We start from the raw sequence: 57671 nt of genomic DNA, 5'->3' as shown, positions 1-57671 counted from the left end.
GGTGAGTTCGTTTCGATTATGGGACCGTCTGGTTCTGGTAAGTCGACGCTTATGAATATTATCGGTTGTTTAGATCGTCCAACAGAAGGCGAATATATGCTGAATGACGTGAATATCTTAACAGCAGACGAGTCAAAGCTTGCTTTAATTCGTAATGAATATATTGGCTTTGTATTCCAGCATTTTAATTTACTACCTCGTCTTTCCGCAGTGGAAAATGTTGAGCTTCCGCTCGTATATGGTGGCGTGAAGAAAGCGGAGCGTCGCAAGCGTGCTTTGGAGGCGCTAGGTAAAGTTGGATTAGCAGACCGCGTGCATCATTTACCAAATGAGTTATCCGGTGGACAGAAGCAGCGTGTAGCGATTGCAAGAGCGATTGCGAATAACCCAACGTTCATTATGGCCGATGAACCGACTGGTGCACTTGATACGAAGTCTGGTGAGCAAGTTATGGATATTTTCACGAAGCTTAATGCAGAAGGTACAACAATTGTTATGGTTACGCATGAAGAGGAAGTAGCAGCGTATTCTTCCCGCCGCATTGTACTGCGAGACGGGAAAGTTACAGAAGATAGAAGGTGTGCGGTATGAGTTTACTAGATAGTATAAAAATTGCCCTATCTTCTATTTTAGCTCATAAATTGCGTTCTGCTCTTACGATGCTCGGTATTATTATCGGGGTAGGTTCGATTATTACGGTCGTTGCAATCGGGCAAGGCGGGGAAGCTGCATTGAAATCGCAGTTTGTTGGGGCAGGTAATCAAACGGTTCCGATTCATTATAGTGCAGATATAAACGATCCTTTCGGTATGGGAATGGTAGAAGCACCGAAGATAACTGAAGAAGACATTTTTGAAATTAAAAAAATTCCAGAAATCGCACATGTGGTAACAACAAATTCAACCATGGAACCACTTGATATTGAAGATAAAAAAGAAATGGTGAGTATTACTGGATTAGATAGTGAGTACTTTGCAGTAAATAAAGTAAAGTTGTTAAAGGGACGTTCTTTACAAGAATCAGATGTGGATCAAGGTAATAACGTTGTCATGATTAGTAAACAAATGGAAGAAAAGGTGTTTAAGGATACCAATCCAGTCGGTAAAATTATTGAAATGAAAGGTCAACCGATGCAAATTATTGGTGTCTACAAATCAGATAATGAGTTTATGGGAATGGGACCATCAGAAGCACTAGTTCCCATTTCATTATGGCCGACACTGTATGGAAAAGATGAAATTCAAAATATTTCTGTTCAAGCAAAAAATGTAGATAATCTAGAAAAAGCAGGTAAAAAAGCTGCAGATGTTTTAAATAGTCGTAAACCGACTGATGCAACTGGTAAATATGAAGTTATGAATTTAAAAGAAATTCAAGAAGGTATTTCGAAGATGACCGGTATTATGACAATGATCATCGGTGGTATCGCTGGTATTTCATTAGTCGTTGGTGGAATTGGTGTTATGAACATCATGCTTGTATCTGTAACGGAGCGTACGCGTGAAATTGGTGTACGTAAAGCACTTGGAGCAACGCGTAGTAAAATTTTATTACAGTTTTTAATTGAAGCAGTTATGTTAACACTTCTAGGTGGTTTAATCGGAATTGGTCTTGGGTATGGCGGAGCATATATCGTTTCTACATTCGCAAAATGGCCACCACTCGTTTCATGGGAAGTTGTCGTTGGAGGCGTACTGTTCTCGATGACACTTGGTATTATTTTCGGATTAATTCCAGCGAACAAAGCTGCGAAATTAGATCCAATTGAAGCATTGCGTTATGAATAATTAATAGTGTAGTAGAACTACACATTACCGTTCTAGTGGGCGGTTCGTAGCCTCTTGCATGAGGAAGTGAACCGCCCGTTAGAACGGGTTATATAAATAGAAGGAGGCGTTATAATGGAAGCTAATATTAATACGCAAGATGTAGGTGCGAAGAAGCCATCATTATTAGGAATGATTACTTCTCCAGGTGAGCAATTTGAGAGAATGAAGAATAGTAATGCCGTTTGGGGTGCGTTTTGGATACTTTCTTTACTATCGGGGATTACTGGTGGAATTGGTGCTTATGTATATTCTTTAACACCTGAATCAATTAAGCTCAATCAAGAATTAGGGGTTAATGTTACACCTGTAATGACTTTCGGTGCTGGTTTTGTATTTGGTGTTATCGGTATGATAATAGGTTTCTTCATTAGTGCTGCTGTATATAAAGTGTTAATGATGTTAATGAGCAATGATACTTCTTACAAGAAATTATTAACAATTAATGTATATTCAAGCATTATTTCAGTACTTGGTTTATTAATAAATATAGTTTTAGCACTTATTCTAGGTGGTTCAGGAAAAGAACTTTACACTGGTTTAGGCCCAATTTTTGCTTCAAGTGGAGGCGCTGTAAAAGGTATTGCAAATAGCATTGAAGTATTTACAATTTGGGGATTTGTTATTACATGGTTAGGTCTTCAAATTACGGCCGGTTTAAGTAAAAAGAAGGCAACGATTCTTATGGTTATCTTCTTCATTTTAACGATCGGCTTTGGTGCACTAAGAGGATTGGTGCAATAATATTGATATTTCATGTAACTAGAAAGAAATGCAGCAATTATAAAAGTAATTGCTGCATTTTTGTTATAAGGAGAAGATACATATGTTTAAGAAACTTATAGCAAATTTTTTGTTCATGTTACAAGTTGTATTTTAGCTACTGGTCTATATGCGATCGATAGATTTTTCAAAAATATAACTACAGAATAGTATAACTTGAGAATTCATAAACAAAAGGTTCCTTCTAATGTATAGAAGGAGCCTTTTTTATTTATACCCCTACTTCAAATACCGCCAACAAAATTTCAAATACTACATAGTGTAATTTCAAATTCCGTCGGTAGTATTTGAAATTACTCACAGTGAAATCTTTTCTTTATTTTTATATTGTGAAGGTACCGCGGAATACTAGAAAGGTATACCTTTTAGAAACGGGTACTGTGTGAAGCCAGCGACTTTTAAAGAGGCAGTTGTTTTGTATGAAGGGATGATTGTAAATCAAATAAAGAAATTAGGTATTCGTAAAGATTATGAAGAGTATTATCAATGTGGTTTAATTGGTCTTTGGCATGCATATGAAAGATTTGATGCGGAGAAGGGGTGTTTCCCTGCATATGCAGTTGTAACGGTGCGAGGTTATATATTAGAGAGATTGAAGAAAGAGTTCACAGTGCAGGAGAGATGTGTATGTGTAGGAGAGTATGAGGATATCTTTCATTTTGAAGACGTTGAAATGAGAGTGAAGGAATTTATGAGTGTATTAGATGAGAAGGAGAAGTATATTGTTTTTGAACGTTTTTTTGTAGGGAAGACGATGGGAGAAATCGCGTTAGAGATGGAAATGACATATTATCAAGTAAGATGGATGTATCGGCAAGCACTCGAGAAAATGCGAGATAGTGTAAGAGGATAAAAATAGCAAATAGAATGGAAGGTAAGGAAATACTACCTTCCATTCTATTTGTTATTAAGGTGATGAATCTTGCATGTTCATTTGGGATAATACATATCCAGCTTTCCATAATTGCTGACTTAGCTTATGGGAACTAATTTGTATCGTTACGGTAGCTCCGTTTGAAAAATGAATTTTAGCTCGTTTAGCTTTTTTGAAAAACTCTATTGTATGAACATGTTTGAAGAAAAGCCAAATACAATTTGGAGAAGCAGGAGATTCTGTTGGGAAAGCACAAATATATTCTCTATGATTGATCGGAATTGGAACGTTTTGTTTAAATTTAAATTTTGTTTTTACGGCATTACGTCTCCCTTGATAGGTAGAATGAATATTTGTTAGACAAGATTTCTGTATAAGTTGGAGAGCAGTTTGACAGGAGTAAAGATGGTTTCCGCTACTGTCGATAATTTTTGTACGGTAATAAGGGTGTTTACATGGTTCAAGCATCATTGTAGAACTAGAAATAAAAATGTTGTTTTCATTATCCATAATTCTATATCCCCCCTTATAATTTTCATTCTGAATATAATTATATATAAATTAAGTAAATTGATTGTTAATATTCTATTTCATATTGTAAATTTTGGCTATTCGTTTACAATCAATAGGTGATAGTCTTTCTAATTTGCATCGCTTGTACATATATATGAAAATAGAAAAGAGTAGGCGGTGATATAGTATGAAGAAAAAGTATATTATTATGGCTTTAGTTGTCGTTCTCCTAGTATATTTAGCAAACAGTAATCCGAGTAAGGGCGAATATACAGAATGGGCAGCGAAGCAGTTTATGAAGCGTAATGATGTGAGTAAGAAGCTAGATGAAGTTCAAAAAGAGAATGAAGAGGGTCTCCTTGGCGACTTGGCATCGGCCGGTAAAAAGTTAGCGGAAAAGTATGTTGAGCCACAAGTTGGGTTATTAATCGATCATTATACGAAGCGAAATGATTATATATTCTTCTCAACATATACGACTGAGTTTGATATAGGGGAAGAACATTATAAGTATGTATGCGTCGGTTTTTCAAAGATTTTTATCCCGATTGAAATGCCGAAGAAAAAAGACGAATCTGCAAAATGATGCAGATTCGTCTTTTTCATTTTATAGAGTAATTGGAACTTCAGATACATTTTTTTCTACAAGGCGAGCTCCCTTTTTTCTTGTATTTTCATCAATGGATGAAAATACAGATGAGGCAAGGATTGTATCCATTACTTGATTTACGACTTGTGCATCGATTGGTGTGATGGGCGTATCGATAGAAAAAATGACTGTTTTTCCATCTTCTTTCGCGAAAATTAACTCTAGTACTTGCATGTGTTATTTCCTCCTTTGTATTTATCCCGCTATTTACGGGGGGTGGGTCTGCTGGTTAAATTGCGGCTAATAATCAGCGGGGATGAATAAAATCCCCACTGATCCGAGTTTTACTTTATAGTTTAGAAAGATCTGATGTGCTTACAAGTTGTACAGCGTGAAGTGGTGATGCTTGTAAGGAAGCGAGAGCATGAGCTACGTTGTGTACTTGATCTAAGCTCGCATTTGTTTTAACACGTTTAAATTGTTTGCTCTTGAAAACTGTTTTGCCGTTCTTATCTAATCCGTTGTTTAAGACAAGACGTAAAGTTAAATCCATTACGATTGTTTCAATTGCCATGTGTATCACCTCCTTTCACTTTATAAATAGGGTACAAATGTCATGTTTTGGCGTGAAATTTTTTCTTTTTTTTGGTACCCTTAAAAGATTAAGAGAGGAGAATTCTGGATAATGAATCGTAAATGGTTATTTTGGATTCCTGTATTACTATGGATGGGGCTGATTTTCTATTCTTCGGCACAACCATATAAAAAGCAGGATATGCGTTCAGATATTGAACAATATGTAAATGTTGAATTTGTGAAAGAGCATTTTTCATGGGTATCTATCGATTATGGTGGAGGAACCCCTGTTAGTATTGCGAATAAAGGTGTAGGCGGATTTATTGAGTTTTTCCTTCGTAAAGGTGCTCATTTTATGGTGTTCTTTATGCTAGGTTCATTGATTTATTACGCTTTTCATCGATCAGGTCATTCGAGGAAAAGATGTTTTATATATGCCCTTCTTTTCGTTGCAGGTTATGCAACATTTGATGAAATCCATCAATGGTATACGGGGGACCGTACACCAATGTGGCAAGATTCATTGCTTGATACGTGCGGCGGACTAACCGGGATTATAATAAGTAATTGGTTTTGGAATAGAAAAAAGAGCTAATCTGAACTGCACCCCAATTGTTAGACACAGTCTAACAATTGGGGGTGCAGTTTTTCTATGGCTAAATTTACAGCTAATGAAAAAATACAAATCGTTCTACGTTATTTGAACGGAAATGAAAGTTATCGAGAAATAGGTAGATCGCTCGGTATAAATGACACAATCATTTTGAATTGGGTAAACCAATATAAACAGAATGGTCTGGAAGCTTTTCTAAAACGATGTACAAATTACACACAACAATTTAAACTAGACGTACTAAACTTTATGATTGAAAACGGTATGTCCTTATTTGAGACGGCAGCTATCTTTAATATTCCTGCCCCTTCAACGATTTCTGTTTGGAAAAAACAGCTCGAAACACAAGGAATTGATGCCCTTCAATCTAAGAAAAAGGGGCGTCCATCCATGAAAAAAGATTCAAATAAACAATTAAAACAACCTTTAGCTGAAGGGTCAGTCGAAGCACTTGAAGCACGCATTAAACAGCTTGAGATGGAAAATGAGTACTTAAAAATGTTAAATGCCTTAGTTCAAAACAAGGAAAAATCACAAAACAAGACAAAGCGCAAGTAGTCTATGAATTAAGGCATAAATATTCGGTGAAGGCACTCGTGGAGCTAGCTACTATTCCTCGAAGCACGTATTATGATTTAGTAAAGAAAATGAATCGTCCAGATGTAGATGCCGATTTGAAAGTTGAGATTAAAGCGATTTATGAGGAAAATGAAGGTCGTTATGGTTACCGTCGCATTCGTGATGAATTAACGAATCGTGGCCAGAAAGTGAACCACAAGAAGGTTCAGCGCATTATGAAAGAGCTTGGGTTAAAGTGTGTTGTGCGTATGAAGAAATATAAATCCTATAAAGGAAAAGTCGGTAGAATTGCACCTAATATTTTAGAGCGTAATTTTCATACAGATGCACCGAATCAAAAGTGGGTAACAGACATCACAGAGTTTAAATTGTTTGGAGAAAAACTGTATGTATCACCTGTATTAGATTTGTATAATGGTGAAATTATTACCTATACAATTGGTTCTAGACCGACGTATTCGCTTGTTTCAGACATGTTAGAGAAAGCATTGGAACGTTTACCTGAAACCCACCAGCTACTGATGCATTCGGATCAAGGATGGCATTATCAAATGAGACAGTACGTCCGGACACTTGAATCAAGAGCTATCGTCCAGAGTATGTCTCGAAAAGGCAACTGTTACGACAACGCAGTAATAGAAAATTTCTTTGGGATTATGAAGTCGGAGTTCCTCTACATAAAAGAATTTGAAAATGTAGAGCACTTTAAAATAGAATTAGAAAAATATATAGATTATTATAATACGAAACGGATTAAGGCAAAATTAAAAATGAGCCCGGTACAATACCGGACTCACTTTTATCAAGCTGCCTAATGAAATAACCGTGTCTAACTTTTAGGGGTCACTTCAATCTCATTTTGAGATTAGCTCTTTTTGTTTTATGTTTATACACCAAGTAATTCTTTTAGTTCGTCTGTTGATAGTTCAGTCATCCAGCTATCGCTTGTGATGACCGCATTGTTTAGAGATTGTTTTCTTTCTAGCATTTCATCAATTTTTTCTTCTAATGTTCCTGTTGTAATGAGTTTGTGAACATGAACAAATCGTTTTTGACCAATGCGATATGCGCGGTCTGTTGCTTGATTTTCCACAGCTGGATTCCACCAACGATCGTAGTGAATGACATGGTTGGCAGCGGTTAAGTTTAATCCTGTTCCGCCAGCTTTTAAGGATAAGATAAAAATGTCATACGTTCCGTTTTGGAACTCCTCAATCATCTTGTCACGATCTTTTTTCGGTACACTACCGTTTAAGAAGAGGACACGCTGGCCGAATTTTTCTTCTAGCACACGTTTTAGCATGTTCCCCATGCCGATGTATTGAGTGAAGATGAGGCAACTTTCATTTTGGTCTTTTATATTTTCGATGAGCTCCATTAACGTTTTTGTTTTCATAGAGCGTTCAACGACATTTTGTGGCTCTTCTTCTTTTAAATAAAGAGCTGGATGATTACAAATTTGTTTTAGCTTGTTCAGCATAAGTAATATAAAACCGCGTCTTTCAATTCCGCTTAATCCTTCTACATTTTGCAGTGTATCTTGAACGAGTTGTTCATATAAGGAAGCTTGTTCACCAGTAAGAGGACAGTAAGCTTTTTGTTCTTGTTTATCTGGTAAATTTAATGCGACTGTTTGATCTTTCTTCGTTCGGCGCAGTAAAAATGGTGATATAAACCGTTGAACTTGCTGGATTTTTCCTTCATCACGATCTTTTTCAATCGGTGTGACGAAGCGGCGCTGGAATTGCCCTAAGCTTCCGAGATATCCATGATTAATAAAGTCGAAAATGGACCAAAGTTCAGCGAGGCGATTTTCCATCGGCGTACCAGTTAACGCGATTTTGTGATTTGCTTGCAAGTTTCGTACTGCTTTCGACTGTTTCGTATGTGGGTTCTTAATATTTTGTGCTTCATCCAAAATAACAGCATCCCAGCATAATGAAGTTAGTTCTTCCTCATCGAGTTGAGCCAATGCATAAGATGTTAATACAACATCTGCTGATTGAAGGAAATCTTCAAATGAATTGCCCTTATCTCTATTACTTCCGTAATGTAATTGAACACGTAAATTCGGTGCGAAACGCTCAAATTCTTTTTGCCAATTTCCAAGAACAGATGTCGGCGCTACGATTAATGCAGGGCCTTTTTTGAGATTGTTTTCTTTTATATATAGTAAGTAAGAGATTGTTTGAATACTTTTCCCGAGTCCCATATCGTCAGCTAGCAATGCTCCAAATCCAAGCTTTCGTAAATATAATAACCATTCAATGCCGTGTTGTTGATACGGACGAAGTGTTGCGTTTAGTGAAGTAGGGACATCTACTTTTGGAATATCTCCAATATGAAGCAGCTTTTGGAATAGTTCCTCATAATATCCATCTAGTTCGATTTCAATATCAGTAAACGGACTATCATCTTCTACAATTTCGGTTTCAGCCGTATTTGATAAATGTTGCTGCAGGACATCTTTCATCTCTAGTCCGTATTTATCGGCACGGTTCATGAGTTTCCTTACTTCTTCGATAAAGGCTGGATCTAGTCGCATCCATTGACCGTTTATATTAAATAGACGTTTGTTTTGTTCAACGAGTTCGAAAAATTCGCTTTCTGATAAATCAATGCCATTCGTCGAAATGCGCCAGTCAAAATTAACGAGCGTATTCATACCGAAGAACGATTGTGTTTGTACTGTATTTTGCTTCAGCTGGACACGTAATTTCGGTTTTGTTGCTTTTAAATTTTGCCACCATGATGGTAGTAAAATTGTAATGCCGGCTGCAAGTAATTCATTGCTTGCTTCTGTTAAGAAGTTCCACGCTTCTGTTTCAAAGAGCTCATTTCGGAACGTATCTTCTTCTTTTAACCACGGTATGAGCTTACTAAAACCTTCTTGTGTTTCTGTAATCCGTTCTTCGTAATCGTGCCATCTTTTCGGTAAGGAATCGATGTTTTCATATACATATATGCGATGCGCCCCGCGCTTTGGTGTCACAATTGTTTCAAGCTTCCACATTTCAAATTCTTCTTGTGGTTCTTGCAGTCTTAGTCCGATTGTAAACGGAAGATCATCTTCAATATAACCAATTTTTCGAAGCCAATCTTCTTCATGTAGTGCTGTTTCCAATTGTCTTTTCGTAAAGTCGTAATGTTCATATAGTCTTTTGGCATCTTCCCAGCCGTCATTTGAGCGATTATCTTGTAATATGCTTTCATTAACTGCTGCTGAGAAAAGAGATGCTAATGTGTCATCTTCAATTGGTGTATTTTGAACTTTCCAAGATGGTTGTTTGGACCAATGATTCATATCTGGTACGAAGCTACCACTCGTAAAGGCATCCCATAATTCATTTGCATCTTTCGTAAGGGCTGTAATAGGTCCGTTTATTTGCATATGTGCAAATGAATTCATCGGTTTGTTTGCAATGTATTCAAAGGCTTGTGCATTTGTTAGCAGCACACCTTGTTTTCCTTCGAAGGTTGCTTCTTTTAGAGAAGTACCGTAGAAAGAAGTGGAGTGCCATGTGAATGCATTTCGTTTCCAACTTGTTACGGATAATGGAGTACCGCTGTCATCTTCTCCCCAAAGGAACCAACCTTGACTAACATGCTGGAGCCTAATTGTTACTTCAGTTTGATTGATCATCGATTAATTTTCCTTTCCGTAATTCCTCTTGTAGTGCACGCAGACGTGAATGGAGATTGGCGATGTGAATAATGAAAGCATCCCATTCATCGGTGCGTTTTAATCGTTTATATAATGTGCGTAATTTCTTTAAGTAACGAACTGCGCGTTTATATGATTTACGATTTCGTTCTTCAATCGCCTCTACAGCAGCAAGATGGTAAAGAGGAAGTGCCGCTTCTGGCGCTTCTTTTTCAATATCTTTCAGTGGCTCTTTTAACAGTTCAATTGCTTCAAATCCATATAGGAGATGAAGCTCTGCCCATGTGCGATACTGTTTTTTCGCGAGTACGTACTGTTCATAGTTTGTAAAACTATACGGTAATAGTTCTTGTAAGATCATTTCGAAACCAGCTTGTTCATTTGTATGTGTTGCATATGTTTCATACATGATTACAAATAGCCGAACGACATCTTTTATAAAAATCGTATTTTCGTGATCTTGGATTGTTTTCTTTACTTGTTTATACGTAAAGGAAAGCCAATTTTTCGCACGATCCCACTGCATGGCACTTAATAGTTCTTCTAACCAATAGAAGTATAGACTCACAACAGAAGCAGGCTGTTTTTTTAGTAAGTCCATCGCTAGTAGATCTTCGTCATTCAAAAAGAGAAGATGGGAAGACGCTAACGCTTTGGATAGTGGATTGATTTTCGTATCGATTCGTTTTTCTTCTTCTTGTATTTTCTCTTTATTGTTTAAAAGTTCACTCCATATGTGACGATAAATGAAAAATCGCTCTTGCGTATAAGTGTCGGTAGAGAAGAATACTTCATGAACGAGACGAGCTGTTTCTTGTAAAATTATTTCAGACTCTGAAGGAATCGCTTCTGATTGTAAGTCCCGAACGATGGATTCCACTTTGTCTACAAATAGGCGAATGACATTAACAGGTTGGTGATAAGAATACGTTTTGTTTGCGTCGAATGCCTGAATTTCTTCTAATAACTTTTGAAAGCAGTAAAGTGCTGCGTGTAACCTGAATAATTCATGTATCGCAATGACACGCGGAGCTTTCCGCTCAAGTTTCGTATAGAAATCTGTAAAGATACTCATAAGAAAATACATTTGTTTATAAGTAAGCCGAGCTTGTTCTTTTTTAAATGAATCATATTCTTTTTCAAAATATGATTCCCAACTTTTATAGTCAGTTTCTTCAAAAGCTGATGATTGCAATACTTGTCTTGCAGTTCGAATAGGGGGAAGGGAAGGTTTCGTATTATTTTTAAATAAAGTTAATACATCTCCTACTTGCCCGAAACTAGACGCTGCAGATAGTAATACAGCAAGCATATGCTCACATTGTGTTGGTGCGAAGCAATCACAATAACTTTCAGCGACGTTACGAATCGGAATATGAACGCTATATACGTTGCCTTCCGCATCTACAGTTCCTGATAGTGTATAACCATCAAAGTCAACGTTGTAGACAACACCACTACGATATAGGTGCCGAGCTGTAGCGACATGTTCCTGATCAGCTGTTTGCTGTGGATCTAGTCCTTGAACGAACTCATTCGCAATCATCATAATTTCATCTTTCGTAATTGAGTGTTGCAGCATAATATTCCTCCGTACACATATTTCTTTCCTTTACCATTATAAACAAAAAATGCTCAAAACAGAAAAAATGAAATTTGGATTACATAACTTGAAAATCATGGTAATATATAAAATGTTAATTTCATATATTAATATATACTTATAGGAGGAGAAATAATTTGTCAGATTTACAGACGAAGTTAGGTAGTGGAATGAATAAGTTACAAGAAGGAATAGAACAAGGGAAAATGAAGTTGCAAGTTGCACAAGAAATTGCTCAATTGAAAAAGGGAATGCAAGTGCAAATGCAGAAAAAAGCAGAGGTTCTATTAGAGGTTGGACAGCAAGTGTACGTTCAATTAAGAGGAAATGGAGTAAATGAAGCGAGCTTAAAAGAAATGATTGCTCCAGTTCAAGAATTTGATGTAGCTATTTATCAAGCAAGAAAACGCATTGTTGAATTGCAAAAACAACAAGGTGAAAAAGCTACATGTGAATGTGGTGGATCTTTATCAATAAATGATAAGTTTTGTGGTTCGTGTGGAAAGCCTAACCCGATGTTAGCAGTAGAAAATGAAGGTGAAACGGTAAATTGTATTTCATGTAATGAGCATATCGATAAAAACTCTACTTACTGTCCAGTTTGTGGAATTAAGCAAAGTGGGGAGTGAATTAAATGTACTGTCGCACATGTGGAAAACAACATGGTGAAGAAGTAAATTATTGTCCAAATGAAGGTAGTATGGAGATTGCAGGAGCTATAGATGCAATAACATTAGAAAAAGATACTGCAAAATACTGCAAAGGTTGTGGCAATGAAAATGCTCAAAAAAATTTATATTGTCAAAAGTGTGGGTATTCTTTATTTGTTGCGAAGAAAAAAGAACAATCTGTAAAATTGCCTACAATGGATGGTGCTCCTAAAGTTGAATTTAAAGCAGATAAAGCCGTTTTACAAAAAGGTTTTATTGGTGGGGCTGTTGCAAGTATTCTCATGTTAATTGCTGGTTGGATTGGTAGTTTATTATTTGCTTCTATGTTAAGTGAGATGTTTAGCAAATTTGCGAAAGAATTAGAAATGTTGCCGAATTTTTATTCGAGTGCAACTTCTACGATGTTAAGTTATCATTTACTGGGTTTTACAGCTAACGACGATAGTGGATTGATATTTTCTTTATCTTGGCATACTCCATTTACATTACTATTAATCATTCCATTTATTATTTTCGCTGGTACAGGAATTTGGTTAGGGAAGCAGCATGTTGCGAAAACGATTAAAGATCAAATTTTTATGGCATCAACAGTTGGTATTATTTATGGCGTCTTTTTATTCATTATAAGTTTTATAGCATCACAATCTTTTGCAATTCCATTCTCAGATGCAGGTAAGATTACGGTTGGCTATTCAGCGATTAAGAGTTTATTGAGTGGTTTTGTATGTGGGACATTATTTACTTTATTAGGATTTATTGCTCATACAAGCAAAAACAATATGGCAGCAGCATTTCAAGAGTTAATGCCATATGGAGCGTCTGTTTATTACGGTGTTTCAGCTATGATAAAAGGACTTTTAGTAACAGCGGTAGCGGTTTGTATTATGGCGTTAGTAAGTAAGGAAGACGGTATTGAACCATTAAAAGAAATAACAACTTTAAAATCTGAAAGTACATTATTAGCATTAGAGTTAACACCTCAATTATGGAGTATGGCTCATTTTGCACCGTTAGAAGTATCAAGTCCAGCACTTAGTAAGGAATTTACTGGAATTGGTAAGAAATCAAAAGCATATGAGAGCACATTATCGTTTTCATTTATATCAGGCGTCTCTGTAAATGGCGTAGAGCTTAGAGAGATATTGATTTCAAAAGGAGCAAATGAGGAAAGCCTTGCAGAATTTGATAAAGTGAATAACGTATTCCATTATGGTTTATTACTGCTTATTATTCCATTGTTCTTTATGTTTAGAGCGGGAAGAAAGTTAGCTAAATTACCGACTGCCAATATATATATTACATTAGCGGTATGTAGTGGTTCTTACACAATTATGATGATTGTAATGAATATGATTTCTAAGTTCCAAATTAATGTTTCAGGAACGGTAACAGGTTTATTTGGAACAAGTGGAACGGTATTATCTATGCAAAATTCATTTATATATTTAACTTTGTTTAGCTTGATTGTGACATATGTAGCAGCATTTGCTGGAATGAAATTAGCTAAAAAATAGGAGGAGAGCACGTTGAAGTTTTGTGGAACATGTAAAAAGAACGTTGCAGACCACTTGAACTTTTGTCCTGAGTGTGGGAGTAAAGTAGAAGTAATCGTTGATAACACTGCTGCTTCATATACAGAATTACAAAGTGAGACAAAATCAGTGAAAAGTAAGAGAAATTTATTTTTAATCATTGGTTTAGCTATTATAGTTATTTTATTATTTGGGGCATATAAATTTGGAGCATATAAGTTTTCAAAAGAAAAGCAAGTAAATGTAATGATTGAAGCATTCCAAAAGAAAGATATTAACGCAATTGATGAGTTTGTGAAAGCAAATGATTCAAGCTTAAAGATTAAGACAGAGGATATTAAAGCGTACATGCGTTATTTAAAAGAGAATCCTTCTTACAACAAACAATTGTTGTCTTATTTACAGAAAGAGACAGTAGATCAAAAGTTAACAAAAGATAAACCTGCATTTAAAGACGGGGAAATAGTAGAAGAGGGAAAAGAGTGGTTCTTATATCCAAAGTATAAGTTCAGCATGAAATCTTATTATATGAATGTAAGTACAACTGCAAAGAATGCAGAAATATATGTGAATGACAAAAAAGAAACAGAGCTTTCTAGTGATAAAAATTCGAAAGAGTTGGGGCCATACTTCCCAGGTACATATGTTGTAAAGGCAACGGCGAAGACAGAACTTACTGAATTAGAAACAGAGAAAGAAGTAGATTTAGCGGATGAACAGAGCGAGAAAGTGAAAATTGATTTATCGCTTGAAGGCAATTATGTAAGCATTTCTTCTGATGAAAGTGATGCAACTGTATTTGTGAACGGGAAAAAACGTGGAAAATTAAATTATGGAAGTTATAAGCTTGGCCCTGTATCCACAGATGAAACAGTAGAAGTACATTTAGAGAAAACTACTGATTTTGGTGTGATGAAATCTGAAAGTGTTAAAATTGGAGACCAAAGCACGTATTACTTAAAATTCCCGAAAGAAACATCAAATTCAGCAGTGGGCGACTTTGTAAAAAATCATATTTATGATAATGTACGTGCAATTTCATTAAATGATTTTAGTTTAATTGAAAATAATTATGATAAGAGCGGGAAATCGTATAAGGAAGACCGTGATTATATACAGTATTTACACAAAAAAGGAATTACAGAAGATTTATTAACGATGGAAGTTCGTAATGTAGAGCGTCAAAGTGATACGAAATATAAAGTAACGACATATGAAGAGTACCATATTCGTTACGGTGATGGATCTGTGAAGTTCAAAAGTTTTAATAACGAACATATTGTAACTGTGAATGGAAATGGAAAGATGTTGTATCATTCTCTTGGTGCAAATAATACGTTGAAATCAGAAGATGTATCTGGTCCAACTCGTTAATATGAGAGAGGCTGTTCAATATTTGAACAGCCTCTTTATTTTGTAGCTAAATCAATATTTCGTGTCCAACCGTTGATATATCGTAAGTTATGATAGATATAATTGAAAAATCGTTGATATATTTTTCTTAAATTGTGTTCACGAAGGGAAAATAAAAAGGATATCACTTAGCCGAAAAATCCGGCGAGGTGATATCTTTTTTTACGATTATGAGTGCGTTTCTTTTAATATCGCTTGTACATACGGATCATGTAATATTTGCTCTATAATTGGCAACATATTTTGTTCAAATGGAATGTCGATAGGAAATGGTTTTTGAGAGCCTGGTTTTATTCCATATTGCACAATTTTGTAATGTGTATTGTTTTCAGACTTGAGCACAATTAACTTATAGCGATTATCATCGCCAGCGAGTGAGAAATCAATAGAAGTAGCGTTATATGTTACTTCATTTTTATATATGTACGGCTTTGGCGTACCAATCCAGTCTACTTTTGCTTGTACATTCATGGGCATAGCCTCCTTATATGTATTATAAATAAATAAAAGCCAGCTCTCAATAAAGAGAACCGGCTTGTAATTTAGCAGTCATTGGTTATTTTAAAATTTTCACTTTAACAGTTTTGCGTCCCCATTTTTGAGCAGCGCTATCTGATCCAAGTAAGATGTCGATACGGTTACCTTTAATTGCACCACCAGTATCTCCAGCGATAGCTTCTCCGTAACCTTCTACCCATACTTTAGATCCTAATGGGATTACTTTCGGGTCAACAGCGATCATTTTCATGTTTGGATTCGCAGTTAAATCATGACCCATTGCAGTTAATACACGGCCGCCATATGTGCCACCGTTTTCGCTCGGGTGAGCTGTATATGCTGTAGCTACAACTGTTAACTCACGACCACCAGATGGTGTGCTAGTTTCAGCAGCTTTCACAGCAGGCTTAGCAGCTGGTTTTGCTTGTGCTGCAGGTGCTTGAGCCTTAGCTGGTGCTTCAGCTTTAGCAGGAACAGTCGTTTCTTGTTTCTCAATTACAGGTGCTGTACCTGTTAAGAAAGGAACATGAACATAAGCTGTTTTCCCGTTATATTCAAATTGTAACCACTCATTTTGTACTTGGTTCGTTGTTTCGATTACATCGTCTTTCTTCAACTTTCCAAGAATTTCTGAGTTTGTGTTCGCTTCAGCACGTACGTTTAATACGTTAGCTGTTACGTAGTAGATGCTTTTTGTGAACTCTGCACTTACGAATGCGTCTTTACCGTCTAAAGTAACTTTTGACCATCCGTTCTCTGTATTTTGAACATCTATCTTATTACCGTTTAGTAATTTACCGACAACTTTTGATTCCGTAGTAGGGTTTTCGCGTACGTTTAGTACGTCTGTTGTTACAACAGTTTCTGCATTAGCAGATGATGTGAAAATCCCAAGACCAAAAACTGCTGCTGTTGCTATACCAATTAATTTTTTCATGATAGCCTCCATTGCGTTTGTTTTCGTGTCCTCATTATAGCAACAGATTTTTTCGGATTTGGGGAAAACACACAATTACAAACCATTCGTAATGAGTCGTTAACATCCTGTAATATAACAAAAAATATAGGAAAGCGTTTTTCATTCTATATGACTCATAGGTTTCTAGTTATATTCAAAATATTTAATACAACATGTTTTTTTCGACGTAAATAAGAATGTTACAGGAACGTTACATGATGTTTACTAAACGATTACATTCCTTGAGTATTTTACCGTTTTATGGGTAATATAGTTATATAAACATAAACATTTTGTTTGTGAAGCTATAAACACGTGCTATATACTAGCAAAAAAACCGCATAATTGTTACAAAACGAAAGGGTTGCAAGGAAGAACTTTGCCCTTTTTTACATATGTAACACATCCTTTTTTAGGAAAATACATTCCTATCCGCGTTTTTCTCACACAATTTGACAGCAGTATTTCTAACTTGTAGCTCTTGCAGAGTGAAAAGGTTATACGAAAGGTAAGGCTGTCCATAAGAATTCGAATTGGTGAAGGTGAAAGTAAGAAAATCACCGCAAAATTATAGTTTTCTATCCGATTTTACATATCGGAATTTATGTTATTTACAAAAACGAAACCTACGAAGGGGGATTTGATGAGGAAACTGACAAAAACATTCATCGTTTCATTAACATTATGTATTGCATTTACAATTTGGGGGATTATTCCCGAATCTATTATTGGAAAAGGTAGCTTAGGAAATGTAACAACCGCAATTCAAACTGCATTAGTTAGTAAGTTTGGATGGTTTTATATTATTTCCGTTTCTATTATTTTAGGTGTATCTATCTTTTTAATTGTTTCGAAATACGGTTCTATTCGTTTAGGTAAAGATGATGACGAACCTGATTATAGTTATATGACATGGTTTGCTATGTTATTTAGTGCTGGTATGGGTATTGGCTTAGTTTTCTGGGGCGTTGCCGAACCATTAAACCATTTATACGCACCTCCGTTTGGAGAAGGTGCAACTGAGGAAAGTGCGCGCCTTGCACTGCGTTTTTCATTTTTCCATTGGGGATTACATCCTTGGGGACTATATGCGTTTGTAGCGTTATGTATTGCTTACTTTACTTTTAGAAAAGGAAAAGCAAGTACGATTAGTGCGACAGTAGGTCCGTTATTTAAGGGCGGGGAACACGGGCGTATTGCTCATTCATTTGATGTGTTAGCTGTTTTCGCAACTGTGTTTGGTGTTGCAACATCATTAGGTCTCGGTGCAAAACAAATTGCAGGTGGTGTTAGTTATTTAACATCTATCCCGAACTCATTAACGACTCAGTTAGTTATTATTGCAATCGTAACAGTATTATTTATGTTATCTGCGCAAACAGGTCTTGATAAAGGAATTAAATATTTAAGTAATACGAATATTATTTTTGCGTTTGCACTTATGATTATTGTATTATTTGCGGGTCCAACAAACTTTATTATGAATTACTTTACTTCAACAATCGGTTCTTATATTCAGGAATTACCAAGCATGAGCTTCCGTTTAAGTCCATTAGACGAAGGTGGAAACCAATGGATTCAATCGTGGACAATTTTCTATTGGGCATGGTGGATTGCGTGGTCACCATTCGTAGGTACGTTTATTGCTCGTGTTTCACGAGGTCGTACAATTCGTGAGTTTGTTATCGGTGTGTTACTTGTACCGACCGTAATTGGTGCACTTTGGTTCTCTGTGTTCGGCGGTACGGGTATTCATATGGAGCTGTTTGGTGATGCACATATCTTCGACAAAGTGACAGAAATGGGAACAGAAGTAGGATTATTCGCTATGTTCGATCAGATGGGCAGCTTTGGATCAGCTTTATCAGTTTTAGGTATTTTACTTATTGCAACATTCTTTATTACATCTGCAGACTCTGCAACATTCGTTTTAGGGATGTTAACGACACATGGTAGTTTAAACCCACCAAATCGTATTAAAATGATTTGGGGTATCGTTCTAGCCGCGATAGCTTCTACGCTATTATATATTGGCGGATTAGAAGCCTTACAAACGGCAGCTATCATTGCAGCATTCCCGTTCGTCTTTGTTATTTTCTTTATGATGGCAGCATTATTTAAAGAGTTACAAAAAGAAGGACGTATGAAGCGTTATTAATAATAGAAGGAAAAGAGCTGATTTCATATCAGCTCTTTTTTTATCCCTCTATTTGCTGAGCAGTAAGAACCTCACCTCAAAATTCAGCAAAAGCAAATAAATCGAGCTGCTTGTAAAAGCCCGATTGGTGATGGCTAATGAAAGTTTCACTTTATATAGAAGGAATTTGAAATGCGGGTAGGGGAAATAAAATACTTTACCATATAAGTAGTATGCCTTTTATACGAAGAAAAAACGATAGGTTTCGACAATATTCGATACCTTACGAATTCTATTCGTATTTTTGTCAAAAATATGTCGGAAATGTGTTGTCACGTTTATATATATGTGCTATATTATTTCCTGTAAGCGATTTCAAATAGTTTTAAAGCGCATTCAAGGGGGACATCTAGAATAATGAAACGTTACGAAAGAAAGTGGAAGCATATTTGTTTGAAACGTGTGGCACATCGTAGTGTCCAAGAAAGCACGGAACCTAAGACTGAAACGCGCAAAGAACAGCAAGAGAAGCAATTGGTTCTACAAAAATAGCAATCACTTTTTCGTATATAAATGAAGGTCGATCGTTCGTTGGGGGATGGACGTGAAATTACTTTCAGCTAAGGGGTATTGTCTGATATATAATTTATACGGCAATAAATAAGCACAGAGCATACGGCGCTCTGTGCTTATTTTTATTTATCTTTTTTGAATCGAACTGTCTTATCCCAGCCAATGACTTGTTTCTTGCTCTTTGCACGTAAGTATAAGATTAAGCTACGAATAAATAAGTACGTAAAGAGCTGTGCGTACGTAAAGTACATAATAACGCTAATAAAAATATTAGTCGGTGTAAAGGTTCGTTCGACACTCTGGGCACTAAATAATTGAGAAACATATGTAATATATGCGACATACCACATAAATAGTAGCGGAATGCTATATTGAATTTGGAATATCCCGAGTAGCCCAATTACAAACCAAACGTTCGAAATGATTAGGAATAGCCAAAATACAACATACACTAGAACTTGTTGTAAGGAATGAACGAGCAGTTTTCCTTTAAAGAAGCTTAATGACGAGAACATTTTCTCTAAAATGTATAAATTCCCTTGGAGCCAACGTGTACGTTGTTTAATAAGAATTTTTAAATGCTCTGGTTCTTGTTCCCAAGTAACTGATTCTGGGACGATTGGTAAGAGATAACCTTTTTGTGTAATTCGTAATGTTAATTCGGCATCTTCTGCAATTGCATAAGGGTCATAGCCACCAAGCTCTTCTAGTGCAGAGCGACGAAGAAGCATGTTTGTTCCTGTCAGTGAGCCTGTTTGGAATAGTAACCAGCGTCCAGATTGCATAAGGAGCTGGAAGATTTGAAATTCTAGCGAAATCATTCGCGTCAGCCAGTTTCTTTTTTCGTTTACTGTACGAACATGTCCAACTGCTCCAACAGCATCTTCAGTTGTTTCAGCGTGCTCTACAAGCATTCGCAGTGCGTGTGGTTCAGGTTGGTTATCTGCATCGTAAACACAGAAGTATTCACCATCTGAAATACTAAGGCCGTAGTTTAGTACACGTGATTTACCCTTCGGTTCACCGGGTGGAACACGAATGTGACGAATGTGGGCATAAGCTTTGTCGAAATCATCGCCGATTTCAGGTGTTTCATCTTGAGAGTTATCATTTAATAAATAAATGGTTAGCTTTCCTGGATATTCAATCTTCGCCATCGCCTCTAAAGTATCTTTAATAACGACCCCTTCATTATGAGCAGGTATGAAAATATCAACGCTCGGATAATGTTCTAGCGTACGATCTTTTCGTTTACTATTTCGGTGAATTAAGCCCGCGATTGTTAAGAAAGAGTAGTAAACGAGTAAGCCAGAGAATAGAAAGGCTGTAAAAATAAGTACATATTTAATTGAAAATGTGATGCTGATCCAAAAAACGAGTACGCAAAACAGAAGAAATAAAAGAAGTATAACGAGAGTCATCATAACAATGTCTGTCCTTTGTTTCCAATTTGCTCGCGTGAAATTTTTATATCTCGGATTGCTTCAGCTGCAAGCCATTGCTCCATTTTTGGCTTTAGGCGGTTCATTACAATATCAGCACCAGCTTCATGTGTGTTTTGTAATAAAATAACTAGCGTATTATTATCATATTCAGCAGCAAGGTCAAAATCATTCCTTACCGTTTCAACTAATAAGGAAGCTACACGGTCCATAACACTTTCCTTCGTATATTTACTAAAGGAAGTGAAATCAAAGTAAACAATAATGCCTGTTTCGTTACGACGATTCATTGCAGTCGTTAATAACGCTTGGCGTCTCTCGAATTCTTGTCTCGTTAGTAATTTTGATTCTCCAATATATTGTTCCAACGTTCTCACACGCTCAGTTAAAGTTTTATTTTCATGAATCACTTTTTTCAATAGGTGAGTTGTTATGTATACAATGAAGAAGTTAGCTGCCATCAGGAAGTGGGTAATCATATATTGCCATTGAACTGATGTACTCCATAAATGAAGCCATGCTTCATAAAATAAATAAAATACGGAAATGATGGTTCCTAGCATGAAGAAAATAAATGCTGTTTTGTCAGCTAAAAATAAGAATAGTACATTTACGATTACGTATATTATTGTAAAAATGAGCGCATGCTCATAATTCGTCACATGTACAGTAGTAAAATAAAATACAATTTGTAGAATCCACATAGAGAGGATTTTATAGAACTTATCTTTCACAAAACTTTCCTCCTTAAAGCTATTTCATCCATAGATACTTGTAGTATGCGCAATTATTAAGAAATTGACTATGTCGTTAAATTCTTTTGAAGGGCAACAACAAGTAGTATTTCTATTTTCATCAGAAAAATAAAAAGATCTAAACATTATTGTATCATAATGTTCTTATATTTGGGATAAGGTGGTTGATAGATATATATAATACGCTTGGATTGCATGAAAAAAGTCTTCTCTTGGAGAAAGAGAAGACTCTATATAAGTTTATAGGAACATCATACCTGCAACTGCTGCGTTTAAGAAGTTCGCTAATGTACCAGCGATAACTGCTTTAATCCCTAATTGTGCAATTTGTTTACGGCGAGTAGGAGCTAGCGTTCCTGTTACACCTAACTGAATTGCGATAGAAGAGAAGTTTGCGAATCCACAGATTGCGAATGTTAAAATTAGATTTGTTTTGTCAGAGAACTCTGCCATGTGTGGTCCTAAGTTTGCGTATGCAACGAATTCGTTGATTGCAAGTTTTTGACCGATAAAGCTTGCTGCTTGTACAGCTTCACCTGGAGAAACACCGATTAAGATTGCAAATGGTGATAATAAGTAACCGAAGATTAAATCAAGGCTAAGTTTAATATCGAACCAAGAACCAACCCATCCTAATAATCCATTTAATAAAGCGATTAATGCGATGAAAGCCATTAACATTGCTGCTACGTTAATAACAAGTTGCATACCTTCAGATGCACCGCGTGCAGCTGCATCGATAACGTTTGCATCTTCACGTTCTGTAGAAAGTTCAACGTTATTATCTACTTTTTCTGTCTCTGGCATGATTAGTTTTGCAATTAATAAGCTTGATGGAGCTGCCATAATTGCAGCTGCTAATAAGTGCTCTAACGGAATACCCATTGCTGCATAGCCGACAAGAACGGATCCAGCAACAGCTGTCATACCGCTTACCATAATAGTGAAGAATTCACTATTTGTTAAGCGTGCTAAGTAAGGTTTAATTAAGATTGGAGCTTCAGTTTGTCCTAAAAATACAGTCGTTACTGAGTTTAAGCTTTCTGCTTTAGAAGTGCCAAGAAGTTTACTTAATGCACCACCAACGACGCTAACAAATTTCTGCATAATACCGAAATGATATAAGATTGCTACTAATGAACTAATAAATACGATTGGAAGTAGTGCTTGAATAAAGAATACAAATCCCCAAGGTCCTTTTGCGTTGACTAAATCCCCAGCAACGAACTTAATTCCCTCGTAAGAAAAATTAATTAATCCTTGAACACCGTCAGCAGCGTGTTTTAAACCTGCTTTACCAGCATCCCATCGTAATACGATAAATGAAAATGACATTTGTAATGCTAGCGCAATTAAAATTGTGCGCCAATTAATAGCTTTGCGGTTGGAAGATAGTAAGAAAGCAATTGCTAATACTCCAATCACGCCGCCAATTCCCCATAAAAGATTCATGCAGTGTATGCTCCTTCCTCATAGTAAAAAAAGTGTATAAACCAGTTGTCTATACTTTTGCGAATATACATCTTAAGTAACTTATCATAATGGACATCGGAGGTCAAACGTCTAACGAAAAGTTTAAATAAAAAGAAAATTCTTCAAAAAAACACATATGAAATGAATGGACATGAAATAGGTTATGTTTTTTATGAGAATATATACATTATGATAACGTTATGGATTATTTTTGCAGAATAAAGTGTATGAAATGGAAGAATGGATACATTATTTTTATAGAGAGAAGGTAGGAGAAAGGGAGTAATATGTTGAACTCATAGCAAAAAGCCTTCTAGTAAACTAGAAGGCTTGGAAACTATTAATTAAGGTGCTTTCGTGTATCCTAAGAAGTGGCTCTTCCAATAAGAGTTACTTAATGAAGCGATTGCTACACCTTTATCTCCAGCTTGGATAAATGATCCGCCCCCAAGGTAAATACCCATGTGAGAAGGACCTGATTTATAAGTGTTTTGGAAATAAATTAAGTCACCTGGTTGTGGATTTGAAGTTTGTGGTAGGCTACTCCAATATCCCGCAACACTTTGACGGCTAATGTTATGACCAAATTTCTTAAATACGTGGTAGATGTAGCCACTGCAGTCTACGCCGTTAGCAGAAGTTCCGCCCCAAACGTATGGTACACCTTGCATTGATTTTGCATATGCAAGTACGGAAGAACTGTCGCCACTATTATTGCCTGTATTATTATTGTTGTTATTGTTTTGATTGTTATTTTGGTTATTGTTAGGCTTATTATCTACTGCGCCTCCAACTGGTGTTTTAGATAGGTAACGTGTTCCGATATAACCATTTTGACCGTTGTAGTTAATTTTGCTCCATCCAGAGTTTTCAGAGATTACTTGAACCTTCTGACCTTGTGGAAGTGCGCCTATGATTCTATAATTTGTACCTTCGCCGCTACGTACATTTAGTGCAGAAGCATTAATGTAATAGTCGCCAATTGCACCTTGGTTAGGTTTTTCAGGTTGCTCAGGAGTAGTAGTGCCACCTTTAACGAATTTTACAAATTCGCTACTAACAAAGCCTGTTTTTCCTTGGTAATTTACTTTAAACCAACCGTTTTCAGATCCAACTACGTTTAATGTTGTACCGTTTAAAACGCCACCAATTACACTATGGTAAGCGGCAGGGCCTGTACGAACACGTAAAGATGTAGCGTTAACTACGTAAGAACCACCAGTTTGAATAGTTCCATTATTATTGTTTTGCTCTTGTTTGTTGCCTTCTGTAACGTTTTCGTTAGAACCGCCTTTTGTTACGTAGTCTTTGCTTATATAAGCAGTTTGTCCTGCGTAATTGATTTTGAACCAATCTTGAACTTCGCCGACAACTTGTACTACTTGTCCTTTTTTGACAGAACCTACAGTTGTGTGAGAAGTGCTAGGACCTGTACGAACGCGAAGGGAAGATACATTTACTGTATAGTTTCCGCTTGCTGGTTTTACTTCTTGGTTGTTATTATTCGTATTGTTGTTTGAAGAACCCCCATTAGAAGAAACGCCAGATACGAATTCGCCACTTACATAACCTACTTGTCCATTATGGTTAATTTTCACCCAACCATTTTCTTGTCCAATTACGTTTAATGTTTGTCCTGCATATACACGTCCAGAAACAGAACTAGAAGTGTTAGGAGCTGTACGTACACGTAATACATCAGCAGTAACTTTATTGTTTCCACCTGTGCTTACATTGTTGTTTGCTGCTCCACTTTTTGATACAAATTCGCCACTAACAAAGCCTGTTTTTCCGTTAATGTTAATTTTGAACCAACCATTTTCTTCGCCAATCACGTTTAATGATTGACCGTTATAAACACGTGAGATGATGTCGTGAGAAGTGCTTGATCCCGCACGAACATGTAAGACGCTCGCGTTTACCGTATAAGATGAGTTGTTTGACGCAGAAGCTTGGACAGTTGTAGCAGCTTTTTGTGTATTTTGTTCAGGTGCAGCTTGAACACTATCAAGTGTAGGTGCTGCTCCTCCTGCTACAGACACTGCCGCAAGACCGGCAAGATACTTTTTCATAATTTGTCGATTCCTTTCTGTCTGTAATGTAGTGAAGAAATATTTACCAACTGTTAAAAATTCTAAAGAGCATGTCGATTACTGTCAAGGCTTATGTGGGAATCTGAATATGACAAAAAGATTACAAGAAAAAATCAAGGCATAAATTTACACCTTGATTTCCATTTAAATGCATATATTGAATATGAAAGGACAGAAATTATTCGTGTTTAAGAAGATGACATATTGGATTGTAACAAGATTTTATTAAAAGATTTTTGCAGTTTTTTGGTGATAGGTCCAACTTGCCCATCTTGAATCGCGGTTCCATCAAGGTGGGTCATTGGTAAAATTTCAATCGTTGTGCCTGTGAAAAAGCATTCATCTGCTTGATAAACGTCACGAACGCTGAAAAGTTCTTCTTGTACAGGTATGTGAAGAGTATTCGCTAAAGAAAGGACATATTGACGAATAATGCCATTTAAAATAAGGTGATTGGCTGGATGTGTGTAAAGGGTTCCGTTTTTAATTAAAAAGAAGTTGGAATGACTTCCTTCCGTTACAATACCATTCCTTACGAGAAGTGCCTCTTTACAGCCTTTCCGTTCAGCTTTCGTAGCAGCTAGTACGTTTGGTAATAAATTTAATGATTTAATGTCACAGCGTAACCATCGAGTATCCGGTTCTGATATAGCGCGTATACCATATTCGATCCATAACGCTGGTCTTTCTTTTTTTGTAATATAGGCATAAATTGTCGGAGGGTTGTCATATGAAAATATATGTGTGCGAGCTTGTACACCGCGAGATACTTGCAAATAAATTGTGCCATCTTCGTGGAAATGGTTTCTTTCAATTAATTTGTAAAGTAAAGTGATGAGTTCAGCTTTTGAGAAAGGGAGCGATAATTCTATTTCTTCCATGGATCGATATAATCTCGTTATGTGCGGATCTAATAAGTGAAAGTTCCCTTTATATAGGCGAATAACCTCGTAGACACCATCTCCGAACTGCAAACCTCTTTCTTCAAGTTCTATGTACGTTTGTTGTTTTGTTGTATCAATAACTTCATCATTCCAAAGTACAAATTTTTCGTATGCCAATTTCCGTCCCATCCTTTCGTAAGTACGTAAGTAACGTGAAACTTTCATTCATGCGAGATAAGAATCACTATAGTAATTTTTATGTAAGTAATTCTCTACATATGCCCGTAAATGCCCGATTGGTGAGGGCTGATTAAAGTTTCACTTTACAGCATTTTGTATATACAAATTCGAAAATAAGAATGAGAATCCTGCTTTTAAATAAAAAAAAGCAACATTCTTATGGAATGCTGCACAAGGAGGGTAGCTATCTTTCATAGGGACATTGTCTCGTTGAATGCTTTGTGTATGGAAACAAAACATGTTGAAAGACAATTATAAGAAAGTAGAAACAAAAGATTTACACATTTCTTTAAGGGATCTTACGAAAGATGAGAGATAAGAAATATGTAGAACCTTGTTTACATATTTTATTATAGAGATTCTTCATTAAAACTATGTGAATATTTGGTAAAGGTTATGTAATTTTAAAGTTAATGAATATAAGTAGTTGTATGGAAGAAAATAAAAAAAGAGGCTGAGATTACTCAGCGCTCTTCTTTTCTTCTTTAATAGCTGTTTTTACTTCACCAGTTTTGATCTTATTACTTTCAGAGAAGCGAAGTAAGTCACCCTCAATGATTTTATCAGACATGTTCAATTCATTTTGGGCACGATCAATTAGTGGTTGAGATTCTTCTTTCGGTAATTGTACAACTTCGCCAGTAGCACGGTCGTAGAATGTACTGTTTGTGTACATGTATTTATCTGTAACGAAGCTACCGTCACGAAGAACAACAAATCCTTTATTATCAGGTGAGAATACATCATGACCGAATCGAACGTCATTTGTAGAATCTACACCAAGTAAGTTTAGAATAGTTGGTTTAATGTCAATTTCACCAGTTGGTTTCGAAATTGTTTTACCTTCTTTTTGACCTGGAACGTGAATAAACATCGGTGTTTTTTGTAAGTTCATATGGTCAAATGCAGTGATTTCTTCTTTTCCTAAGAACTGTGCCATTGCACGGTTATGGTTTTCAGAAATACCGTAGTGGTCACCGTAGAATACGATTACTGAGTTGTCGTAAATACCTTCTGCTTTTAGACGCTCAATAAAGTGTTTCATTGCTTCGTCTAAGTAACGAGCAGTTACCATGTAACGGTCAAATACTCCATCACCAGAATTATATTCGTCGATTAATTTTGTACTTTCATCGTAAGTGAATGGGTAATGATTTGTTAAAGTAAGGAAGCGAGTATAGAATGGTTGCTTCACTTCTTTCAACATATCAATAGATTGATCGAAGTATTCGATATCTTTTAATCCCCAGTTTAATTTTGTTTCCGGCGTAATCTTGTAATCAAGCTCGTTGTAGTAACGATCATAACCAAGTGCTGGATACATAATGTTACGGTTCCAGAATGTTGCGTTGTTTGCGTGGAATACCGACGTGTGATACCCTTGCTGACGTAAAATTTCTGGAGTTGCTGTATATTCATTGTTACCGTGTGTGAAGAATACAGCACCGCGGTCTAGTGGATATAACGAAGTATCTACTAGGAATTCAGCATCAGATGTTTTACCTTGACCAGTTTGATGGAAGAAGTTATCAAAGTAATAACTTTCTTTCGTAAATTGGTTTAAGAATGGTGTAACTTCTTGTCCGTTAACTGTGGCACCAATTAAGAATGTTTGTAATGACTCAAGAGAGACAACAATTACGTTTTTCCCTTTTGCAGTACCGAACATATTTGGATCTGGTTTACTTTGTGTTGTTTTTACGTAGTTTTCTGTTTCTTGTAATTTACTACCGTCAGCGAATGCTTTTTGTGAACTTGATTTTGCTTGTAAGCCAAGATCGTATACTTGGTGTACATATAATCCTAAGTTTTTAACAAGCATAACGCGGTCGAATGAACGTGTTAATAGTTCTGGGCGTTCAGCTTCTGCAAGTCCTAAGTTTGCGAAGAAAATAGCAACTGTTGATACGAAGTATAGAGAACGCATCGGGCGTGCTACACGCTCTGTAGGTGCAAAGTTTTTCATTTTCTTCAACAGAACGAAGAATATGATAATGTCTGCAAATGCAAGAATAATTTTGTAGTTAAATAATTCTTTCACACTAGAACCTAAACTTCCGAAGTTAGATGTTTGTCCGAGTACTGGTAAAGTAACGAAGTCATTGTAGAACCCGTAGAACATTACGTTACCAACAAGAACGATTGTTAAGATAAAATTAATTCCTAGTGCTATATAGTTACGTTTTTTCCCTTTTGCAAATAATGCAAGACCAACAAGCAGTAATGATGCTGCTAATGGGCTAAGGAATAAAATGAATTCTTGCATGAAAGATTCAAGTTTTAAATCAAAGCTTGTGCGTGTAATAATGTAAGTTTTCAGCCATAAGGCTAAAGCTACGAATACAGTGAAACGCACATTTTGAAATTGTGATTTCAAGGTTTCTTTCATTCATTTCCACCCTTTCTCTATCAGGCTTGGTCGATTTTGGAGCGAAAAATGCTAAAATAAAAAATACATAGTTTTCTTGGCCATAATTAAAGGTTCTATATTCACCCATATACGACTATAACTATGCATACCCTTTTGGTTTCTTTTGTTGCTCATAAGCATAACGTCATTTCTGTATTATACAACAAAATTCATTTCTGAGAAACACTATAACATTTTACATTTTTTGTATAAGATTTGTCACTACCAGAGAAAACTTTAACATTCGTTTATATGTCCGTCAACTAGAAAATATAACAAAGATAGAGCAGAATGTTAAGTGGAAGTGAAAATTTTCTTTGTTGAGAAATAAGAAACGAAGATGGGCAAGGGTTATCTAGAAATCTATTATATGAAGGAAATCGTGTAAAAATTAACGAACACTTGTTCTTTTTTAGTTTGTTTGTTACAATGAAAGTTCATTGATAGGTTTTGTGTAATTTCCATGAACTTTTACTGATAACATATTGTAGCTTATTTCTTTTTAAAAATAGGGAGGCTTTTACATGAAACAAAAATTTTCAGTTGAAGCGTTTTGGAAGAAAGTAAAACATGTTGCAAAGCAAGCAGGGCAGTCGGTCATTTATACAAGTTTATTACTGTTTTACGTTTTGCAAAGACCCGATGTTCCAAAGCGAGTGAAAATTATTGTAATTGGAGCACTTGCTTATTTTATTGCACCGATTGATGCGATTCCAGATTTCATTGCTGGAATTGGCTATACGGATGATTTAGGGGCGTTAACGGCCGCACTAATACAGGTGTCGTTATACGTCAATGAAGATGTGAAAGATAAGGCACGAGTGAAGTTGGCAGAATGGTTTGGTTCGGATATAGACACAACATTTATCGATCAGAAATTAGGTCAATAGGTGAAACCTGTCATAAGGTGACAGGACGAACGTAAGCGAGGAAGTGCATTATGCCATCAGGAAGAACGCATACGAAAATAAACTTAATATCCCTTCCGGTTGTTTTGTTTTTGCTTTTTTCGTATGGATTAACAAATTTTGATTTTTTATTAACTTTTGCAATTGGTTTTTTAGTAGGTACTTCATTTTTAACACCGGATTTAGATACGTACAGTAATGCTTATAACAAATGGGGTTTCTTACGTATATTTTGGTATCCTTATAAAAAAGTAATGCCGCATCGATCTTTCTTTACGCATACGATTATACTTGGTGATGTGATTCGTATTGCGTACATGTTAATCGTCTTTTCTCCATTTTTATTTCTATTAAATGTAATCGCACTGGATGGTAATTTAATAGAAATTGCGAAGAAACATGAGGTTGAAATTGTAACGTTCTTAATGGGAATTGTTGTGGCAAGTACGCTCCACATTATAGCGGATAAAGTGAATACGCGCCGAAAGAAAATGATGAGAAAAAAGAAGAAACGCAGAAGATAAAGTGAACGGAAAAGGACCCTTGCAATTTGCAAGGGTCCTTTTTTAAACAAACGTTTGTTTCAAATTAAGCTTTCAGTACTTTAATTCCTTTTACAATGTTCCAGATGAAGTAGTATAAGCTGATGATTCCGCAAATAGCTAAGACAATCATTGATCCAATTCCAAGTGTTATATCTGCTTGTTCAGATCCCATGCCCATAATTCCTAAAATGGCTACGCCGATAAATGTAGCAATACTTGGAATGATGTGTGTCCATAGAGCACGTTTTGCATGTGGCTTTGTTTCAGCGTCCCCCACAATCCAAACGATAATTGGGAATAAGATAGGGGCAAATAGTACACTAAAGTACGATAAAGCAGCTAATATTTTGTTTCCATTCATATATATCACCTCATAAATAATGTCCGTTGTTATACTATTATTATGCAATAAATTTTGCAAGCTTTCTATCGATGAACATTACAGGAACATGACGATTTTGTAAGATTTTTTTGTTAAATGATAAAATTTTCAAAAAAATCTTTTTTAATGGAAATTGTTATGGTACAGTATAAATGGAAGTTGTTGAAAACGTTTTCTTAAACGTTTTTTTATTTTAGGCTTAAAGGTATGATGACCTGATAGTCTATTGATGAGGTTATTCTATTTAAAAGGGGATTCTTTAGGGGGAGAGAACAATGAACACATGGACACAAGTTTATGATCCATTCGGAAACATTTGGATTTCGGCAGCGGTCGCACTTATTCCGATTATCTTTTTTTTCTTAGCTTTAGCAGTTTTCCGCATGAAAGGGTATGTGGCAGGATTTATTACAGTTGTACTTACAGTTTTAGTAGCGTTATTCGCTTATAAAATGCCGTTCACGATGGCAATGGCAGCGACCGGATATGGTTTCTTATACGGATTATGGCCGATTGCTTGGATTATCATTATGTCGGTATTTTTATATAAAATTTCTGTAAAAACAGGTCAATTCGATGTGATTCGTGCATCGGTATTATCGATTACGAACGATCATCGTCTACTCGTTATTTTAATTGGATTTTCATTTGGAGCATTTTTAGAAGGAGCGGCAGGATTTGGAGCACCAGTAGCGATTACAGCAGCGCTTCTTGCGGGTCTTGGGTTAAATCCTTTATACGCAGCAGGTCTTTGTTTGATTGCAAATACTGCACCAGTGGCGTTCGGAGCGATGGGAATTCCGATTACAGTTGCTGGACAAGTAACAGGTATTGATCCACATAAAATTGGACAAATGGCTGGACATCAATTACCGTTCCTATCATTATTTGTTCCATTCTTTATCGTATTTTTAATGGATGGATTTAAAGGGATAAGACAAACGTGGCCTGCGTTACTTGTAGCGGGTAGTTCATTTGCAATTACGCAGTTCATTACAGCGACATTTTTAGGGCCGGAACTTCCGGATATTACATCGGCACTTGTAAGTTTAATTAGTTTAGCGCTGTTCTTAAAAGTTTGGCAGCCGAAAGAAATCTATCAATCCGAGCAAGCAAATAGTGAAGCAGCAACAACAACGACAGCAGCATCGATGCCGAAATTAACGTTTGGAAAAGTAGTAAAAGCATGGTCTCCATTTATCGTATTAACGGTTATGGTAGTCATTTGGAGCCAAAGTTTCTTTAAGGCATTATTCGCTCCAGGAGGGGCTTTAGCAAGTCTTGTATTTAAGTTTGAAATTCCAGGTCTGCATAATCTAGTAATGAAAGCAGAGCCGATTGTAAATAAACCAACGCCTTACGAGGCAATTCTGAAGTTTGATGTATTATCAGCAACCGGAACGGCGATTTTAATTGCTTGTATCATTTCCATGTTTATTTTGAAAATGAATGTAAAAGATGCAGTAGTGACATTTAAAGAAACGTTAAGTGAATTAAAAATACCAATTCTATCAATCGGATTCGTACTAGGGTTTGCATTTATCGCAAACTATTCTGGTCTATCTTCTACGTTAGCGTTAGCACTAGCAGGAACTGGCGGACTATTCCCGTTCTTCTCGCCTTTCTTAGGCTGGATTGGCGTATTCTTAACAGGGTCTGATACGTCTGCGAATGCACTGTTCTCGAATTTACAAGCCATTACAGCGCAGCAAGTCGGCGTATCTGAAGTGCTTCTTGTTGCAGCAAATACAACAGGCGGTGTAACAGGTAAAATGATTTCTCCGCAGTCGATTGCGATTGCTTGTGCAGCAGTTGGTCTTGCTGGAAAAGAATCGGATTTGTTCCGTTTTACAGTGAAGCATAGTTTGTTCTTCGTAATTATTGTTGGTATTATGACTTATGTTCAGGCTTATTATTTAACGTGGATGATTCCATAAACAACAAAAGAAATAAACTTTGACTTTTCCAAATTATGGTGTATGATGGAAAAGTATTGAAAATTAAATCAGTGATAAACTAGGGGTGCCTAACGTATGCGTAGGCTGAGAGAGAAGCGCGTGAACTTCTTAACCCTTTGGACCTAATCTGGCTCGTACCAGCGTAGGGAAGTTAACGGCTTTACATAATGATGTCTTTATGAGCCAGGTCCTTATTTTTTTATGGACCTGGCTCTTTTTATGGAAGATGAGCAAATTGGGAATACCGACAGTAGTGGATAGGGTTGTTCAACAAGCAATCAGTCAAGTGCTTAGTTCAATATTTGAAAAACAATTTAGCGAATCTAGTTACGGCTTTAGACAAGGGCTCTTTTATGTTTGTATTTCGGAACTTCATCATATTTCTTTAAATAATAAGCACGGTAAGTAGCTTCACGAAGTTGTACAGAGTTGGCAGCTTCAACCATGTAATAACGAAGATACTGGTTTCCCGTTCGTGTCATGGGTGTTCGTTCCGATTCAAAGTTTCCAGATTGCGATTTTTTCTAGTAAAGACCGGTGTATTTGGCCAATTGTGCTTCGTTCTCAAAGCGTTCAATTTGTCCAACTTCCGCAATGATTCCCGCGGCGTATACGACTCCAATGCCTGGAACACTTGTTAAATATCTCGCTTCTGGAATGGCTTAGAATAAAGCAGTAATGCTTTTTTCTATCTCTTTGATTTGTTTTTTCAATGTTTGAATCAATCGTGCATAAGTGGCTAATACAACGTCCACAGAGTCTTGAACGACCTTACCTAGTCGGTAGGAGTCACGTATGGCTTTCTTGATGGTTTTCGCTAAATCTTCCGGGTCGCTAAAGCGTCCTTTCCCCTTTTTCTGAAGAAGAGTAGCGAGTGCTTCTAGATCCATTTCTGCGATTTCATCCAACGAAAGGGAATCTGAGAGTATTTCCATCATCGTCGCACCAAAAACAGAGGTATTTAACTCTTTCGATAACGTATTACATTTGTAGTAAAGGTTCTTCAGAAAGTGTTGCTTACATTCTGTTTGCTGGTGAACGAGTTGATATCTAGATCGTGTTAAACGTTGAAGGGCAACGTATTTTTCCTCCTTGATAAGAAACTTATTATACCGTCCGATTCGTAAAAAATCGGCAATACGGAAAGCATCTATTTTATCGGTCTTATCTTCTTCAAAGAGTTTTTTATACCGATGGATGGCTTTTGGATTTTGTACGACCACTTCCACGTCTAAAGCCCTCAAATCCTTATCTTCCGTTAGGAACATGGAAGGATGGAAACTATAGACGGAAGTAGATTCCATGCCAATGACAATTTTTTTATAGTTGTACAACTGGTGAAAATGGAGAACATCCTCCTTAATGGCGTTGGCACCATTCACATCGTTTGAAAGACAAATTTCTTTCAAAACAGTGTCATGACTGTCAAGAAAACATACATCAAGTTTTTCAGAGCTTACATCAATAGCTACGAATAATCTCAAAGAAAGGACCTCCTTTCTTTGAATAGTATTTGGAATGAGCTTGGATACTGTGGGATCTCCCTAGAGTCCAAAACATAGCCACAACCTCGCGTATGAGTATTCAATGATTACCTTCATCTAAGCTGCCCTCCCACCACTATGAGAGGTAAGTGAAGGAAACCGATACAGCTTGTGCGTATGCAGTGTATTTTGGTCTGGGTCACAGTCTTTTAACGTGGTCGAACTACAGGAGGAGTAAGCATATTCCCGATGGGTCCATTTTCATACTTCCATTATCTGGGGAAATCCCCCAGTATCCAAGACTAAATTTTACCCATACATCATTTTTTTGATGTAGCTCTTGAAGATAAAAACTATTTAATTTTCAAGGAACAGTTATTAACTTAAAACTTATTATACGAGGAGGGTGTATCATGAAAAAAATATGCTTTGTATTAATTGTCGATGCTGGTATAAATTATGGTTCAATATTTTCTCTACCATTTTTAAGGAATCAGGATGATTTGAAGGAATATTTTTCTAAGTATTATGATGTTTCAATTAATTATATTAGGGATAAAAACTCAGTTGACTATTTGGTAGTTCCCAAACCGTGTCCAGCTTTTGATAATGAAAATAATCTTCCAATAATTGAAGTACCAGCAATCTTATTTATGGAAAAGAATTTTGAAAAAATAAAGACTTATATAGACAATTATTTTTCTAATAACTCATAAAGAAAATAAAAGTACAGTAAAAAGAAGTCCGATAAAAAACGAGTGGTGTAGAATATTTCTATTAATCATTCGTTTTTTATTATATTTACATATATTTTTTAAAAGAGGATTATAGACGTTCTGAAAAAAATTAATTATAACAAGAACAGTGTTCGTGCTACTATCTACGGTTATTTTTTGTACTAAGTATCCCTTTAACTAACAAGACAACAAAAAATAATTAACGTATTAAGGAAAATGTTACTTTAAATGTAAGAGCTTTTTCTTTGAGTTTTAGCTCTGAATAATAAAGGTAGTTAAATCACTAAATGGAGGAGCAGGTCAATTTTGTTCCTTGTATAGTAAATTGTTACCTATCTCTATTGCAGATTGTATGGCAGGTAGCAGTTGTAGCGAAATGCAGCAGAGACAAAGGCTCTTTGTCAAACGGGACTGATGAATGTATTTGGCAAGTAAAAAATGGTTCTTTCCGGAGTTAGTTGAAAAGTCTCATTCTCTCCAAAAGTAGAATCTTTGTCCGCAATGTGGAGAATTTGTATCGACCATACATGATTCTTTTAATAAGCTTTAACTTGTTTATGCTCCCTTCGGCAAGACCATTATTATTCTCATAAGTTACCGCATTTCTGACAGCTTCAATATCCCCGGCTAATCCATTCGTAAAGCTCTTAAACTCTTGTATATTAGTATTCTTCATTTTCTCAATACAATGGTCGAAATTCTCAACACTCTTTGTGGTGAAGATGTTTTTAAACTCCCATGTTAAGTCATAAACTATTTTTACAATAGGGTGTTCTTCGTAATTATTGTTGGTATTATGACGTATGTTCAAGCATATTATTTAACGTGGATGATTCCATAAAGAGAAAAAGAAATAACCTTTGCATTTTTCAGATTATCGTGTATGATGGGAAAGTATTGAAAATTAAATCAGTGATAAACTAGGGGTGCCTAACGTATGCGTAGGCTGAGAGAGAAGCGCGTGATCTTCTTAACCCTTTGGACCTGATCTGGCTCGTACCAGCGTAGGGAAGTTAACGGCTTTACATAATGATGTCTTTTATGAGCCAGGTCCTTATTTTTTTATGGACCTGGCTCTTTTTATTTTGGCATGCGCTGGCCATATCTCGTCCTTGTCACGAACAGGGGAGGCAACAAAGGTTATGAAACAGTCTGTTTCAGCTGAGCAAATTGAATTGAAATCGAGTTTACCAGGGAGTAAGAAAGTATATGTGGATGGACCACGCGCAGGCATGAAAGTGCCGATGCGTGAGATTGAACAAAGCGAAACGAACGGCATCCCAAATCCTCCAGTCCGTGTGTATGATACGAGCGGTCCTTATACGGATCCGGCGTATAAAGTGGAGCTGGAAAAGGGAATTCCAACGCCGCGTCATTCTTGGATCATGGAGCGCGGGGATGTAGAGGCATATGAAGGGCGCGAGGTGAAACCAGAGGATGATGGTGTGAAAGTGGCTTCGAAACATACACCTGTTTTCCCGCAAATGGATCGCCAGCCGCTTAGAGCGAAGCAAGGTGCAAATGTTACGCAAATGCATTATGCGCGTAATGGCATTATTACGTCTGAGATGGAATACGTTGCAATTCGTGAAGGAGTAGAGCCGGAGTTTGTTCGTAAGGAAATCGCAGAAGGCCGCGCTATTTTACCAGCGAATATTAATCATCCAGAAGCTGAACCGATGATTATCGGGCGTAACTTCCATGTGAAGGTAAACGCGAATATCGGAAACTCTGCTGTATCTTCTTCTATTGCAGAAGAAGTAGAAAAGATGACGTGGGCTACTCGCTGGGGTGCAGATACGATTATGGATTTATCTACAGGTAAAAACATTCATACGACGCGTGAGTGGATTATTCGTAATGCGCCTGTACCAGTTGGAACTGTGCCGATTTATCAAGCGCTTGAAAAGGTAAATGGAATTGCAGAAGATTTAACGTGGGAAGTGTACCGTGATACGTTAATTGAGCAAGCGGAGCAAGGCGTGGATTACTTTACGATTCATGCTGGTGTATTACTTCGTTACATTCCAATTACTGCAAAGCGTACGACAGGTATCGTTTCGCGTGGTGGTTCGATTATGGCGCAGTGGTGTTTATTCCATCATAAAGAAAACTTCCTATATACTCATTTTGAAGAGATTTGTGAAATTATGAAGCAGTACGATGTTTCGTTCTCTCTTGGAGATGGATTACGTCCAGGATCGATTGCAGATGCAAATGACGAAGCACAATTCTCTGAGCTTGAAACACTTGGTGAATTAACGAAAATTGCTTGGAAACATGATGTGCAAGTTATGATCGAAGGACCTGGACACGTACCGATGCACTTAATTAAAGAGAATATGGAGAAAGAGCTTGATATTTGTCAGGGCGCGCCGTTTTATACACTTGGGCCACTAACGACAGATATTGCACCAGGTTATGACCATATTACATCGGCAATTGGAGCTGCGATGATCGGTTGGTTTGGAACGGCGATGCTTTGTTATGTAACGCCGAAAGAACATTTAGGTTTACCGAATAAAGATGATGTACGCACGGGTGTTATTACGTACAAAATTGCAGCGCATGCGGCTGATCTTGCAAAAGGACATAAAACGGCTCATCAGCGTGATGATGCACTTTCAAAAGCACGTTTCGAATTTCGTTGGCGCGATCAATTTAATTTATCTTTAGATCCTGAACGTGCGATGGAATATCACGATGAAACGTTGCCTGCAGAAGGGGCAAAGACAGCTCACTTCTGTTCAATGTGTGGACCGAAGTTTTGTAGTATGAGAATTTCACATGATATCCGTGAATATGCAAAAGAAAATGATTTAGAAACGACAGAAGCAATTGAAAAAGGAATGAAAGAGAAAGCAGAAGAATTTAAAGAAGCTGGTAGTCATTTATATCAATAACACATTACACCTCTTTACTTGATTGATCACACTGTAGTACCTAACTTTATTATAGAAGAAGCCCCATTTGCTAAGACGGTAGCAAATGGGGCTTCTGTTGTTTATCCCGCTATTTGTGGGCAGTAAGACCCCCACCTCAAAATTCAGTGGAAGCAAAGAAGTTAGGTCGGGGTCGGGCTGCCCGTAAAAGCCCGATTGGTTAAGGCTAATAATCAGTGGGGGATGAACAAAACCCCCACTGATTAAAGTTTCACTTTATAAGGCGAAGAAGAGATGTACCCAGTAGAATAAGAGGAATAGTGTGACGACTGTTGTGAGCGGGATAACGATAAGGGATACACTTAAATAGTCTTTCCATTTTACTTTAATTTTGTTTTGTTTCAGAATATACATCCAAATGAGTGAAGCTAGTGTACCGATTGGTAGTAATAGTGAACCGATGTCACTACCAATGATGTTTGCAAGATAGATTGTTTTTAATGTGACTGGATCTAGTCCCATTTCTGTTAATGTAATTGTACCAATCATAAGGGCAGGATGGTTATTGAAGACGTTAGAGAGGATGGATACAAGTCCGCCCATTGCAAAGCTAGCATAGAGTAGATGCTGATTCACAATTGGCTCGAGCCATTGTACAAGTGCAGCTGTTAATCCTGCGTTGTGGAGTCCGTAAATAATGACGTACATAGAGAAGGCGAAAATTAAAATGTGCCACGGTGTCTTTTTCAAAATGTCGACAGGATTTGTTCGTAAGTAGTACCATCTCCAAATGAGAAGAACGAGTGAACCAAGTACTGCAACGATTTCAATTGGGATGGATAAGAAGGATGCAACGAATAGAAGACAGCGCATAAGGAAGACGAAACCTAATACTTTTAACATGAATCTTGTCCGTTTTTGTTTCGTATCAACAGAATTATTTCCTTTTAGTGGATGGAAGTTTTTCGTGAAGAAAATTTCTTCAATATCATATGAAGAAACAGGTAATTTTTTCGGAAGTTTTTTCTTCAAAACTGTATACATGAGCCATGACATAAATAATAAGCCTAATGTTGCAGGTACAAACATCATAGCAGTATGCATATAAAGAGTCATATTAACGATATTTAATGCGATTAAATTTACGATATTACTTACACCAATTGGTGCACTAGATGCCGTAGCGATTAAAGCACCACTTAATAAATAAGGAATTTGCTGATGAGGTTTTAATTGAAGATTTTTTAGAAGAAGAATTAAAATTGGAGTTGTAATTAAAATACTACCGTCGTTATTGAATAAAAGAGTCATGAGAAAACATAATAATTGAATATACCAGTATAAGCGGCGTCCAGAACCCTTTGCTAAATTTGCTAGTTTCGCTGCGGACCAATGGAAAAAGCCGAAGCTTTCTAATATAACTGCCATGACGATGGTCGCTAATATTGTTATGGAAGCACCGCCAATTTTACTTATAATATCCATGACGTCTGGTTTTGATACAAGTCCAGTAATTATGATGATACCAGCTCCGATTGCTGCTGGCCACGCCTCATTTAAACCTCGAGGCCGCCAAAAGATAACAATCATCGTTAAGAAGAATACAATAATAGTAATCCATATTTCAATGCTCATATTTTGCCTACCTTTCTATTTTCCCTTGAATAGATGTAGCTTGTCTCAAGGTTATATTGGTAGTATATTCAGCAAAAAATAAGAAGAACTAGACGTATAACGAGATGAAGCGAATATGTGTTTTTCATGCTAAAGGACAAGTGTCACTAGTAGTGAAATAACTATTGTGATAGGAGTCTATAAATTGATTGGGCAGTAAGGTAGTAAATGAGATTTATATCAGCGTAACTGAAAATGTATCAGCGATTATTGAAATATATCGGCGTAACTGAAAATATATCAGCGATCATTGAAATATATCGGCGCAACTCAAAATATATCAGCGATTTTTAAAATATATCGACTTATCGACAAAACATGACAAAAGGAGCCCATCCCAAAATGCCTTTTGGAACAGACCCCAAGACTATATTATTTTTCCTTCAAAAAAGTACGATCCTTCAAGAATAAATTCCAGAAGAAAATAAATCCTGGTAATAAAATTGCAATCCCAATTGCGTATAGAATGAGCAGTGCATAGAACGTTTCTGTCGTTGTAAAGCTTGTAAATACAGTTACGTCAGGATAAATAATATAAGGTAAATGCGCGACGCCGTAAGCGTAGCTTGCAAATGCATATTGAGCGACGACAGCTAAAACGGCAATGCGAGGATATCCTAGTGTATTGTACTTTTTGTTTGTCCACCAAAGGGACGAGTATCCGATAACGAATAAAACAATAGAAACTGTAAACCACGGGAATTGCTTTATTAATCCTTGCATAAGCCAATGTGTTTCAGGATCCATTACAACGAGGGCGATGATCGCCGTAACGAGCGTTGCAGGACCAAGGATGATGGCATTTCTTCTATAAATTCTATACGTATCTTCTGAACTTTGTTCTCTCGCAAAATCAGCAAGAAAGAGAGAGGAGAGAAATAGTTCAGACGTTATTCCGAAGAGCATATAGCAATAGATAACCGGGCTAGAAAGAAGTTTTCCATACAAGAGTACTTCTTTTCCTTCAGACATTGTAATATAGGCTCCCTCTGTAACGGGTAAAACGGTAATTAATAGTGCTGGAATTAAGAGACCAGTAATACCTGAAATAACCCGAAGAAGGTACTGATATTTCGGCAAGGAGTAAGCAAACACCATAAATGTACTACGTACTGCAACGAGCACTAAAATTAACATAACTGGTACGAACATTACTGTCGCAAGGGTAAAGGCCGCTTTCGGAAAGAAGCCGAGAAATGCGACAACGACGAAGACGAGAAACGTATTTGTTACTTCCCAAGTGGGTGATAAGTACCGATTCGCAAGTTTGGCAGCGAGCGTTGGATGTTTTGCGTATACCATGCCCCAAAAACCAGCTCCAAAATCGATGGACCCTAGTATACTGTATACGAAAATAAGGGCCCATAAGATGATGATTGCAATACTTTCCTCATGCATGAGAATCGCCTCCTTGGTGTTGTAAATCATTCTTTAATGGATGTCTTCTAAAGAATGTACGTAGAACAAAGACTGTTAAAATAGCGAGTCCAATATATAAAATGATGAACAAAATAAATAAAGGACCGACGAAATCAGCGCGTGTAGCTGCATCGACGGTACGTTGCATACCATAAATTGTCCATGGTTGACGACCGCTACAACTGAAAATCCAGCCGAATTCAATACCGAGCATCATAATTGGTCCGCATGCAGCAGCCCCCCAAAGTAGCCACTTCGGTAGTTCTGTTCCCTTTTTTCGGTAAACGAAGTACCAATATAAGAGCGCAATTGCTGCAACTGCAAAGGTAAACGCAGCAGTGCCGACCATTAAGTTGAATAGTGTATGTGTATAAAATGGTGGCCATGTTTCTTGTGGGAATTCCTTTAAACCTTTTACGACAGTGCTAGGGTCTAGTCCCACTAATAAGCTAAGCATGTTTGGAATTTCAAGTGCGTAGTTTAGTTCAAGTGTATTAGGATCCACAACTCCGCCAATGGATAGCGGTGCGTGTGATGTCGTTTCAAATAAAGCTTCAGCAGATGCAAGTTTTTCAGGTGAGTGTTTATGTAAGGCAATCGCTGATTCATGTCCTGAAAGCCACATCGTAGCGCCTGTAATAAATGTAACGACAAGCCCTAATAGTAGCCCTTTTTTATGATAAGCAATTTCACGTGTACTTAAATTTTTCTTCAATAATTTAAATCCAGCGATAGAAGCAATGACAGCCGCACCAGTTGCATAAGCCGTAATAACAACATGGAATGCACTTGTGCCAAAACTCGGATTAAAGAAAGCTTTCCACGGATCAACGTTAAAAACAGACCCATCTGGATTCATTGAAAAGCCTGCTGGTGTATTCATCCATGTATTTGCTGATGTAATGAGTACGGCGGATGCCGTGGCACCAAGCATGACGAAAAATAGCGAGATTAATCTCATAAATGGAGGAAGTTTATCAGCTGCATATACGTAAATCGACATGAATAAAGCCTCCAAAAAGAAGGCGAAAATCTCAATTTGGAAGGGAACAGAAATAACTTGCCCAACAATTTTGGCGAAACCAGGCCAAAGAAGTGAGATTTGCACACCAACAATTGTTCCAGTTGGAATTGCTACACCGAGAAGAATAGCAAACGCCTTTGTCCATCTTTTCGCCATAATGGCATAGTCGGAGTCTTTCTTCCAGTGATAGAGTATTTCGCTTATAAAAATCATCAATGAAAGTCCGACGCCAAGTGTTGCAAAGATAATGTGGAATGCTAATGAAGAACCAAAAAATGCTCTTGCTAATGTTACCGTATCCATATGTAAACTCCTCTTCTTTTTTGCCATTATTTTCTGATTGAATTGGAAGATTTATTCAAAAAAACTACCAAAAATATATATGTATTTAAAAAGTGAATATGATAATATAATGTTGTAATATTTTGAATAGAAAGAAATAAATGGTTGGTCATGTTTTGTTTGTTTTTTGCTCAGGAATCTTTTATAATCTTTTATGCGAACATAAGTTCTGTTTTTCGGAATCAAGAAGTTTATGTGAAATGGAGAGGGTGTTTTATGTATCCTGAAGTCATTAAAAAGATGGCATTTTCAAAAGAGCATAGAGATTTATTATTGAAGCTATATAATAAAGAAATTACGCGTCGTGAATATGATCGACTTGTACAATCGCTATATAAACCTTCTAAAGAGGTTTGTGAGGGATAGAAATGGGGGAGACAATCTAATAGATTGTCTTTTTTAAATTTATGTATGTTCTGATAAAATTAAGGTTAGCCTTACTAGGGAGGTGAAAAGATTGCGGAAACGTTTATATATAGGGATTGGAGTTATCTTCTTAATCGCTTTAGGTGGAATTGTATTTTGGTCAGCTTTACAAGGAAACCGTACAGAAAATTTTATTTTAAGACATATGGTGAATGACAATGGAACACTTGCCACGTATCGTTTAGTAGATACTAAGGCAGGTACGGGTGAAGCTAAGGGACGTGAAGCATTATCAGAATCGGCGGGATTATGGTTACAGTATACACTTGATAAAGATGATCAGGCGTTATTTGATGAGCAAGTAAAGGTTATTCAAGATAATTTCATATATAAGAATCATATCGTTTTATGGAAACTCTCTGAAAAGGGAGAGAGGCAGTCAGCTACAAATGCACTTATAGATGATCTTCGTATTATAGAACAATTATATCGTGCTTATGAAATACATAAGGAAGAGCGTTATAAAAACCTTGCCGATCAATTAAGTGATGCTGTACTTCGTTATAATAAAAAAGATAATTATTATGTTGATTATTATGATGCAGATGCAGGGAAACAAAATAATTTTGTAACAACATCATACATAAATCCGCGTGCATTCTCCTATATGAAGAAGTACGGCAAAGTTTCTGCTCAGCAATATCAGGAAGTCGTTCAATTTTTAGCGGATTATCCAAGGCATGGCTGGGCATTCCCAAAAGAGTATAAAGAAGATGGTACATTTACGTACGATAAAGAAGTGAATCTTATTGACCAATCATACGTTGCATATCATCGAAGTTTAGGAGGTCTTTCATCAGCTGCTTATTTGGAATTTATAAAGAAGAAGTTCCAGGAGGATGGAAAGCTATACGGTCGTTACAATTTAGAAACGGGAAAACAAACTGTGAATTATGAATCGCCGGCCGCGTACGGATTAACAATTTTGTACGTACTACAAACAGGTGATACAAAGTTTGCGAAGGAATTGTATGATCATATGGCCACATTCCGAAATGACAACGTATTTAGTAGATATTACGGTGGATATGTAACAGGTGAAAATAATAATACGCATATTTTTGATAACGTGCTACCACTTTTAGCTGAAATGGAATTAAAAAAGAGTGAACAATAAAAGATGCCACCATATGAGGGTGGCACCTTTTATTTGTTCATATAATTTTACGTTCTAATATTAGAGAAGTAGTCAATCACAAATTCACGGAATTGCTGAGCTGTTTTTGATAAGTAACGTTTTTTTGACCAACTTAATCCGATGGTTCGCTGACAAGTGGGTTCAATAATACGCAACTTGCTTGATGCTAAAGTAGAGTTTTTTAATAAAGTTAAACTTGGAACAAAAGCGATGCCGAGACCTTGCTTAATGAGGTCGCTAATCACGGTCGGTTCATCTACTTCAAAAGCAATATGCGGAGTGAAACCAGCTTCTTTACAAAATTCATCCGTTAAGTGCCGAAATCCGTAGCCAGTGTTCATACTAATAAACGGTTCGTCTTTTACTTCATGCAGGTGGATATTTTCTCGGCCGGATAAACGGTGGCCTGAAGGGACGACTAAGAAAATTTCTTCTGTAATAAGTGGTTCCCAAACAATCTCCTCACCTTCAATTGGCACAGAGGAGATACAAAAGTCAATTTCTATATTATCTAGTTGTCGTTTCATAGAAGGAGTAGATGCAAGAAATTGTTGAAATCGAACGTTAGGATGTTCTATTAAAAAAGAGCCAAGTAGTTCTGGTAATATTCTCGGAATAGAAACGGCCAGTGTAATAGAGCTTTGTTGTAATTCGGCTAAATCTTTAATTTCTCGTTCCCCTTCACTTAATTCATGAAAAATACGTTCTACTCGTTTTAAAAATACTTTTCCGAAAGAATTTAAAGTAATCTGTCGGCCTTGGCGATCAAATAAAGGGACGCCTAAATCCTTTTCGAGTCTAGCTATTGTTTTGCTGAGTGAAGGTTGCGCGATATGCAATTCTTCAGCTGCCTTTGTCATATGTTCTAGTCGTGCGACTGTCTGAAAGTATTTTAACTGGAGCAGTTCCATTTCGAATCTCCTTTCTATAGACCAAAAGGAATGAATTGATAATTAAAGATGTATTATACAGTATGGAAAGTGACGTGTATAGTAAATCTGTTAAACCATTCGAAGGGTGTTAAATTAGAAAAAGGAGTATGTTTCATGAAGGGAATTCAACTAATATTTAAAGATTGGAAAGCGATGTGGCACCATAAACATGGACGTATCGCTTTAATTTTTTTATTAATCGTTCCGTTAATTTATTCAGGATTCTTTTTAGCTGGGTATTGGGATCCGTACGGAAGATTAGATAAATTACCCGTTGCAGTTGTGAACTTAGATAAGGGTGCTGTGATGGATGAAAAAACAATTCATGCAGGAGACGATTTTGTTAAAAATTTAAAAGAGAATAAGGAACTAGCTTTTCATTTCGTATCAGAAAAAAATGCAGATGAAGGGTTAAAAGAAGATAAATATTATATGGTTGTTACGATTCCAGAGAATTTCTCTAAAAAGGTAAGTACACTTATGGATGAGAAACCAGAGCCGGCAAAGTTGCAGTACAAAGTAAATCCAGGTAAAAACTTTGTAGCAGCTCAAATTGGAACGACAGCTGTTGAAAATATGAAAACAAAAATCTCAAACAGTATTACGAAATCTTATACAGAAGGTGTCTTTTCAAAGTTTCAAGATTTGGCACAAGGATTGAGTGATGCAAGTAATGGTGCTGAGAAGTTACATGAAGGAACGACCGATGCAAAAAATGGAGCGAATCAGCTTGCGGATGGTATTGATCGTTTAAGTAATGGGACATCGAAATTGAAAGAAGGAAGTGAAAAGCTTGCATCCAGTCAATCTGCTTTAACCGGGGGAGCAAATGAGCTGAGTCAAGGAGCGACATCACTTCATAGTGGTATGGAATTACTAGCACAAGGTGAAAAAACGTTACAATCAGGAATTAGTGAATTAAGTGCTGGTACAAATGAATGGGTGAATGGAAATGAAAAACTTGCTGAAGGGCAAGCGAAAGCGGACAATGCGGCAAATAGTGTAAAACAACAATTAGAAGAGTACGTGAAAAATCATCCAGAAGTGCAGCAAGATCCCGCCTTTCAAAAAATCGTTGCTACGTCTAATGGACTAGCTAAAGCAACAAGTACTTTAAATAATAGCCAACAACAATTGACACAAGGTGCGAAGAAGCTTACTGACGGTCAACATAAGATTGAAGAAGGCATAAATACATTCGGAGTTAAGTTAAATGAAGCTACTGCTGGAACGCAAAAGATAGCAGATGGTGCATCGAATTTGGCTGATGGATTTACGAAGTGGGGAAATGGATTTACATCATTGCAAGAAGGTGTAAACCAGCTTGCGAGTGGTGGAACGGAGCTGAATAACGGAGCTGGTAAATTAACAAATGGACTTGTTAAACTTGATGATGGTGCGAAAGAACTTTCTGCGAAATTGGGAGAGGGCGCAGAGAAGATAGAGGATGTTCGTAATGATGATGCACGTAATACGATGTTCTCAGAGCCAGTTCAGTTAGTGAAGTCAACAGTTTCTGACGTTCCTAACTACGGTTCAGGCATTGCACCATATTTCTTATCGCTTGCATTTTATGTTGGCGGAATTATGGCATCGAATATTTTACCGCTTGGTCGTAGACAAAATATGAAGGTAAGCGGAACGGTACATTTTATTAATAAACTAGGATTGGTATATTTAATTGGACTTATTCAAGCGCTACTCGTAGATGTAGTTGTGCTAGGTGTTATGAAATTAGCAGTTGCCAGTGTACCACTCTTTGTTTTATCAAGTATTGTGATTTCCTTTACGTTCATGACATTTATTCTTATGTTAGTAACAGTATTTGGTCTTGTTGGAAAGTTCTTAGCAGTAACGCTTCTTGTCTTGCAATTAGCGACGAGCGGAGGTACTTTCCCAGGAGAATTAAATATAGCTGTTCTTAGTAAAATTGGACAGTTTCTCCCAATGTCTCATTCTCTTAGAGGATTACAAGATGTTATCTCTTTAGGAGATTGGTCGCAATTAAAAATGCAAATTTTAATATTGTTATGTTATCTCGTTGTTGCGGGTGGAATTGCTTGGATCACGAGCCATATACAGCATAGAGAAACGAATGCAGAACAAGTTTCTTAAAATGAAATAAGCTATCCGATTTTTTCGGATAGCTTCTTTTTTATTTACGTTCCATTACTGCAAAGTAATTATTTTCATTATCAGCAAAGTTGAATGCTCTACCAGTAGGTAAATCTACAACCTGTCCAACTGTGACATTTTTCTCAGAAAGGTCTTTATATAGACGGTCTAAGTCATTTGAGAAGAACATAAGTGAAGGTGTATTAAGGTTTAGTTCAGGTTGCATCTTCGCGATTAACGCTTTATCGTGAAGGACGATGCTTGTTCCTGCTTCTTTCGCCGGTGCAATTTCAATCCAGCGGAATCCGTTTCCGTTATTTTCTTCCGCAATGATTTGGAACCCTACTTTTTCTGTCCAAAATTGCACTGTTTCGTCTTGGTTATTTACATATAGCATAATTTGTCCAACTTGATTAATCATAGGTGTCTCTCGCTTTCTTTTTATATGCGTATCATTATATCAAATATATGGCTTGAATAGTTTTTTATGTTTTTTTCGGAATACAACCTTCGTCCATTTCATCTTTGTTGTAGGAGAAGGACCTGTAATCCAAGTATGAAATGGTATTGTGCTACAAATGACCATTGTTGAAATAGAGATAATAGCCGTTAACACAAATAGTAATAGGCTATATAATATAGTATTTTCTTGTAGTGTGAATAAAGAAAGAAACTTTGTGCATAGTTGCAAGAAGAATAAGTGAGCTAAATAAGCACCATACGTGTAATTTCCAATGAAACGTAACGTTTTATATAAGAAACCACGACGCTGTACTATCATAATAGATAACACATACAGTATGATAATTTCGCATACGATATATAAAAACATAGATGGTTTTAAATAGGTAGAAACAGTTAAATGAATAGAGTTTGCTCCGTAAAAACTAAACAACTCATAATTGATGAATAAAAATAAGATGAAAAATAATATTGTTATAAGCGGGATATGTTTCATGACGAATAGACGCCAAGTTTTTAGTGCTACAGCGGCAATGCCACCCATAACGAAATAGAATGAGTAGAATAGAAATGATCGATCTGTATAATGTAAAATTGTTGAACTTGTTAATTTTTCTCCATTAAAAATATAGTGAGAAGAGAACCACATTAATAGAAAATATAGGCAAGCGAAAAAGGTCATATATTTATATATGTCTTTTTTATTTTCTGTTCGTTTTTGAAACCAATAAAAAAGTGTGCATAGTAAAGGGAACAATAAGTGAATTTGGAACATCATAATAACGTACCAAAGATGGGGCGCGGCTGTTCCGAGTAATAAAATTTTTATTCCGCCTTGTAATGTAATAAGATCATTTGTTGTTAATAAGTAAAGAATAGACCAAAAGAAATAAGGAATGAGTAAGTGTGTCGCTTTTTCAGAAATATATTCTTTATATACTAATTGCTTCGTATAGTGACGAATTAAGTGAAATCCAACGATAAATATGAATGCTGGTGCTGAGAATTTTGCAAGATTAAATAGCATGCCCATAATGAGGGATTGCTCAAGTAAGACATTTCCTTGATTCATTGTATATAATAAGGAACTTTGCAAAACGACAGCGAGAAATGCAATGCTTTGCAAAACTTTAAATTCAGGTGCGCTTTGTGTCATTATTTCCATCTCCTTTTCCATACATGATTATAGTACGGAGAATGGATAATGGATGTGGAATATTTGTGAAGATTTTAACAAATTTGTGGCGAGAGGAAATATCAACTTATCAACAAATAACGACAAAAAGAGGATGCTCGTTTAGAGCATCCTCTTTCTAGCTATTAAGCAAATTTGTTTTTGATCCAATTCTTACCTTCTACAAGGCGAGCTGTCATTACCGCACAAGCGTTATCTGCTGTTACGTTTAACATCGTTGCAGGTGGATCAATGATTGTACTAATTGCTGCGATAATTGGCAGTGCTTCTGGCGGGAAACCGTATAGAGATACGATTAACATTTCACCAATCATACCACCGCCTGGAATAGCACCCATTACTGTTCCTACTAATAAAGAAACAACAAGTGCGATTGCTAATGTTTTCGGTCCTTCGAATTCCATGTTGAAAATACCGAATAAGAAAGCAATTTTTAATACGCCACCTAAAACAGAGCCGTCTTTATGAAGTGTAGAACCAAGAAGGACAACTGTTTCACGAACGTCTGAAGAAATACCCATTTTCTTCGTTGCTTCTAAGTTCGCTGGAATACTTGCGGCACTACTACAAGTTGCAAGTGATGTAACTGTAGGAGAGACCATGTTCTTCCAAAATACTTGTACACCTTGCTTGCGACCTGCAAGGTATGCATAGAATGTGAAGAATACAAAGAAATAAATTAGAGAAGCTGGATAGTATACCATTGCCGCTCGGAAGTAAGTTCCAAGAAGTTGTGGTCCGAATTCACCAACTAATGCTGCGAAGTAAGCAGCAAGTCCGATTGGAGCGTAGTACATAATGAAAGATACAACCTTCATTGAAATCTCTGCACCAGCTTGTAGGAATGTAGCGAATGGTTTTCCTTTTTCGCCAACTGCTGAAGTTGCAATCCCCATTAAGATAGAGAAGAAAATAAGAGCTAACATATTTTCACGAGATAGTAACTTCGAGAAGTCAGATACTGTTAAAATACCGACGATTTGATCTGCAACACTAACAGCTTTGCCGGCTTTGTCAGGTTGTGTTAGTTCTAGTACAACACCTTGTGCTGGCGGGAATACTTTCACGACAATAATCATAAAAATAGCAGCTAAAATACTTGTAAATAAGAAAGTCCCAGCCATACTAGACATAATTTTACCGAAACGTTTTAATCCATCCATATTAGCAATAGACGATGCGATGCTAAAGAACACTAGAGGTACAACAATCGTAAACATTAAGTTTAAGAAAATGTCACCAAGCGGCTTTAAAGCAACTGCATCGGCACCCATGAAATAACCAATGAAACCACCAATTAGGATAGAAGATAATAAAATAAGCGGAAAGCGATATGCCTTCATAAATATATCCTCCTATCAATTAAAAAAATCATACTGAATCATTATAGCGAGTTAGAGTCCTCTTTACTAGGAGAATACGGATAAATGGAATAGCGTGAAAACCAAGAAATTTTTGTTTTTAAGCTCGGCATACAGCAGGAAATCTAGACATATATATTTGTAACCTAGTGGTGGCAAGGGATGCACCATAACTTAGGTTTAGAAAAAGGGGGAGGGAAGCGGAATGAATATTTTGCTTTGCTGTGCAGCGGGAATGTCTTCCAGTTTGATTGTTACAAAGATGGAGAAAGCAGCAGAGGCAAGAGGGATAGAAGTAAAAATCTGGGCAGTATCAGGTTCTGAAGTGAATAGTCATATTGATAAAGCTGATGTCCTTTTACTTGGACCGCAAGTACGTTATTTATTACCGAAAATGAAAGAATTATGTAAGGATAAAGGGATACCTGTTGATGTCATTCAATCCGTTCATTACGGACTTTGTAATGGAGAAGCTATCTTGCAAGCAGCTTTGTCAATGAAACCATGAGGAGAGTGGGATAGATGATACGGTTTTTAGAGAAGTACGTGATGCCGGTAGCAGGGAAGGTTGCAGAGCAGAGGCATTTGCAAGCAATTCGAGATGGAATTATTTTAACGATGCCTTTCTTAATTATTGGATCGTTTTTCCTCATTATTAGTGCACTGCCGATACCTGGATATAACGAGTTTATGGCAGGTTTGTTTGGTGAGAATTGGCAGAGAGCTTTAGGGTATCCAGTTAGTGCAACTTTTAATATAATGGCTTTAATAGCTGTTTTTGGAATCGCTTACAGGCTTGGAGAGTATTATAAAGTGGATGCTTTAGCATCCGGGGCATTGTCGCTTGTGACGTTTTTACTTGCGACTCCATTTCAAGTTGCATATATTATACCAAGTACAAAAGAGAGTGTACTTGTAGAAGGCGCTATCCCAGCAGCATTAATGGGAAGCCAAGGGTTATTTGTAGCAATGATTATTGCACTTATATCTACTGAACTTTATCGGTTTATTGTACAAAAAAAGATAATTATAAAGATGCCAGAGACAGTTCCACCAGCTGTCACGCGTTCATTTGCCGCACTTGTTCCAGGATTTATTGTTGTAACAGTTATTTGGATTTTACGCTTAATTATAGAAAATACTTCTTTTGGCAGTATCCATAATATCGTAGGACAAATTTTACAGGAACCACTTAGTGTACTTGGTGCTAGTCTTTGGGGCGCAATAATAGCAGTTATTCTCGTTCATGTTCTTTGGTCGTGTGGAATTCATGGTGCTACTATTGTTGGTGGTGTAATGAGCCCCGTTTGGTTGTCGTTAATGGATCAAAACCGAGTTGCTTTTCAAGCTGGGCAAGATGTACCAAATACAATTACGGCACAGTTTTTTGACTTATGGATTTATATGGGCGGTTCTGGTGCAACGCTTGCTCTAGTTGTCGGAATGTTACTATTTGCACGAAGTCAACAATTAAAAAGTTTAGGGAGATTGTCAATTGCACCTGGTATATTTAATATTAATGAGATGGTAACTTTTGGTATGCCGATTGTGATGAACCCACTTTTACTAATTCCATTTATATTAGTTCCAGTTGTGTTAACAATTGTTTCTTACTTTGCAATGGAATGGGGATGGGTCGCACGTCCGAGTGGGGCCGCTGTACCTTGGACGACACCTATTCTTTTTAGTGGATATTTAGGATCGGGCGGGAAAATTTCAGGTGTTATTTTGCAACTTGTTAACTTTGCGCTAGCATTCTTCATTTATTTACCGTTCTTAAAAATATGGGATAAACAAAAACTGGCGGAAGAAAAGGGGGAGTAAAGAACTAAAATGGATACGATAGAGACGAAAGCTTTTCATTTAATCTTGCATGGGGGAAACGCGAGAAGTTGTTCAATGGAAGCAATTGATTGTGCGAAGCGTGGGGAGTTTACAGAAGCTGAAGCTAAATTACAAGAAGCACTAGAGGAATTAAAAGAGGCGCACCGTGTACAAACGGAGCTTATCCAGAAAGAAGCTGGTGGCGAAAAGACCGAAGTTACTCTTTTAATGGTACACGCGCAAGATCATTTAATGAATGCAATTACGGTGAAAGAATTAGCAAGTGAGTTTGTAGAGTTATATAGGAAGATGTCGGTGGATGAATGAACCTTGCTTATGCAAGGTTTTTTTATCTCGAATTAACGGGCAGTAAAACTCTCACTAATTAAAATTTCATTTTATGTATGTGCCTGTACCATCAGTGGAATGTTCATCCCACTGATGGTATTTACAATCCTCCTTTTTTCGGATGAGTAAGAGTTATAATTAATCGGCAGTAACAATTTCTCCTATACCACGAATTAATCTTTTTATATGCATCCGTTCCGGTTTTAATATATTTACGATATAATCAATCGCTATTTGTGGTTCAACGGTTGTACCGCAAGTATAACAGTCAATAGCTGCAAAATTTTGTTCCGGGTAAGTGTGAATGGAAAGATGGCTTTCTGATAATAGCACTAATACAGTAACACCATATGGCTGGAACTCTTTTTTACTTACGTTTAAAACATGGGCACCAGAGTAATCTGCAGCGTTAACTAAATGGTATTCTAAAAAGTGAATATCATCTAATAGGGAAAAATCCACTCCCCACAAATCTACTATTATATGCTTGCCAAAAGTAGAATATTCCATAAGGCAGCACTCCTTACTATAATATCGTCAAAACTTCATTTCCTGTTTGTAGCATTGATGTAAGATAAGATTTGATTCTGAATTTAAAAGAGCGAGGTTACGTTGTTCTAGATGTTCTTCTTTAAATTGAAATAAAGGAAAAAGAAGAGTAGGCAATGTTCGAGGAGTTGGTACTACATATAATTGTTCAATTTGATCGAGTACATGTGCAGAATTAGTAGCAAGATGAAATCCCCAGTCAGTTCCGAAAGAAGGAACGATTGTATGATAGCTTTTTACAGTTAATCCAGCGTGTTCAATTGTATTACCGATACTCCAATATACTAGAGGTGCATCAGCAGGTGAATTAGATTGACAGACGAAAGCACCATCTTCTGTTAAGAATGTAGCTATACGAGCAAATAGTTCGCTTGTATATAAAGTACTTAACAACTCTGTCGCTGGGTCTGGAAAATCAATAATGATTACATCGTATAAAGATGAAGGTGAATTTAGAAATTCTTTTGCATCGCATACGTGCACGTTCACGCGATTATCAAAAAAAGCATTTTTGTTTAAAGATACTATTTCTGGAACATTACGTGCCATATTAATCATCGCCTCGTCTAAATCAACAAGGTCTACATGTAGCACAGTTTCATATTTCAAAACTTCTCGTAAGGCAAGACCATCGCCACCACCTAATATGAGAACACGTTTTGGATCGATTACTTTTGACATAATTGGATGTACAAGTGCTTCATGATAGATTTGCTCATCAACGGAACTAAATTGTAGTTGCTTGTCCAAGTATAAGCGAACATCGTTTACTTGGACTAAATTAATATTTTGATAATTACTTTTTTCTTCAAATAGGTTCGTATGTTCACCAGCTTGTATTTCTTTTAGAGAAATTTCATCCCACACATCTAAGCTGTGTGAATCTGTAGGTACTATAATTACATTCTCTGATTGTACTTGCTTATTCTGCTCATTCTGTTTGTCCTGTTTATCTTGTTTGTCTTGTGTATCATGCTTGTCCTGCTGTTCTAGTTCAAATTTGTCAGAGTCTAATTCAGAACGCTTGTCCTTTTTATAGCTTGTTATTCTATAAATTTTTATTTTGCTTTGTTTTCTATGTTTTGGCATAGGAATCCCCTTTCGAATTGTGTTATTTTATTCTATTTTATTTTATGTAATTTAGTAGAGTGTGCTTGGACAATAGAATAGATAGAAGACTGAGCTCAAGAAAATGTTGTTTTTTACTAGATTTCTACGATAAAAAAATTTTTTTAGTGTTTTTTCATATTAAACATAACTAGACAACTAAACACTAATCTATTTTCATACAGTTATGTGTTAAAAGCGTGTTGTTTTATAACACACTGTGTGTTTTTTGGACGACACACTAATTGAAAGCGTTAACACACAAAGAAAATGCTCGAAAAAGCACTGATTTTAGTGGTTTTAAAAAGTTGGCACGCTAATTGCATTAATAAATAGCGTAAAGAAAAATAAATAAACATAAATTTTTTATACTACACAAGGGGGATTTTCAAATGAATATTTTATTATGTTGCTCAGCAGGGATGTCTACAAGTTTACTAGTTACAAAAATGGAAGCGGCTGCAAAAGCTCGCGGTTTAGAAGGAAAGATTTGGGCTGTATCTGGGGATGCAGTAAAAACGAATATCGATCAAGCAGATGTATTATTACTAGGACCACAAGTTCGTTACATGCTCTCTTCAATGAAAACGCTTGCTGACGAGAGAAACGTTGGAATCGACGTTATCAATCCAATGCACTACGGCATGATGAATGGGGAAGCAGTTTTAGATCACGCATTAACACTTAAAAAATAATTAGGGGGGAAGCGAAATGCAAAAGTTTATTGCATTTATGGAGAAATATTTAGTTCCAGTCGCAGGAAGAATCGGATCGCAGCGTCATTTAGTTGCAATCCGTGATGGTTTTATCGCAGTTATGCCTCTTATTTTAGTTGGATCGTTTGCAGTACTTATAAATAATCTACCAGTTGATGCATTCCAAAAACTTATGAAGGGTGCATTTGGAGATGTTTGGAAAGATATCGGCGGTGGTATGTGGACAGGGTCCTTTGCAATATTAGCTCTCATAGCCGCAGTTGGGATAAGTTATAATTTAGCGAAATCTTACGGTGTAGACGCGTTGTCAGCAGCAATTATTACATTCGGTGCATTAATTATTATATCTCCGACAACGCCAAAAGAAGGCGGTATTGATTTAGCTTGGACAGGATCACAAGGTTTATTCGTTTCTATCATTGTAGCTCTTCTTGTAACCGAGGTATTCAGGTTCTTTGTTCAAAGGGATATTACAATTAAGATGCCAGAGGGTGTTCCACCAGCAGTAATGAAATCATTCGCAGCATTAGTTCCAGCATTCGTTATTTTAATCGTAACAGCAAGTATTCAGTTAGCTGTGAAATTAGCGGGAACAAGTATTCATAAAATCGTATTTGAAACAATTCAATTACCATTACAAGGTTTAGCAGGTACGTTACCAAGTGCAATTATTATCGCATTACTTATTCACGTATTATGGTTCTTCGGATTACATGGTCCTAATATTATCGGTGGTATTATCGACCCAATTTATTTACCAGCACTAGAAAAGAACATTAAATTATTTAACGATGGTATGTCTGCATATGATGTACCGCACATTTTCACAAAGCCATTCTTTGATGTATACGTATACATCGGCGGATCAGGTGCAACATTAGCATTCTTAGTAGCGGTAATGCTTGTTGCAAAAAGTGCGCAACTTCGTGGTGTAGGTCGCGTATCTATCGGTCCTGGTTTCTTCAATATTAACGAACCAGTTATTTTCGGTACACCAATCGTATTAAATCCAGCGTTAATCATTCCATTCGTACTTACACCGGTTGTATTAGTTATTACTTCTTATACAGCGATTTCTTTAGGGTGGGTACCAAAAACAGTTGCTTTAGTTCCTTGGACAATGCCACCAATCTTTAGTGGTTATCTTGTAGCGGGCGGAAGCATCGCTGGTGCAGCACTACAAGTGGTAAACTTTGCAATCGCGGTAGTAATTTACTATCCATTCGTATTAATGTGTGACCGTACTTATGTACAGGCTGCAAAAGCTGAAACAAAAGGAAGCGACAATTCAGTATCACTTTAAAAAATATTATTCTGGCGAGTTCTTATAGCTCGTCAGAATAATTACCTTTATATCATGTTCAAAAAGATGAAATACATCTGCAAGAACACCAAACTATCATTAATAAATTAAAACTTTAATAGAGATGTTCAAACTGAAGGGGTATTTAAATCGGTTGAACCTTATAGAGAGGGCGGTAATTATGATGACTACAGCAGAACAAATTCCATTCCAATTGATTTTAAATAGTGGTAACGCACGAAGCTTTGCGATGGAGGCACTTCAATTTGCCAAACAGGGGAAAATGGCAGAAGCAGATGAAGCGATGGTAAAGGCGAAAGAAGCGATTAATGAAGCGCATCATTTCCAAACAGAGCTCATACAATCAGAAGCAAGAGGAGAAAAAACAGAGATTAGTGTTCTTTTAATTCACGCACAAGATCATTTAATGAATGCGATTACAGTGAAAGAATTAGCAGCAGAGTTTATCGATCTTTATAAAAAGCTTGAAGCGAAAGGGGAATAAAGCATGACTGGAATTAAAATTGCTACAATCGGCGGTGGATCTAGTTATACACCAGAATTAATTGAAGGATTTATTAAGCGTTATGATGAACTGCCTGTTCGTGAAATTTGGTTAGTAGATATCGAGGCAGGAAAAGAAAAGTTAGAAATCGTTGGTAACTTAGCGAAACGTATGGTGAAAAAATCAGGTTTACCAATCGAGGTACATTTAACACTTGATCGCCGTGAGGCATTAAAAGATGCTGACTTCGTAACAACACAACTTCGCGTTGGTTTATTAGAAGCACGTGCAAAAGATGAAGCAATCCCGTTAAAATATGATGTAATCGGTCAGGAAACGAATGGTCCTGGTGGTCTATTCAAAGCGTTGAGAACGATTCCTGTTATTTTAGATATTTGTAAAGATATGGAGGAGCTCTGTCCGAATGCATGGTTAATTAACTTTGCAAATCCAGCTGGTATGGTAACAGAAGCTGTCCTTCGTTATACAAATATTCAAAGAGTAGTTGGTCTATGTAACGTTCCAATCGGAATTCGTATGGGTCTTGCAAGATTACTTGAAGTAGATGCGAGTCGTGTTCACGTTGATTTCGCAGGTTTAAATCATATGGTATACGGACTAGACGTATATTTAGATGGCGTGAGTGTAATGGACCGCGTGCTAGAGCTTGTAACAGATCCAGAAAAGCAAATTACGATGGAAAATATCGCAGCGCTTAACTGGGAACCAGACTTTATTCGCGGACTTCGTGCAATTCCATGTCCATACCATCGTTACTACTACAAAACACGTGAAATGTTAGAAGAAGAGAAAGAAGCTTCTGTTGAAAAAGGTACACGTGCAGAAGTAGTAAAACAATTAGAAAATGATTTATTTGAGTTATATAAAGACCCGAACTTAGATATTAAACCACCACAATTAGAAAAACGTGGCGGAGCTTATTATAGTGATGCAGCATGTAGCCTAATTACGTCTATTTACAATAATAAAGGTGATATCCAGCCTGTTAATACACGAAACAACGGAACAATTGCAAGCTTACCACATGATTCTGCTGTTGAAGTGAACTGTATTATTACGAAAGAAGGTCCAAAACCAATTGCAGTGGGAGATCTTCCAGTACCAGTTCGCGGTTTAGTACAACAAATTAAATCATTCGAGCGCACAACAATTGAAGCTGCTGTTACAGGGGATTATCATAAGGCGCTGCTTGCTATGACAATCAATCCACTTGTACCATCAGATAAAGTTGCAAAACAAATTTTAGATGAAATGTTGGAAGCACATAAAGAGTATCTTCCACAGTTCTTTAAAAAGGTAGAGAAGTAAAAGCGGCGCTATTTAGCCCGCTTTTTTTATTCTATTAGGAGGTATTATGATGATTAAGTTAATTGTAAATGCAGATGATTTCGGTCTTACAGAGGGTACAAATTACGGCATTATTGATGGGCATATAAATGGACTTGTAAATTCAACGACGATGATGATGAATATGCCAGGAACAGAGCATGCGGTACGCTTAGCGAAAGAGTACAACCTACTCGGAGTAGGCGTACATCTCGTATTAACAGCAGGGGAACCACTTCTTGGAGACGTACCATCACTTGTAGGTAGCGACGGATCGTTTCATAAACAA

Annotated in this window: 52 protein-coding genes, 2 pseudogenes and 2 riboswitches (2 of these 56 running past the window's edge); of the genes and pseudogenes, 28 read left to right on the top strand and 26 right to left on the bottom strand. The window is 36.7% G+C overall.

Going from position 1 to position 57671, the window contains the following annotated elements; all coding sequences use genetic code 11:
- From QCI81_RS13090 to QCI81_RS13075, 4 genes are all read left to right on the top strand, one after another.
- Positions 1-591, top strand: the 3' portion of a protein-coding gene (locus QCI81_RS13090; protein WP_000631624.1) for an ABC transporter ATP-binding protein. The gene continues 90 nt to the left of window position 1, outside the view; only the last 591 of its 681 coding nucleotides appear in the window; its start codon lies off the left edge, out of view; it ends in the stop codon at positions 589-591.
- The gene (locus QCI81_RS13085) at positions 588-1787 is read left to right on the top strand and encodes an ABC transporter permease (protein WP_006922891.1); all 1200 of its coding nucleotides are present in this window, start codon (positions 588-590) and stop codon (positions 1785-1787) included. The genes QCI81_RS13090 and QCI81_RS13085 overlap by 4 nt, the downstream gene beginning before the upstream one ends.
- Before the next feature lie 114 nt (positions 1788-1901).
- Positions 1902-2570 (top strand): YknW family membrane protein, encoded by a 669-nt coding sequence (yknW, locus tag QCI81_RS13080; protein ID WP_000387916.1) that lies wholly within the window; start codon positions 1902-1904, stop codon positions 2568-2570.
- Between the two features lie 421 nt (positions 2571-2991).
- On the top strand, positions 2992-3462 hold the full coding sequence (locus QCI81_RS13075) for a sigma-70 family RNA polymerase sigma factor (protein WP_088024247.1): 471 nt from the start codon (positions 2992-2994) through the stop codon (positions 3460-3462).
- 54 nt (positions 3463-3516) lie between these two features.
- Here the strand turns inward: QCI81_RS13075 and QCI81_RS13070 are convergent, their stop codons facing one another.
- On the bottom strand, positions 3517-3993 hold the full coding sequence (locus QCI81_RS13070) for a competence protein ComK (protein WP_000368313.1): 477 nt from the start codon (positions 3991-3993) through the stop codon (positions 3517-3519).
- Between the two features lie 190 nt (positions 3994-4183).
- Between QCI81_RS13070 and QCI81_RS13065 the strand changes: the two genes are divergently transcribed.
- Complete coding sequence (locus QCI81_RS13065; RefSeq protein WP_089607740.1) at positions 4184-4582, top strand: DUF4359 domain-containing protein; 399 nt, start codon at positions 4184-4186, stop codon at positions 4580-4582.
- Between the two features lie 21 nt (positions 4583-4603).
- Here QCI81_RS13065 and QCI81_RS13060 read toward each other — a convergent pair whose 3' ends face one another.
- Together QCI81_RS13060 and QCI81_RS13055 are read right to left on the bottom strand one after the other, a co-directional pair.
- Positions 4604-4819 (bottom strand): DUF2922 domain-containing protein, encoded by a 216-nt coding sequence (locus tag QCI81_RS13060; protein WP_071731474.1) that lies wholly within the window; start codon positions 4817-4819, stop codon positions 4604-4606.
- Positions 4820-4934: 115 nt separating this feature from the next.
- On the bottom strand, positions 4935-5159 hold the full coding sequence (locus QCI81_RS13055; RefSeq protein ID WP_000963861.1) for a DUF1659 domain-containing protein: 225 nt from the start codon (positions 5157-5159) through the stop codon (positions 4935-4937).
- 111 nt (positions 5160-5270) lie between these two features.
- On the opposite strand from QCI81_RS13055, the gene QCI81_RS13050 reads away from it, so the two are divergent.
- On the top strand, positions 5271-5756 hold the full coding sequence (locus QCI81_RS13050) for a VanZ family protein (RefSeq protein WP_023523524.1): 486 nt from the start codon (positions 5271-5273) through the stop codon (positions 5754-5756).
- 57 nt (positions 5757-5813) lie between these two features.
- A protein-coding gene (locus QCI81_RS13045; RefSeq protein ID WP_353810624.1) for an IS3 family transposase occupies positions 5814-7168 on the top strand; the annotation gives its coding sequence in 2 pieces (ribosomal slippage) (positions 5814-6273 and positions 6273-7168; 1356 coding nt in all).
- Between the two features lie 71 nt (positions 7169-7239).
- On the opposite strand, the gene QCI81_RS13040 is transcribed toward QCI81_RS13045, so the two are convergent.
- Entirely contained in the window at positions 7240-9996 is a 2757-nt protein-coding gene (locus QCI81_RS13040; RefSeq protein ID WP_353810791.1) for a DEAD/DEAH box helicase, read from the bottom strand.
- On the bottom strand, positions 9980-11599 hold the full coding sequence (locus QCI81_RS13035; protein WP_098256636.1) for an SWIM zinc finger family protein: 1620 nt from the start codon (positions 11597-11599) through the stop codon (positions 9980-9982). The genes QCI81_RS13040 and QCI81_RS13035 overlap by 17 nt, the downstream gene beginning before the upstream one ends.
- 158 nt (positions 11600-11757) lie before the next feature.
- On the opposite strand from QCI81_RS13035, the gene QCI81_RS13030 reads away from it, so the two are divergent.
- From QCI81_RS13030 to QCI81_RS13020, 3 genes are read left to right on the top strand one after another with little or no spacing between them, the layout of a single operon-like run.
- Positions 11758-12249, top strand: coding sequence for a double zinc ribbon domain-containing protein (locus tag QCI81_RS13030; RefSeq protein ID WP_353810790.1), 492 nt, complete (start codon positions 11758-11760; stop codon positions 12247-12249).
- A 5-nt stretch (positions 12250-12254) separates the two neighbouring features.
- Entirely contained in the window at positions 12255-13805 is a 1551-nt protein-coding gene (locus QCI81_RS13025) for a zinc ribbon domain-containing protein (RefSeq protein ID WP_327904785.1), read from the top strand.
- Between the two features lie 12 nt (positions 13806-13817).
- Positions 13818-15197, top strand: a complete 1380-nt coding sequence (locus QCI81_RS13020) for a zinc ribbon domain-containing protein (protein ID WP_353810789.1) — start codon at positions 13818-13820, stop codon at positions 15195-15197.
- A gap of 207 nt (positions 15198-15404) precedes the next feature.
- On the opposite strand, the gene QCI81_RS13015 is transcribed toward QCI81_RS13020, so the two are convergent.
- Positions 15405-15707, bottom strand: coding sequence for a DUF3910 family protein (locus tag QCI81_RS13015; protein WP_065485892.1), 303 nt, complete (start codon positions 15705-15707; stop codon positions 15405-15407).
- A gap of 85 nt (positions 15708-15792) precedes the next feature.
- Complete coding sequence (locus QCI81_RS13010; protein WP_000733343.1) at positions 15793-16671, bottom strand: cell wall-binding protein EntA; 879 nt, start codon at positions 16669-16671, stop codon at positions 15793-15795.
- Between the two features lie 664 nt (positions 16672-17335).
- Between QCI81_RS13010 and opuD the strand changes: the two genes are divergently transcribed.
- Positions 17336-18850, top strand: coding sequence for a glycine betaine transporter OpuD (gene opuD / locus QCI81_RS13005; RefSeq protein WP_353810788.1), 1515 nt, complete (start codon positions 17336-17338; stop codon positions 18848-18850).
- Between the two features lie 674 nt (positions 18851-19524).
- Here the strand turns inward: opuD and QCI81_RS13000 are convergent.
- From QCI81_RS13000 to QCI81_RS12975, 6 genes are all read right to left on the bottom strand, one after another.
- Complete coding sequence (locus QCI81_RS13000; RefSeq protein ID WP_000988751.1) at positions 19525-20826, bottom strand: glycosyltransferase family 2 protein; 1302 nt, start codon at positions 20824-20826, stop codon at positions 19525-19527.
- Entirely contained in the window at positions 20823-21578 is a 756-nt protein-coding gene (locus QCI81_RS12995; protein WP_353810787.1) for a dGTP triphosphohydrolase, read from the bottom strand. The genes QCI81_RS13000 and QCI81_RS12995 overlap by 4 nt, the downstream gene beginning before the upstream one ends.
- Positions 21579-21839: 261 nt before the next feature.
- Positions 21840-23051 carry a NupC/NupG family nucleoside CNT transporter gene (locus QCI81_RS12990; RefSeq protein ID WP_001051020.1) on the bottom strand — a complete coding sequence of 404 codons (1212 nt, stop codon included), beginning with the start codon at positions 23049-23051 and terminating at the stop codon, positions 21840-21842.
- A gap of 365 nt (positions 23052-23416) precedes the next feature.
- Positions 23417-25144: a C40 family peptidase gene (locus QCI81_RS12985; protein WP_353810786.1), complete on the bottom strand. Its 1728-nt coding sequence runs from the start codon at positions 25142-25144 to the stop codon at positions 23417-23419.
- Positions 25145-25353: 209 nt separating this feature from the next.
- Positions 25354-26238 (bottom strand): D-amino-acid transaminase, encoded by an 885-nt coding sequence (locus QCI81_RS12980; protein WP_075717958.1) that lies wholly within the window; start codon positions 26236-26238, stop codon positions 25354-25356.
- A 511-nt stretch (positions 26239-26749) separates the two neighbouring features.
- Positions 26750-28678 (bottom strand): LTA synthase family protein, encoded by a 1929-nt coding sequence (locus QCI81_RS12975; protein ID WP_098125977.1) that lies wholly within the window; start codon positions 28676-28678, stop codon positions 26750-26752.
- Between the two features lie 545 nt (positions 28679-29223).
- Here QCI81_RS12975 and QCI81_RS12970 point away from each other — a divergent pair.
- Positions 29224-29589: a YkvA family protein gene (locus tag QCI81_RS12970; RefSeq protein WP_000810378.1), complete on the top strand. Its 366-nt coding sequence runs from the start codon at positions 29224-29226 to the stop codon at positions 29587-29589.
- A 50-nt stretch (positions 29590-29639) separates the two neighbouring features.
- A complete protein-coding gene (locus QCI81_RS12965; protein ID WP_001139059.1) occupies positions 29640-30131 on the top strand; it encodes a metal-binding protein in 492 nt (163 codons plus the stop codon).
- A gap of 64 nt (positions 30132-30195) precedes the next feature.
- Here QCI81_RS12965 and QCI81_RS12960 read toward each other — a convergent pair whose 3' ends face one another.
- On the bottom strand, positions 30196-30513 hold the full coding sequence (locus tag QCI81_RS12960; RefSeq protein WP_053563349.1) for a magnetosome magnetite crystal formation protein family: 318 nt from the start codon (positions 30511-30513) through the stop codon (positions 30196-30198).
- A 296-nt stretch (positions 30514-30809) separates the two neighbouring features.
- On the opposite strand from QCI81_RS12960, the gene lldP reads away from it, so the two are divergent.
- Positions 30810-32471, top strand: a complete 1662-nt coding sequence (lldP, locus tag QCI81_RS12955) for an L-lactate permease (RefSeq protein WP_353810785.1) — start codon at positions 30810-30812, stop codon at positions 32469-32471.
- A 71-nt stretch (positions 32472-32542) separates the two neighbouring features.
- Positions 32543-32658: riboswitch (TPP riboswitch) on the top strand.
- A 169-nt stretch (positions 32659-32827) separates the two neighbouring features.
- Here the strand turns inward: lldP and QCI81_RS27175 are convergent.
- Positions 32828-33151: pseudogene (locus QCI81_RS27175) on the bottom strand (transposase).
- A 3-nt stretch (positions 33152-33154) separates the two neighbouring features.
- The gene (locus QCI81_RS12945) at positions 33155-33976 is read right to left on the bottom strand and encodes an IS110 family transposase (protein WP_372584150.1); all 822 of its coding nucleotides are present in this window, start codon (positions 33974-33976) and stop codon (positions 33155-33157) included.
- A gap of 413 nt (positions 33977-34389) precedes the next feature.
- Between QCI81_RS12945 and QCI81_RS12940 the strand changes: the two genes are divergently transcribed.
- Positions 34390-34692 carry a hypothetical protein gene (locus QCI81_RS12940; protein WP_000717611.1) on the top strand — a complete coding sequence of 101 codons (303 nt, stop codon included), beginning with the start codon at positions 34390-34392 and terminating at the stop codon, positions 34690-34692.
- Between the two features lie 475 nt (positions 34693-35167).
- Here QCI81_RS12940 and QCI81_RS12935 read toward each other — a convergent pair whose 3' ends face one another.
- Positions 35168-35437: a transposase gene (locus tag QCI81_RS12935; RefSeq protein ID WP_053565465.1), complete on the bottom strand. Its 270-nt coding sequence runs from the start codon at positions 35435-35437 to the stop codon at positions 35168-35170.
- A gap of 45 nt (positions 35438-35482) precedes the next feature.
- On the opposite strand from QCI81_RS12935, the pseudogene QCI81_RS27170 reads away from it, so the two are divergent.
- Together QCI81_RS27170 and thiC are read left to right on the top strand one after the other, a co-directional pair.
- Positions 35483-35554, top strand: a pseudogene (locus QCI81_RS27170) (L-lactate permease); the annotation flags it as partial.
- Between the two features lie 71 nt (positions 35555-35625).
- Positions 35626-35741: riboswitch (TPP riboswitch) on the top strand.
- Between the two features lie 114 nt (positions 35742-35855).
- Positions 35856-37616: a phosphomethylpyrimidine synthase ThiC gene (gene thiC, locus QCI81_RS12930; RefSeq protein ID WP_000814450.1), complete on the top strand. Its 1761-nt coding sequence runs from the start codon at positions 35856-35858 to the stop codon at positions 37614-37616.
- Between the two features lie 255 nt (positions 37617-37871).
- On the opposite strand, the gene QCI81_RS12925 is transcribed toward thiC, so the two are convergent.
- The 3 genes from QCI81_RS12925 to cydA form a co-directional block, all read right to left on the bottom strand.
- Positions 37872-39230 (bottom strand): arsenic transporter, encoded by a 1359-nt coding sequence (locus QCI81_RS12925; RefSeq protein WP_000021123.1) that lies wholly within the window; start codon positions 39228-39230, stop codon positions 37872-37874.
- A gap of 411 nt (positions 39231-39641) precedes the next feature.
- Positions 39642-40667, bottom strand: a complete 1026-nt coding sequence (locus QCI81_RS12920) for a cytochrome d ubiquinol oxidase subunit II (RefSeq protein ID WP_000544183.1) — start codon at positions 40665-40667, stop codon at positions 39642-39644.
- Positions 40660-42015: a cytochrome ubiquinol oxidase subunit I gene (gene cydA, locus QCI81_RS12915; RefSeq protein WP_000381975.1), complete on the bottom strand. Its 1356-nt coding sequence runs from the start codon at positions 42013-42015 to the stop codon at positions 40660-40662. The genes QCI81_RS12920 and cydA overlap by 8 nt, the downstream gene beginning before the upstream one ends.
- 255 nt (positions 42016-42270) lie before the next feature.
- Between cydA and QCI81_RS12910 the strand changes: the two genes are divergently transcribed.
- Positions 42271-42420 (top strand): hypothetical protein, encoded by a 150-nt coding sequence (locus QCI81_RS12910; RefSeq protein ID WP_000283179.1) that lies wholly within the window; start codon positions 42271-42273, stop codon positions 42418-42420.
- A gap of 91 nt (positions 42421-42511) precedes the next feature.
- Positions 42512-43597, top strand: a complete 1086-nt coding sequence (locus QCI81_RS12905; protein ID WP_353810784.1) for a transcriptional regulator — start codon at positions 42512-42514, stop codon at positions 43595-43597.
- 47 nt (positions 43598-43644) lie between these two features.
- Here the strand turns inward: QCI81_RS12905 and QCI81_RS12900 are convergent, their stop codons facing one another.
- On the bottom strand, positions 43645-44529 hold the full coding sequence (locus tag QCI81_RS12900) for a LysR family transcriptional regulator (protein ID WP_000421923.1): 885 nt from the start codon (positions 44527-44529) through the stop codon (positions 43645-43647).
- Between the two features lie 135 nt (positions 44530-44664).
- Here QCI81_RS12900 and QCI81_RS12895 point away from each other — a divergent pair, with 135 nt between their 5' ends.
- The gene (locus QCI81_RS12895; RefSeq protein WP_353810783.1) at positions 44665-46665 is read left to right on the top strand and encodes a YhgE/Pip family protein; all 2001 of its coding nucleotides are present in this window, start codon (positions 44665-44667) and stop codon (positions 46663-46665) included.
- A gap of 40 nt (positions 46666-46705) precedes the next feature.
- Here QCI81_RS12895 and QCI81_RS12890 read toward each other — a convergent pair whose 3' ends face one another.
- From QCI81_RS12890 to QCI81_RS12880, 3 genes are all read right to left on the bottom strand, one after another.
- Positions 46706-47086: a VOC family protein gene (locus QCI81_RS12890; RefSeq protein ID WP_000610162.1), complete on the bottom strand. Its 381-nt coding sequence runs from the start codon at positions 47084-47086 to the stop codon at positions 46706-46708.
- A 39-nt stretch (positions 47087-47125) separates the two neighbouring features.
- A complete protein-coding gene (locus QCI81_RS12885; protein ID WP_340720297.1) occupies positions 47126-48283 on the bottom strand; it encodes an acyltransferase in 1158 nt (385 codons plus the stop codon).
- A 164-nt stretch (positions 48284-48447) separates the two neighbouring features.
- Complete coding sequence (locus tag QCI81_RS12880; RefSeq protein WP_000649376.1) at positions 48448-49665, bottom strand: dicarboxylate/amino acid:cation symporter; 1218 nt, start codon at positions 49663-49665, stop codon at positions 48448-48450.
- A 223-nt stretch (positions 49666-49888) separates the two neighbouring features.
- Between QCI81_RS12880 and QCI81_RS12875 the strand changes: the two genes are divergently transcribed.
- The 3 genes from QCI81_RS12875 to QCI81_RS12865 are packed head-to-tail and all read left to right on the top strand — an operon-like array spanning position 49889 to position 51834.
- Positions 49889-50191 carry a PTS sugar transporter subunit IIB gene (locus QCI81_RS12875; protein ID WP_001023543.1) on the top strand — a complete coding sequence of 101 codons (303 nt, stop codon included), beginning with the start codon at positions 49889-49891 and terminating at the stop codon, positions 50189-50191.
- Positions 50192-50205: 14 nt separating this feature from the next.
- Positions 50206-51507: a PTS cellobiose transporter subunit IIC gene (gene celB / locus QCI81_RS12870; RefSeq protein ID WP_000617789.1), complete on the top strand. Its 1302-nt coding sequence runs from the start codon at positions 50206-50208 to the stop codon at positions 51505-51507.
- A 9-nt stretch (positions 51508-51516) separates the two neighbouring features.
- Positions 51517-51834 carry a PTS sugar transporter subunit IIA gene (locus QCI81_RS12865; RefSeq protein ID WP_000379645.1) on the top strand — a complete coding sequence of 106 codons (318 nt, stop codon included), beginning with the start codon at positions 51517-51519 and terminating at the stop codon, positions 51832-51834.
- 159 nt (positions 51835-51993) lie between these two features.
- On the opposite strand, the gene speD is transcribed toward QCI81_RS12865, so the two are convergent.
- Together speD and QCI81_RS12855 are read right to left on the bottom strand one after the other, a co-directional pair.
- Complete coding sequence (gene speD / locus QCI81_RS12860; protein WP_000456817.1) at positions 51994-52365, bottom strand: adenosylmethionine decarboxylase; 372 nt, start codon at positions 52363-52365, stop codon at positions 51994-51996.
- Positions 52366-52392: 27 nt separating this feature from the next.
- The gene (locus QCI81_RS12855; RefSeq protein WP_353810781.1) at positions 52393-53493 is read right to left on the bottom strand and encodes a polyamine aminopropyltransferase; all 1101 of its coding nucleotides are present in this window, start codon (positions 53491-53493) and stop codon (positions 52393-52395) included.
- 410 nt (positions 53494-53903) lie between these two features.
- Here QCI81_RS12855 and QCI81_RS12850 point away from each other — a divergent pair, with 410 nt between their 5' ends.
- From QCI81_RS12850 to chbG, 5 genes are all read left to right on the top strand, one after another.
- Positions 53904-54206, top strand: coding sequence for a PTS sugar transporter subunit IIB (locus QCI81_RS12850; RefSeq protein WP_001023569.1), 303 nt, complete (start codon positions 53904-53906; stop codon positions 54204-54206).
- A gap of 16 nt (positions 54207-54222) precedes the next feature.
- Positions 54223-55530 carry a PTS cellobiose transporter subunit IIC gene (gene celB / locus QCI81_RS12845; protein ID WP_098852417.1) on the top strand — a complete coding sequence of 436 codons (1308 nt, stop codon included), beginning with the start codon at positions 54223-54225 and terminating at the stop codon, positions 55528-55530.
- A 181-nt stretch (positions 55531-55711) separates the two neighbouring features.
- Complete coding sequence (locus tag QCI81_RS12840; protein ID WP_000989050.1) at positions 55712-56035, top strand: PTS lactose/cellobiose transporter subunit IIA; 324 nt, start codon at positions 55712-55714, stop codon at positions 56033-56035.
- A gap of 3 nt (positions 56036-56038) precedes the next feature.
- Positions 56039-57364: a 6-phospho-beta-glucosidase gene (gene celF, locus QCI81_RS12835; RefSeq protein WP_000145762.1), complete on the top strand. Its 1326-nt coding sequence runs from the start codon at positions 56039-56041 to the stop codon at positions 57362-57364.
- A gap of 49 nt (positions 57365-57413) precedes the next feature.
- Positions 57414-57671: the start of a chitin disaccharide deacetylase gene (gene chbG, locus QCI81_RS12830; protein WP_016079721.1), read on the top strand. The gene runs 447 nt beyond the window's last position; the window shows 258 of its 705 coding nt (coding positions 1-258); the start codon lies at positions 57414-57416; the stop codon falls past the right edge of the window.

Source organism: Bacillus cereus group sp. MG20 (genome assembly GCF_040459885.1).
Lineage (GTDB): Bacteria > Bacillota > Bacilli > Bacillales > Bacillaceae_G > Bacillus_A > Bacillus_A cereus.
The sequence above is the reverse complement of the archived record's forward strand: the minus strand, read 5'-3'. Positions and strand labels throughout refer to the sequence as shown.

What these genes read in the sequence shown, in the direction of transcription:
- QCI81_RS13035 (WP_098256636.1), bottom strand. Translation starts at nt 11,599, where the DNA reads ATGCTGCAACACTCAATTACGAAAGATGAAATTATGATGATTGCGAAT.
- QCI81_RS12875 (WP_001023543.1), top strand. Translation starts at nt 49,889, where the DNA reads ATGAATATTTTGCTTTGCTGTGCAGCGGGAATGTCTTCCAGTTTGATT.
- QCI81_RS13070 (WP_000368313.1), bottom strand. Translation starts at nt 3,993, where the DNA reads ATGGATAATGAAAACAACATTTTTATTTCTAGTTCTACAATGATGCTT.
- celF (WP_000145762.1), top strand. Translation starts at nt 56,039, where the DNA reads ATGACTGGAATTAAAATTGCTACAATCGGCGGTGGATCTAGTTATACA.
- celB (WP_000617789.1), top strand. Translation starts at nt 50,206, where the DNA reads ATGATACGGTTTTTAGAGAAGTACGTGATGCCGGTAGCAGGGAAGGTT.
- QCI81_RS13065 (WP_089607740.1), top strand. Translation starts at nt 4,184, where the DNA reads ATGAAGAAAAAGTATATTATTATGGCTTTAGTTGTCGTTCTCCTAGTA.
- QCI81_RS13085 (WP_006922891.1), top strand. Translation starts at nt 588, where the DNA reads ATGAGTTTACTAGATAGTATAAAAATTGCCCTATCTTCTATTTTAGCT.
- QCI81_RS13015 (WP_065485892.1), bottom strand. Translation starts at nt 15,707, where the DNA reads ATGAATGTACAAGCAAAAGTAGACTGGATTGGTACGCCAAAGCCGTAC.
- QCI81_RS13040 (WP_353810791.1), bottom strand. Translation starts at nt 9,996, where the DNA reads ATGATCAATCAAACTGAAGTAACAATTAGGCTCCAGCATGTTAGTCAA.
- QCI81_RS12960 (WP_053563349.1), bottom strand. Translation starts at nt 30,513, where the DNA reads ATGAATGGAAACAAAATATTAGCTGCTTTATCGTACTTTAGTGTACTA.
- QCI81_RS12975 (WP_098125977.1), bottom strand. Translation starts at nt 28,678, where the DNA reads ATGAAAGAAACCTTGAAATCACAATTTCAAAATGTGCGTTTCACTGTA.
- thiC (WP_000814450.1), top strand. Translation starts at nt 35,856, where the DNA reads ATGAAACAGTCTGTTTCAGCTGAGCAAATTGAATTGAAATCGAGTTTA.
- yknW (WP_000387916.1), top strand. Translation starts at nt 1,902, where the DNA reads ATGGAAGCTAATATTAATACGCAAGATGTAGGTGCGAAGAAGCCATCA.
- QCI81_RS12920 (WP_000544183.1), bottom strand. Translation starts at nt 40,667, where the DNA reads ATGCATGAGGAAAGTATTGCAATCATCATCTTATGGGCCCTTATTTTC.
- QCI81_RS12895 (WP_353810783.1), top strand. Translation starts at nt 44,665, where the DNA reads ATGAAGGGAATTCAACTAATATTTAAAGATTGGAAAGCGATGTGGCAC.
- QCI81_RS13060 (WP_071731474.1), bottom strand. Translation starts at nt 4,819, where the DNA reads ATGCAAGTACTAGAGTTAATTTTCGCGAAAGAAGATGGAAAAACAGTC.
- QCI81_RS12850 (WP_001023569.1), top strand. Translation starts at nt 53,904, where the DNA reads ATGAATATTTTATTATGTTGCTCAGCAGGGATGTCTACAAGTTTACTA.
- QCI81_RS12865 (WP_000379645.1), top strand. Translation starts at nt 51,517, where the DNA reads ATGGATACGATAGAGACGAAAGCTTTTCATTTAATCTTGCATGGGGGA.
- QCI81_RS12990 (WP_001051020.1), bottom strand. Translation starts at nt 23,051, where the DNA reads ATGAATCTTTTATGGGGAATTGGCGGCGTGATTGGAGTATTAGCAATT.
- QCI81_RS13010 (WP_000733343.1), bottom strand. Translation starts at nt 16,671, where the DNA reads ATGAAAAAATTAATTGGTATAGCAACAGCAGCAGTTTTTGGTCTTGGG.
- QCI81_RS12925 (WP_000021123.1), bottom strand. Translation starts at nt 39,230, where the DNA reads ATGAGCATTGAAATATGGATTACTATTATTGTATTCTTCTTAACGATG.
- QCI81_RS12910 (WP_000283179.1), top strand. Translation starts at nt 42,271, where the DNA reads ATGTATCCTGAAGTCATTAAAAAGATGGCATTTTCAAAAGAGCATAGA.
- QCI81_RS13025 (WP_327904785.1), top strand. Translation starts at nt 12,255, where the DNA reads ATGTACTGTCGCACATGTGGAAAACAACATGGTGAAGAAGTAAATTAT.
- QCI81_RS12985 (WP_353810786.1), bottom strand. Translation starts at nt 25,144, where the DNA reads ATGAAAAAGTATCTTGCCGGTCTTGCGGCAGTGTCTGTAGCAGGAGGA.
- celB (WP_098852417.1), top strand. Translation starts at nt 54,223, where the DNA reads ATGCAAAAGTTTATTGCATTTATGGAGAAATATTTAGTTCCAGTCGCA.
- cydA (WP_000381975.1), bottom strand. Translation starts at nt 42,015, where the DNA reads ATGGATACGGTAACATTAGCAAGAGCATTTTTTGGTTCTTCATTAGCA.
- QCI81_RS12900 (WP_000421923.1), bottom strand. Translation starts at nt 44,529, where the DNA reads ATGGAACTGCTCCAGTTAAAATACTTTCAGACAGTCGCACGACTAGAA.
- QCI81_RS12965 (WP_001139059.1), top strand. Translation starts at nt 29,640, where the DNA reads ATGCCATCAGGAAGAACGCATACGAAAATAAACTTAATATCCCTTCCG.
- QCI81_RS12980 (WP_075717958.1), bottom strand. Translation starts at nt 26,238, where the DNA reads ATGGGACGGAAATTGGCATACGAAAAATTTGTACTTTGGAATGATGAA.
- QCI81_RS12840 (WP_000989050.1), top strand. Translation starts at nt 55,712, where the DNA reads ATGATGACTACAGCAGAACAAATTCCATTCCAATTGATTTTAAATAGT.
- QCI81_RS12890 (WP_000610162.1), bottom strand. Translation starts at nt 47,086, where the DNA reads ATGATTAATCAAGTTGGACAAATTATGCTATATGTAAATAACCAAGAC.
- opuD (WP_353810788.1), top strand. Translation starts at nt 17,336, where the DNA reads ATGAGGAAACTGACAAAAACATTCATCGTTTCATTAACATTATGTATT.
- QCI81_RS12940 (WP_000717611.1), top strand. Translation starts at nt 34,390, where the DNA reads ATGAAAAAAATATGCTTTGTATTAATTGTCGATGCTGGTATAAATTAT.
- QCI81_RS12970 (WP_000810378.1), top strand. Translation starts at nt 29,224, where the DNA reads ATGAAACAAAAATTTTCAGTTGAAGCGTTTTGGAAGAAAGTAAAACAT.
- QCI81_RS13050 (WP_023523524.1), top strand. Translation starts at nt 5,271, where the DNA reads ATGAATCGTAAATGGTTATTTTGGATTCCTGTATTACTATGGATGGGG.
- QCI81_RS12880 (WP_000649376.1), bottom strand. Translation starts at nt 49,665, where the DNA reads ATGAAGGCATATCGCTTTCCGCTTATTTTATTATCTTCTATCCTAATT.
- QCI81_RS13055 (WP_000963861.1), bottom strand. Translation starts at nt 5,159, where the DNA reads ATGGCAATTGAAACAATCGTAATGGATTTAACTTTACGTCTTGTCTTA.
- QCI81_RS13000 (WP_000988751.1), bottom strand. Translation starts at nt 20,826, where the DNA reads ATGATGACTCTCGTTATACTTCTTTTATTTCTTCTGTTTTGCGTACTC.
- QCI81_RS12885 (WP_340720297.1), bottom strand. Translation starts at nt 48,283, where the DNA reads ATGACACAAAGCGCACCTGAATTTAAAGTTTTGCAAAGCATTGCATTT.
- lldP (WP_353810785.1), top strand. Translation starts at nt 30,810, where the DNA reads ATGAACACATGGACACAAGTTTATGATCCATTCGGAAACATTTGGATT.
- speD (WP_000456817.1), bottom strand. Translation starts at nt 52,365, where the DNA reads ATGGAATATTCTACTTTTGGCAAGCATATAATAGTAGATTTGTGGGGA.
- QCI81_RS12855 (WP_353810781.1), bottom strand. Translation starts at nt 53,493, where the DNA reads ATGCCAAAACATAGAAAACAAAGCAAAATAAAAATTTATAGAATAACA.